This window comes from Pedobacter aquatilis (genome assembly GCF_030409415.1).
In the GTDB taxonomy this organism is placed as follows: domain Bacteria; phylum Bacteroidota; class Bacteroidia; order Sphingobacteriales; family Sphingobacteriaceae; genus Pedobacter; species Pedobacter aquatilis.
Map to the genome: position 1 here is coordinate 1 of NZ_JAUFPW010000008.1, position 57671 is coordinate 57671.

The 57671-nt window shown below is 36.0% G+C and carries 43 protein-coding genes and 1 riboswitch (1 of these 44 running past the window's edge); of the genes, 21 read left to right on the forward strand and 22 right to left on the reverse strand.

All coding sequences use genetic code 11. From position 1 onward, the window contains the following. Positions 1–212: 212 nt before the first annotated feature. Positions 213–2828 (reverse strand): alanine--tRNA ligase, encoded by a 2616-nt coding sequence (gene alaS / locus QWY86_RS01160; RefSeq protein ID WP_290237779.1) that lies wholly within the window; start codon positions 2826–2828, stop codon positions 213–215. A 116-nt stretch (positions 2829–2944) separates the two neighbouring features. Between alaS and QWY86_RS01165 the strand changes: the two genes are divergently transcribed. The 7 genes from QWY86_RS01165 (at position 2945) to QWY86_RS01195 (ending at position 12035) form a co-directional block, all read left to right on the forward strand. After that, entirely contained in the window at positions 2945–3280 is a 336-nt protein-coding gene (locus QWY86_RS01165) for a MerR family transcriptional regulator (RefSeq protein WP_121950206.1), read from the forward strand. Positions 3281–3418: 138 nt separating this feature from the next. Continuing rightward, positions 3419–4111, forward strand: coding sequence for a PorV/PorQ family protein (locus QWY86_RS01170; protein WP_290237785.1), 693 nt, complete (start codon positions 3419–3421; stop codon positions 4109–4111). A 130-nt stretch (positions 4112–4241) separates the two neighbouring features. Beyond that, the gene (locus tag QWY86_RS01175) at positions 4242–6239 is read left to right on the forward strand and encodes a helix-hairpin-helix domain-containing protein (RefSeq protein ID WP_290237788.1); all 1998 of its coding nucleotides are present in this window, start codon (positions 4242–4244) and stop codon (positions 6237–6239) included. A 3-nt stretch (positions 6240–6242) separates the two neighbouring features. Continuing rightward, positions 6243–8330, forward strand: a complete 2088-nt coding sequence (locus QWY86_RS01180; RefSeq protein WP_290237790.1) for a ComEC/Rec2 family competence protein — start codon at positions 6243–6245, stop codon at positions 8328–8330. Position 8331: 1 nt separating this feature from the next. Beyond that, complete coding sequence (locus QWY86_RS01185; protein WP_290237792.1) at positions 8332–9108, forward strand: enoyl-CoA hydratase/isomerase family protein; 777 nt, start codon at positions 8332–8334, stop codon at positions 9106–9108. A 22-nt stretch (positions 9109–9130) separates the two neighbouring features. Then, a complete protein-coding gene (locus QWY86_RS01190; protein WP_290237793.1) occupies positions 9131–9781 on the forward strand; it encodes a hypothetical protein in 651 nt (216 codons plus the stop codon). A 94-nt stretch (positions 9782–9875) separates the two neighbouring features. After that, positions 9876–12035 carry a S9 family peptidase gene (locus tag QWY86_RS01195; protein WP_290237795.1) on the forward strand — a complete coding sequence of 720 codons (2160 nt, stop codon included), beginning with the start codon at positions 9876–9878 and terminating at the stop codon, positions 12033–12035. A gap of 199 nt (positions 12036–12234) precedes the next feature. Here the strand turns inward: QWY86_RS01195 and QWY86_RS01200 are convergent, their stop codons facing one another. Both QWY86_RS01200 and QWY86_RS01205 read right to left on the reverse strand, forming a co-directional pair. Continuing rightward, the gene (locus tag QWY86_RS01200; RefSeq protein ID WP_290237797.1) at positions 12235–12945 is read right to left on the reverse strand and encodes a DUF3307 domain-containing protein; all 711 of its coding nucleotides are present in this window, start codon (positions 12943–12945) and stop codon (positions 12235–12237) included. Next, positions 12945–13556: a SatD family protein gene (locus tag QWY86_RS01205; protein WP_290237799.1), complete on the reverse strand. Its 612-nt coding sequence runs from the start codon at positions 13554–13556 to the stop codon at positions 12945–12947. Before QWY86_RS01205 ends, QWY86_RS01200 begins: the two co-directional genes overlap by 1 nt. A gap of 154 nt (positions 13557–13710) precedes the next feature. Between QWY86_RS01205 and QWY86_RS01210 the strand changes: the two genes are divergently transcribed. From QWY86_RS01210 to pdeM, 4 genes are all read left to right on the forward strand, one after another. Beyond that, positions 13711–14766, forward strand: coding sequence for a ligase-associated DNA damage response exonuclease (locus QWY86_RS01210; protein WP_290237802.1), 1056 nt, complete (start codon positions 13711–13713; stop codon positions 14764–14766). Beyond that, on the forward strand, positions 14763–16361 hold the full coding sequence (locus QWY86_RS01215) for an ATP-dependent DNA ligase (RefSeq protein ID WP_290237804.1): 1599 nt from the start codon (positions 14763–14765) through the stop codon (positions 16359–16361). Before QWY86_RS01210 ends, QWY86_RS01215 begins: the two co-directional genes overlap by 4 nt. Positions 16362–16961: 600 nt before the next feature. Next, positions 16962–19439, forward strand: a complete 2478-nt coding sequence (locus tag QWY86_RS01220) for a ligase-associated DNA damage response DEXH box helicase (protein WP_290237806.1) — start codon at positions 16962–16964, stop codon at positions 19437–19439. Positions 19440–19635: 196 nt separating this feature from the next. Beyond that, on the forward strand, positions 19636–20274 hold the full coding sequence (pdeM, locus tag QWY86_RS01225; protein WP_290237808.1) for a ligase-associated DNA damage response endonuclease PdeM: 639 nt from the start codon (positions 19636–19638) through the stop codon (positions 20272–20274). A 142-nt stretch (positions 20275–20416) separates the two neighbouring features. Here the strand turns inward: pdeM and trxA are convergent, their stop codons facing one another. From trxA to mutS, 4 genes are all read right to left on the reverse strand, one after another. Beyond that, positions 20417–20722, reverse strand: coding sequence for a thioredoxin (gene trxA / locus QWY86_RS01230; protein WP_290237809.1), 306 nt, complete (start codon positions 20720–20722; stop codon positions 20417–20419). 137 nt (positions 20723–20859) lie between these two features. Next, complete coding sequence (locus QWY86_RS01235) at positions 20860–21327, reverse strand: TlpA disulfide reductase family protein (RefSeq protein ID WP_290237811.1); 468 nt, start codon at positions 21325–21327, stop codon at positions 20860–20862. A 152-nt stretch (positions 21328–21479) separates the two neighbouring features. Then, a complete protein-coding gene (locus QWY86_RS01240; RefSeq protein ID WP_290237813.1) occupies positions 21480–21977 on the reverse strand; it encodes a C40 family peptidase in 498 nt (165 codons plus the stop codon). A 117-nt stretch (positions 21978–22094) separates the two neighbouring features. After that, a complete protein-coding gene (mutS, locus tag QWY86_RS01245; protein ID WP_290237815.1) occupies positions 22095–24674 on the reverse strand; it encodes a DNA mismatch repair protein MutS in 2580 nt (859 codons plus the stop codon). Positions 24675–25207: 533 nt separating this feature from the next. Between mutS and QWY86_RS01250 the strand changes: the two genes are divergently transcribed. After that, positions 25208–25990, forward strand: coding sequence for an endonuclease/exonuclease/phosphatase family protein (locus QWY86_RS01250; RefSeq protein ID WP_290237817.1), 783 nt, complete (start codon positions 25208–25210; stop codon positions 25988–25990). A 9-nt stretch (positions 25991–25999) separates the two neighbouring features. Here the strand turns inward: QWY86_RS01250 and QWY86_RS01255 are convergent, their stop codons facing one another. Continuing rightward, positions 26000–26872 (reverse strand): sugar phosphate isomerase/epimerase family protein, encoded by an 873-nt coding sequence (locus QWY86_RS01255; protein WP_290237820.1) that lies wholly within the window; start codon positions 26870–26872, stop codon positions 26000–26002. Between the two features lie 186 nt (positions 26873–27058). Between QWY86_RS01255 and QWY86_RS01260 the strand changes: the two genes are divergently transcribed. After that, positions 27059–28744, forward strand: a complete 1686-nt coding sequence (locus tag QWY86_RS01260) for a PNGase F N-terminal domain-containing protein (RefSeq protein WP_290237823.1) — start codon at positions 27059–27061, stop codon at positions 28742–28744. A 215-nt stretch (positions 28745–28959) separates the two neighbouring features. On the opposite strand, the gene QWY86_RS01265 is transcribed toward QWY86_RS01260, so the two are convergent. From QWY86_RS01265 to QWY86_RS01305, 9 genes are all read right to left on the reverse strand, one after another. Then, complete coding sequence (locus tag QWY86_RS01265; RefSeq protein ID WP_290237825.1) at positions 28960–31350, reverse strand: glycoside hydrolase family 3 N-terminal domain-containing protein; 2391 nt, start codon at positions 31348–31350, stop codon at positions 28960–28962. Positions 31351–31362: 12 nt separating this feature from the next. Further along, the gene (locus tag QWY86_RS01270) at positions 31363–32433 is read right to left on the reverse strand and encodes a dipeptidase (protein WP_290237827.1); all 1071 of its coding nucleotides are present in this window, start codon (positions 32431–32433) and stop codon (positions 31363–31365) included. A gap of 9 nt (positions 32434–32442) precedes the next feature. Next, positions 32443–33555, reverse strand: coding sequence for a D-TA family PLP-dependent enzyme (locus tag QWY86_RS01275; RefSeq protein WP_290237829.1), 1113 nt, complete (start codon positions 33553–33555; stop codon positions 32443–32445). Positions 33556–33558: 3 nt separating this feature from the next. Then, positions 33559–34029, reverse strand: coding sequence for a RidA family protein (locus QWY86_RS01280; protein ID WP_290237831.1), 471 nt, complete (start codon positions 34027–34029; stop codon positions 33559–33561). Positions 34030–34050: 21 nt separating this feature from the next. Further along, positions 34051–35364 carry a gluconate:H+ symporter gene (locus QWY86_RS01285; RefSeq protein ID WP_290237833.1) on the reverse strand — a complete coding sequence of 438 codons (1314 nt, stop codon included), beginning with the start codon at positions 35362–35364 and terminating at the stop codon, positions 34051–34053. Beyond that, a complete protein-coding gene (locus QWY86_RS01290; protein ID WP_290237836.1) occupies positions 35365–37662 on the reverse strand; it encodes a glycoside hydrolase family 20 protein in 2298 nt (765 codons plus the stop codon). It lies immediately after the preceding gene. A 129-nt stretch (positions 37663–37791) separates the two neighbouring features. Further along, entirely contained in the window at positions 37792–39936 is a 2145-nt protein-coding gene (locus QWY86_RS01295) for a GH92 family glycosyl hydrolase (RefSeq protein WP_290237837.1), read from the reverse strand. A 143-nt stretch (positions 39937–40079) separates the two neighbouring features. Continuing rightward, on the reverse strand, positions 40080–41504 hold the full coding sequence (locus QWY86_RS01300) for a glycoside hydrolase family 125 protein (RefSeq protein WP_290237839.1): 1425 nt from the start codon (positions 41502–41504) through the stop codon (positions 40080–40082). Positions 41505–41794: 290 nt separating this feature from the next. Further along, positions 41795–42232, reverse strand: coding sequence for a hypothetical protein (locus tag QWY86_RS01305; RefSeq protein ID WP_290237841.1), 438 nt, complete (start codon positions 42230–42232; stop codon positions 41795–41797). Positions 42233–42839: 607 nt separating this feature from the next. Between QWY86_RS01305 and QWY86_RS01310 the strand changes: the two genes are divergently transcribed. Continuing rightward, entirely contained in the window at positions 42840–44027 is a 1188-nt protein-coding gene (locus tag QWY86_RS01310) for an acetyltransferase domain-containing protein (RefSeq protein WP_290237843.1), read from the forward strand. A 47-nt stretch (positions 44028–44074) separates the two neighbouring features. Here the strand turns inward: QWY86_RS01310 and QWY86_RS01315 are convergent, their stop codons facing one another. Beyond that, complete coding sequence (locus QWY86_RS01315; protein ID WP_290237845.1) at positions 44075–46360, reverse strand: GH92 family glycosyl hydrolase; 2286 nt, start codon at positions 46358–46360, stop codon at positions 44075–44077. A 749-nt stretch (positions 46361–47109) separates the two neighbouring features. Here QWY86_RS01315 and QWY86_RS01320 point away from each other — a divergent pair. From QWY86_RS01320 to aqpZ, 3 genes are all read left to right on the forward strand, one after another. Beyond that, on the forward strand, positions 47110–47247 hold the full coding sequence (locus QWY86_RS01320; RefSeq protein WP_290237847.1) for a hypothetical protein: 138 nt from the start codon (positions 47110–47112) through the stop codon (positions 47245–47247). 392 nt (positions 47248–47639) lie between these two features. Then, positions 47640–48731, forward strand: a complete 1092-nt coding sequence (mnmA, locus tag QWY86_RS01325; RefSeq protein ID WP_290237850.1) for a tRNA 2-thiouridine(34) synthase MnmA — start codon at positions 47640–47642, stop codon at positions 48729–48731. A gap of 162 nt (positions 48732–48893) precedes the next feature. Continuing rightward, positions 48894–49601 carry an aquaporin Z gene (gene aqpZ / locus QWY86_RS01330; RefSeq protein ID WP_290237851.1) on the forward strand — a complete coding sequence of 236 codons (708 nt, stop codon included), beginning with the start codon at positions 48894–48896 and terminating at the stop codon, positions 49599–49601. Positions 49602–49788: 187 nt separating this feature from the next. Here the strand turns inward: aqpZ and QWY86_RS01335 are convergent, their stop codons facing one another. Both QWY86_RS01335 and QWY86_RS01340 read right to left on the reverse strand, forming a co-directional pair. Further along, positions 49789–50304, reverse strand: coding sequence for a glutathione peroxidase (locus QWY86_RS01335; RefSeq protein WP_290237854.1), 516 nt, complete (start codon positions 50302–50304; stop codon positions 49789–49791). 66 nt (positions 50305–50370) lie between these two features. Then, positions 50371–51375, reverse strand: a complete 1005-nt coding sequence (locus QWY86_RS01340; RefSeq protein ID WP_290237856.1) for a hypothetical protein — start codon at positions 51373–51375, stop codon at positions 50371–50373. Positions 51376–51591: 216 nt separating this feature from the next. Then, a riboswitch (SAM riboswitch) is annotated at positions 51592–51702 on the forward strand. 274 nt (positions 51703–51976) lie between these two features. On the opposite strand from QWY86_RS01340, the gene QWY86_RS01345 reads away from it, so the two are divergent. The 3 genes from QWY86_RS01345 (at position 51977) to QWY86_RS01355 (ending at position 55794) form a co-directional block, all read left to right on the forward strand. After that, positions 51977–53308, forward strand: coding sequence for an O-acetylhomoserine aminocarboxypropyltransferase/cysteine synthase family protein (locus tag QWY86_RS01345; RefSeq protein WP_290237859.1), 1332 nt, complete (start codon positions 51977–51979; stop codon positions 53306–53308). Positions 53309–53342: 34 nt separating this feature from the next. Continuing rightward, positions 53343–54401 carry a homoserine O-acetyltransferase family protein gene (locus tag QWY86_RS01350; protein WP_290237861.1) on the forward strand — a complete coding sequence of 353 codons (1059 nt, stop codon included), beginning with the start codon at positions 53343–53345 and terminating at the stop codon, positions 54399–54401. Between the two features lie 148 nt (positions 54402–54549). Then, positions 54550–55794, forward strand: a complete 1245-nt coding sequence (locus QWY86_RS01355; RefSeq protein ID WP_290237863.1) for a homoserine dehydrogenase — start codon at positions 54550–54552, stop codon at positions 55792–55794. Between the two features lie 74 nt (positions 55795–55868). Here QWY86_RS01355 and QWY86_RS01360 read toward each other — a convergent pair whose 3' ends face one another. Next, positions 55869–56312, reverse strand: a complete 444-nt coding sequence (locus tag QWY86_RS01360; protein ID WP_290237865.1) for a hypothetical protein — start codon at positions 56310–56312, stop codon at positions 55869–55871. Positions 56313–56327: 15 nt separating this feature from the next. Then, on the reverse strand, positions 56328–57098 hold the full coding sequence (locus QWY86_RS01365; RefSeq protein ID WP_290237867.1) for a queuosine precursor transporter: 771 nt from the start codon (positions 57096–57098) through the stop codon (positions 56328–56330). Positions 57099–57247: 149 nt separating this feature from the next. On the opposite strand from QWY86_RS01365, the gene QWY86_RS01370 reads away from it, so the two are divergent. Beyond that, a protein-coding gene (locus tag QWY86_RS01370; RefSeq protein ID WP_290237869.1) for a multidrug effflux MFS transporter crosses the window boundary here: on the forward strand, positions 57248–57671 show its 5' end (the start). Its footprint extends 803 nt past the window's final position; the window shows 424 of its 1227 coding nt (coding positions 1–424); it begins with the start codon at positions 57248–57250; its stop codon lies off the right edge, out of view.

Genomic DNA, 57671 nt, shown 5'->3' on the forward strand with positions numbered 1-57671 from the left:
TCATGGGGGTTGTTTCGAAAGCACAAAGGAACTGTTTTTACAGTTCCTTACCCTATGATTCCCTTAAGTTAATGACATTGCCCCAACCCCTCCTTGAAAATAAGGTGGGGAGCTTCCTCTTAAAGTTTGAAATATACATTATCGTTGCTGTCGCGAAGCAATCTCTTTTCCAAAAGATTGCTTCCTACCTCACAATAATGGTTTCTTATAAATTATTGCGAAATAAAACTTTCTGCCTTAGCTAAAACATTTGGTAAACCTGTCGGGTTTTTTCCACCTGCTGTTGCATAAAACGGCTGACCACCGCCTCCGCCTTGAATTTCTTTACCCAATTCACGAACGATATTCGAAGCATTCATTCCTTTTTTCACCAAATCATCAGAAAGCATTACGGTTACACCAGGCTTGCCATCAATTTCTGTGGTAAATACCAGGAATAAATTATCAATCATATCCTTTAGCGAAAAAGCTAAGTTTTTCACAGCATCTGCACTTTGTAAATCGATGTGTTTAGCTATCAGGTTTACGCCATTAATGCCACGTACATGATGCACAATTTCATGCTTTAGATTGCTTACTCGCTCTAAAGTAGATTTTTCAATCTCTTTTTTAAGTTTTGCATTTTCATCAAGCAAAGCCTGAACAGAAGCCGATAAATCTTTACTTCCGTTCAACAAGGTTTTTAAATGACCAAGTTCTTTACGTTGCTCCAGAAAATATTGTTCAGCTTTATCAGCAGTAATGGCTTCAATTCTTCTAACACCAGCTGCAACGGCACTTTCAGCAATAATTTTAAACGAACCTATTTGCCCGGTTGCTTTTACGTGTGTTCCACCGCAAAGTTCTTTTGAAAAATGGTCATCAAAAGTTATCATACGAACAAAATCACCATATTTTTCGCCAAATAAAGCGGTAACACCACTTTCAATAGCATCTTGGTACGGTACATTTCTCTGTTCCTTTAACTTTATATTTTGCCTGATTTTTTGGTTTACAATCACCTCAATCTGTGCGAGTTCTTCATCAGTAACTTTTGCGAAATGCGAAAAATCGAAACGTAAATAATCAGCGTTAACTAATGAACCTTTTTGATTTACATGGTTGCCCAAAACTTGTTTCATTGCGGCATGAAGCAAGTGTGTAGCTGAGTGATTATCTTCAGTTAAAATACGTTTGTCTTCATCTACAACCGCCCAAAACTTACCCTCCAAATTATCTGGAAGAATATCTGCAAAATGTACTGTTAAACCATTTTCCTTTTTGGTATTGGTAATATCAACCCAAAATTGGCGGCTATGGTCTTCTAAACGACCCGTATCGCCAACCTGCCCGCCACTTTCGGCATAAAAAGGCGTTTGGCGCAACACAATTTGATATTGCTCTTTTCCTTTAGCTTTAACTTTACGGTATTTTAAAATTTCAGTTTCGATTTCTAAATCATCGTAACCAACAAATTCACTTTGTTCATCAGCATTTACAATTACCCAATCGCCAGTATCAATTGCGGTAGCAGCACGACTATCGTCTTTCTGTTTTTTAAGTGCCTGTTCATAAGCAGTTAAATCAACCGACCAACCTTTTTCACGAGCCATTAATTCTGTTAAATCAATTGGGAAACCAAATGTATCAGATAGTTCAAAAGCGAAACTTCCATCTACAATATTATTGGTTGCCTGATATTTTTCGAAACGCTGAATTCCTGTTGATAATGTTCTCAAAAACGAAACTTCTTCTTCCAAAACAACTTTCTGAACGAAATCCTGTTGAGAAATCAACTCATCGAAAACACCTTTGAACTGCTCTGCCAATAATGGAACCAACTGATTTAAAAACGGCTCTTTGAAATTTAAGAAAGTATACGCATAACGTACAGCACGACGTAAAATTCTACGAATTACATAACCAGCCTTATTATTTGATGGCAATTGTCCATCAGCAATTACAAATGAAATCGCCCTGATATGGTCAGCCATCACACGCATGGCGATATCTGTTTTTTCATCAGCACCATATTTAATTCCAGATTTTTCAGCAATAAACTGAATCATTGGCTGAAAAACATCGGTATCGTAATTGGATGTTTTTTCTTGTAAAACCCTAACCAAGCGTTCAAAACCCATTCCGGTATCTACGTGTTTGGCTGGTAAACTTTGCAAAGAACCATCTTTTAAACGGTTAAATTGCATAAATACATTGTTCCAGATTTCGATAACCTGCGGATGGTCGGCATTCACCAAAGTAGCGCCATCAACGGCAGCTTTTTCCTCATCGGTACGGCAATCTACATGGATTTCAGAACATGGTCCACATGGTCCGGTATCGCCCATTTCCCAAAAATTATCTTTTTTGTTTCCTGGCAAAATATGGCTTTCATCAACATATTGTTTCCAAAGGTCATAAGCTTCCTGGTCTTTTTCTAAACCCTCTTTTTCATCACCCTCGAAATAGGTAACATATAATTTCTCTTTCGGAATTTTATAAACCTCAGTTAGTAATTCCCAGCTCCAGGCAATGGCATCTTTCTTAAAATAATCGCCAAAACTCCAATTTCCCAGCATTTCAAACATAGTGTGGTGATAGGTATCTATACCAACTTCTTCTAAATCGTTGTGCTTGCCAGATACTCGTAAGCAGCGCTGAGTATCTACAACACGGGCATATTTAATCGCGGCTTCGCCTAAAAACAAATCTTTAAATTGATTCATACCGGCGTTGGTAAACATCAATGTTGGGTCGTTTTTAACCACAATTGGTGCCGATGAAACAATATGGTGTTGTTTGGATTCAAAATAACTAAGGAATGCCTGTCTAATCTCTTTTGCTGTCATTACGTTTTATAATTGAGCAACAAAATTAAAATTTTATTGCGTTAATAAGGAAAAATCAAGCTACATTTGAATACTTTAATTAAACGTTGTAAAACCTTAATAATCAATCACCAATTATGCCATACAAAGAAAGAGACATCAATAAAATGTATTATACTATGGGCGAAGTGACTGAAATGTTTAATGTGAACGCGTCTCAAATCCGTTTTTACGAAAAGGAATTCGATATTCTGCAACCGAAGAAAAATAAGAAAGGCAACCGCCTGTTTACCCCTGAAGACATTGAAAATTTAAAAATTATTTTCAATCTTGTTGATGAAAAAGGCTTTACATTAAAAGGCGCAAAAGAGCATTTAAAAAATAATAAAGGCGATGTTAAGGAGAACCAGAAAATTATAGATTCTTTAGAAAAGTTGAAAGGTTTTTTGGTGAATTTGGCGCAGGAGCTTTAATTCAGTTAGCTCAATATTTAACTTTAAAATCTTTGCCAAAAAAAACAATCATTTTTTTTATTCTAAAATAATTTCCTAATTTGGAATAACCAAACGCCAATCTTCCCTATTTTTTATTTACTGGTTTAACGCCTCAAAATGAAGATATGGAACGTATTATTAATCTCCCTCACCCCTTTTTATTTATTTGCTCAAAACAATTTGGGGCCGCGGTTAAGTGCCATGGGCAACAATGGTGCCGCTGTTACCGATGTTTGGGCATTGCAAGCAAATCCATCAGGAATAACGGCTCTTGAAAAACCAACAATTTCTTTAAACTACATCAAGCATCTGTTTAGTAATGAAATAAGTACGCAGGGATTTGCATTGGTTGTTCCCTTTAAAAACAACTTTGTTGGCGCAAGTTTTCAACGTTACGGATTTTCGGAATACAACGAAAGTAAAGTAGGTTTTGCTTATGCGAAGAAATTCGGAAATAAGCTTTCCATTGCTTTAAATGGCAATTATCATCAGTTGAAAATTGCGAATTATGGCGCATTAAATGGTTTTTCTATTGATGTTGGTGCTTTGTATCAATTTAATAATGTATTTACTTTAGGCGCATTTGTAAGCAATCCAGCTCAGCAAAAGTTCAGCAGCTCATTAGTTTCTGGCGAAATCCCTACATCATTGAATATTGGTGGAACATATCTCGCCTCTGATAAAGTGCTCATCGCCACAACAATTTCCAAAACATTAAATCAATCTGTCGATGTAAGATTAGGTATTGATTATAAAATATTCGCTTTGCTAAGTCTGCGAGGCGGTTTAAGCGCAAAACCCTTTAAATAATATGTAGGTTTCGGGTTGAATTACAAGAAGTTTCTAATGGATATGGCCACCGCTTACGATGCCAATCTGGGTTATGCACCTCAATTTGCTGTTGGCTATGCGTTTTAAATTGTTGACTATGCTGTTGCTGATGATGGGGTTCATTGCCAATGCTCAAAATGCAGAAAAGGAAATTGATTTGCGTGACATTCTGGAAAGCGTTGCCGAAAATCTGCCCGATGATTATGACATGACGGAGCTGATTGATTTGTTGACCAGATATCGAAAACACCCAATTAACCTAAATAAAACTACGCCAGATGAATTAAAGACTTTCGTTTTTCTTTCGCCGTTGCAAATCAGTAATTTCTTTAGCCACATTAAAGAAAATGGCAACCTTGTCGATGTTCTGGAACTTCAATCTATTAATGGATTTGATGCCAAAACGGTGCAGAGTTTACTTCCTTTTGTAACCTTAAACGCTGCAACAGAATATGAAAAACTGACCTTAAAAAACATCATTCAGTTTGGCGAGAATGATTTAGTTATGCGTTTCGCTCAAACGCTGCAAAAGCAAAAAGGCTTTACCGATTTGTCAGGCAACAGATATTTAGGTTCTCCGGAAAGATTTCAGACACGCTATCGCTACCATTACGGAAACATTCTTTCAGCAGCCATTACTTTGGATAAAGATGCGGGCGAAAAATTTATTGGCAAACCCTTCGATTTTTTATCAGGAAATATTGCTTTAGCAAAGCTTGGAAAGATAAAAAAGTTAGTTTTAGGAGATTACACCTTACAATTCGGACAAGGTTTAGCCATGTGGTCGGGCTTTGCTTTTGGCAAAGGACCGGATGTAACCAGTGTAGCGAAAAAAGATTTGGGCCTGCGTCCTTATACTTCTGCTAACGAATATTCATTTCTCCGTGGCGCTTCCGCGACGGTTAATCTTTACAAAAACATCGATATTACGCCTTTCGTTTCCTTTAGAAATTTGGATGCAAGTCAGGATGTTGATTTTGACGGAAATTTAGTACAATCAACTATCAACCAAACAGGTTTGCATAGAACGCCGACTGAAATTGAGAATCGAAATTCTTTAAGTCAGCGTATTTACGGCGCTGTAATTCAATATACTAAAAATGAATTCGGAATTGGTGCTATTGCTTATCAAACTAAATTCAGTAATAGTTTTATCACTCAAGCGGCTGTTTACGATAGATTTAGTTTTACTGGAAATTCGCTCACAAACGTTGGCCTTTATTACAATTACACCTACAAAAACATTTACTTTTTTGGCGAAGGTGGCAAAAGCTTAAATAGTGGTTTGGCGTATGTGAATGGTGCTTTAATAAGTTTATCTCCAATAGTTTCGGCTGCGATAACTTACCGGAATTACACAAAAGATTATCACAACTTTTTTAATCAAGCCCTAGCAGAAGCAAGTGAGGCGATAAATGAAAAGGGATTATACACAGGGTTAAATATCGTACCAAATAAGCGTTGGTCATTTTCTATTTATGGCGATTATTATCAATTTCCGTGGTTAAAATATCGTGTGGATGCACCATCCAAAGGTTACGAAATACTTGGTCAGGCAATTTATACACCGACCAAAACATTCAAAATTTTAGCCAGATTCAAAACCGAAAACAAACAGCAAAATACTGATTTGGAGGTTCCGATTAACTTTTTGGATGAGGTAAAAAAAGAGGGTTATCGTGTAGAAGTTAGCTGGCAACTGAACAAAAAGTGGAGCTTTCAAAATCGTGCGGAAGTTTCGCAATACAAAAAAGGTGATGCGAACCGGGAGTTTGGATATTTAGTTTACCAGGATGTAGATTATTCACCCATGTTTTCCAAAATCACAGGTAATTTCCGTATTGCATATTTCAATACACCAAGTTACAATAGCCGAATTTATGCTTACGAAGATGATGTTTTGTACAGTTTCGCATTCGGAATGTACGATGGAAAAGGTTTCAGAACATACCTCAACGTAAAATATAATATTGCCAAAAAATTAAATATTTGGGCAAGATATGCCATGTTTTATTATAAGGATGTAGAAACCGTGGGCACTTATTTGGATGAAATCCAAGGTAATAAAAAATCAGAAATCAAGATTCAGTTAAGGTATCAATTCTAAAATATGTTTAAAGCCGAATATGTTTTCGTTAGAATTTTAGCACCCCTATTGTTAGGAATTGGGATTTTCTATTTTTTCCAAAGGGAAGAACTAATTCCAATTCTGGGTTTGATAACTTGCCTATTACTCATTAGCCTTTTTCTATTGAATATAACTTATAAAAAACTGAATGGCTATAAGTACAAGGGCATAACGGGTATGCTAATTTTTGTCTTTTTCTTTTTCCTCGGCGGATTTTTATGTGCTTTAAATAGCCAAAAACTTAAGGCAGATTATTTTGGAAGAAAGGATTACAAGCATTTAAAAGTATGGGTAAATGATGAGCCAGAGCAAACGAACGATATTTTGCGGTTCAAGGTAAGCATGGTTTCTGGATATGAAAATAATAAACCAATCAAACTCAGCGGACAATTATTATTGGCTTTAAAGTTAGATAGCTTACAACCGGTAAAATTAAAATATGGCGATGAGTTAATTATTTCCGCAAAATATTTAGAAGTTGAACCACCATACAATCCTGCGGAATTTGATTTCAAACGCTGGTTGGCCAGTCAGAATGTTTATGAACAAACTTTCATCAATCAAAATCATCTGTTAAAAACCAATAAAAATATTGGAAATCCTATCATAGAATTCGCTTTGGATTTAAGAGAAAAACAAATTGCGAAATACAGAAAACTGATTAAAAATGATGAAGCTTTTGCCGTAGCATCAACATTAATTTTAGGCTACCGGGCCGATTTAAGCAAAGAAACTTTGGCAGCATATTCCAAAACGGGAACCATCCATGCACTATCAGTTTCCGGCAGCCACGTTGCCATAATCTTCTTCGTGTTGGATTTTTTGTTGTTATTTCTAGACAAGAAAAGAGGATTAAAAATTTTGAAGTTTGTAATAATTTGTGGTTTAATCTGGTCTTATGCACTCATTACCGGTTTATCTCCTTCAGTAGTGCGGTCGGCAATTATGATTACCATTTTTATTACAGCGAAAACCTTTGCCAAAAACAAAAATGGTTACAATACGCTTGCCTTTGCAGCATTTTGTCAATTAATTTATAATCCGTTTCTTATTTGGGATGTTGGTTTCCAGCTATCCTATATTTCGGTTTTTGGTTTGATTTATCTCCAACCGAAAATTTACAAGTGGCTTTACGTTAAAAACAAATGGCTGAATAAAATTTGGGAGCTGGTTGCGCTTTCATTGGCTGCTCAACTGGTTACTTTTCCACTTTGTATTTATTATTTCCACCAATTTCCAGTCTATTTTCTACTTGGGAATTTATTCATATCCATTCCGCTAATCGTCATCATGATTTTAGGCATTGCAGTGCTCATTCCTATTGTAGATAAATTATCGCCAATTTTCGAATGGATAATTGTAACGACGAACAACGTATTAAAATGGATAGCTGATTTGCCCTACTCTACTTTCTCAGCCATCTGGATTAATTTACCTGAGTTAATTTTGCTGAGTTTAGCACTTGGTTTGTTCATTTATGCGCTATCAAAATATAACAAACAACTAATCTTCACTTCAATTATAGTTTACATATTTTATCAAGCGATAATAGTTTTCGATAATTATACAGCCATCACGCAGAAGAAAATTATCTTTTTCACCTTAAGAAAAAACTATGCTGCTGCATTTATGCAAGGCTCAAAAGCAATTATACTAACTGATTTGAGTGAAAGCGACAAGAATTTTCATTTTTTTGTTAAACCAGCGTTAGAGCAATCGCAGATTAGTAAAATCGATTTTATCAGCTTAAAGAAAGATACTTTACTTGGAAACTTCATTCTTAAAAACAAACAAATTATTTTTAACGATTATAAAATTTTGCTTTTAGATGAATCATTAAATTATAAGAAGCTAAATATGAAAGGCAAATTTGAAAGCATCTGGATAACGGGCAATACGAAATTCAAATTAGAAAATCTTCCAAAAGAAATTCAATATCAAAATATGATAATCGACGCTAAAAATAGAGATTATAAAATTGAAATTTTTAAAACCTTTGCTGAAAATAATAAAATTACCCCTCACATTTTAAAGAAAAATCCTGCATATTTGGTTCAACTAACTAAATAATATGGATAAACTGGTTCTGTACAGTGTAGAAAATAGAATTGCAACAATAACCATCAACCGCCCTGGAAAGCGAAATGCTTTAAATCCTGAATTGATTGCAGCATTAACAGATGCTTTTATTCAGGCTGAGGAAGATGATGATGTAAAGGTTGTGGTTTTAAATGCTAATGGAGGCACATTTAGCGCTGGCGCCGATTTAGAATATCTGCAACAATTGCAAAACAATACCTTTGAAGAAAACGTTGCCGATTCAAATAACCTCAAAAAACTTTTCACTACCATTTATTATTTACCAAAAATTGTAATTGCACAAGTTGAGGGACATGCAATAGCTGGAGGTTGCGGTTTAGCTACCATTTGCGATATTATTTTCGCCACGCCTGAAAGTAATTTCGGTTATACAGAAGTGAAAATTGGCTTTGTACCTGCAATTGTTTCATGCTTTTTAATGCAAAAAGTTAATGAAACGATAGCCAAAGAGATTTTACTTACCGGAAAAACTTTCCCGGCAGCACAAGCCTTGGAATATAAACTCATAAATTTTGTAACAAATTCGGCAGAAATAGCTCTAAAGGTTAAAGAATTTGCATTAAGTTTGTGTAGAGAAAGTTCGGGCAATTCGTTAATGATTACGAAACAATTAATTAGTCAGACTACAAATCCATTGCTCGAAAAAACTTTAGAAACCGCCGTGCAGATTAATGCCCGGGTTAGAGAAAGTGACGATTTTAAAAAAGGAATTGCGTCCTTTTTAAACAAAGAAAAAATTAACTGGTAAATAACTAAACTGAAATAAAAACATGTTAAAATCAATCAAAACTAGCGTTATCGCTTTAATTTTAGTAAGCACAGCTGTAATTGCACATGCGCAAAAAAAAATATCTGAAGGTACTTTAGTATATGGAATTAAATATAAAATTAGTGCTCCGGGTGCTCCTGAAGAACAAAAAGTAAAATTCAATAATGAGATATCTAAATTAGAATTAAGTTTTGGTCCGGCTACAGTTGCGGTACTTATGGATAATAAAACCGAAACTGGTTTAACTTTGGTTGATATTCCTGTTGCCCAAAAACAATTAGCAGCTAAATTAACCAAAGCTGATATGGAAGAATCAAAAGCTACAAGACCTTCATATTCTGAATTTAAAGCAACTGGCGAGAAAAAAACACTTTCTGGCTACAATGTAGAAAAATACACATTTAAAGATAGCAAAGGTGGTACTGGCGAACTTTGGGCGACAACCGATGTAGATGTTCCGGTTAACATTGCAACTGCAGATTTTAAAGATGTTAAAGGCTTTGTGGTGATGATTGATACAAAGGAAGCAACAATTACATTAAAATCTTTAACTGAAGGTAAAGTTGGAGAACTTTCTGTAACTAAAATTCCTGCAGGTTACGATGAAATTACTTACGCTGAAATGAAAGCTATGCAAGGTGGTGGCGAATAATTAACCATCACTTTTACTCAAAGCTTTTTAACTGCCGGCCTTTTTTATAAATTAGCCGAAAAGTTAAAAAGCTTTTTTTATGACCTAACTTATTATGATTAAAAACCTATTTTTAGTTGTTTGCATTTCTATCTTTTCGATAGTGAATGTAAATGCCCAAGGTATAAATTGGGCAAAAGATGGTAATTCTTACTATCAAATTGCTGGCGGAGAAATCATTTCCGTTACGCTTCCAAAAAGTGATAAAAAAACCGTTATTTCAAGAGCATTATTAACGCCTCCCGGAAAAGGAGAAGCTATTGCGGTTAGAAGTTTTCAGCTTTCTAATGATGGAACTAAGGCCCTAATTTACACAAACAGCAAAAAAGTTTGGCGTTACGATACCCGTGGTGATTATTGGTTGGCAGATTTAACCGCTAATAAAATCACTCAAATTGGAAAAGATAAACCAGCTTCATCTTTAATGTTTGCTAAGCTTTCGCCCGATGGCAATAAAGTAGCTTATGTAAGCAAACACAATTTATATGTAGAAAATATTGATGGAACAAATTCTAAAGCTTTAACAACTGATGGAACTGACCGAATGATTAATGGTACTTTCGATTGGGTTTACGAAGAAGAATTTGATTGTCGTGATGGTTTTAGATGGAGTCCGGATAGCAAAACCATTGCTTACTGGCAAATCGATGCAACCAAAATCAAAAACTTTTTAATGATAAACAACACCGATTCAATTTATCCTTACACCATTCCGGTAGAATATCCAAAAGTTGGCGAAAACCCATCTGCTTGTAAAGTTGGCGTGGTTGATGTTACTACGGCAAAAACAAATTGGTTAAATGTACCGGGCGATAATATTCAGCATTATATTCCCCGCATGCAATGGATTCCGAATAGCAACGAAATTATTTTACAGCAACTTAACCGTGAGCAAAACGAAAGTAAAGTGTTCCTTTGCAATGCCGCTTCTGGTGATGCCAAAGCCATTTATACTGAAACAGCAAAAGCGTGGATTGATGCGCAAGACGAGTGGAAATGGTTAGCAGATAATAAGGAATTTACCATTCTTTCTGATAAAGATGGCTGGAATCATTTATACAGAATCAGTCGCGATGGTAAGAAAACAACCTTGGTTACAAAGGGAAATTATGATGTTATTGATGTAAAATTAATCGATGAGAAGAATAATTACGTGTATTTTACAGCATCGCCAACCAATGCAACTCAAAAGTATCTATACAAAACTAAATTAGATGGAAAAGGTAAATTAGAGCAGGTAACGCCTTCCATCCTACCGGGAACGCACAATTATGATATTTCTCCAAACGCAGCTTTTGCCCGTCACAGCTACAACAGTTCAATTGTAAGGCCAATTACCGAATGGATGAATTTCACAACAGGAAGTCCTTTTACAATGGATGGTAGCATCAGCACACAATTATCTAAACAAGAAGCACCAAAAAACAAAGTAGAATTCTTTAAAGTAACTACCGAAGATGGTGTTGAATTGGATGGTTGGATGAAGAAGCCTGATGATTTTAATCCAAATAAGAAATATCCGGTTGTATTTTACGTGTACGGCGAACCTGCATCTGCAACAGCTTTAGATACATACGGAGCTGGCAGAAACTTTTTATATGCGGGTGATATGGCTAAAGATGGTTACATCTACATTTCTATGGATAATCGCGGTGCGCCTGTTCCAAAAGGGACAGTATGGCGTAAAGGCATTTACAAAAATATTGGTGTAATCAATGTCCGCGACCAGGCCATGGCTGCTAAAAAATTACTGGCTGCAAATGCATTTATGGATAAAGACCGAGTTGCCGTTTGGGGCTGGAGCGGTGGTGGTTCATCAACGCTGAATTTGATGTTCCAATATCCCGAAATTTATAAAACAGGTATATCAATTGCGGCTGTAGGCAATCAATTAACTTACGACAATATTTATCAGGAGCGCTACATGGGCACACCTTTCCCAAGCAAAGAAGCTTATGTAAAAGGTTCTCCAATTAGTCATGCTAAAAATTTAAAAGGCAATTTATTGTACATTCATGGTACTGGCGATGACAACGTTCATTACCAAAATGCCGAAATGTTGATTAATGAATTGATTAAAAACAAAAAGGTTTTCCAATTGATGAGTTATCCAAACCGTACACACAGCATTTCTGAAGGCGAAGGAACAAGCGAACATTTATCACTCACTTACACCAAGTTTTTAAAAGATAATTGCCCTCCAGGAGCGAGATAATTTAAATATTTGAAAAGCAATTTCAGCGGGGAATCGGTTTCGATAGCCCCGCTTTTTATTTCAATCTTTTGGCTAAACATAAAAAGTATCTTCTAAAATTCGGATACGGACTTTGTAAGTTCGATAAGCCAAAAGTATTTCCATTTCAATCGGGTTTAAAATGCAAAAATTGTAATTCTATTTACGTTACCTAATCAAGTTACTTCAGCCATCCCGCCACACCTAACGAAACTACAATCGCAATTCCAAAACTGAGTAAAGTTCCTATCAAAACATATTCAGTTAATTTCAAATCGTGTGCTTCTTTTAAATCGCCAAAACGAAAGATAGATTTGGCAGCCAATAAAAATCCTACCGCTTCAAAATGATTAGTAACGATAAATACTAAGATTAATGTGCGTTCTAAAATCCCTATGTATTTACCTGCATTTTGCAACGATTTCGGGCTTTCATCATCACTTTCGGGCAACCACTTCGCAATAATCACCTTCATAATTATTGATGTTGGCATAGTTAAAAACAATATACCCGCAATGAAAACCCAGGTTTTAATGTCATTAATATAGCTGATATCTAAATAGCCTTTATAAAAGAAATGCCAAATTAATACGATTGAAGAGAAGTGAAATATTTGGTCGATAAAGAACAGAAAACGAGCATTCTTTTTGGTTTGCAATACAGATTTTCCAGCATCAATAATGAAATGTAATATACCTATACATAAAGCTAATTTCCAAACTCCGAAACTTAAAAACACTAAAAATATTAAACCCACGTGCACTGCAACATGCTTATAAAGTTCTCCAGATTTTAATTTGTTTTTTTCTTTATCCCTAACCCAAGAGTTAGGTTGAAGAAAAAAATCTCCAATTAAATGTGCAATAATGATTTTGATTAAGATGATATCCATTACTTAGATATTATTTTATTTACCTTTCTCCGGTACAGTTTATCCATTTCCATAATTTCAGAGTAATGCGCACGTTTTAGCGCCTCACTAACCGAAGATTGCGTTCTACCAGAAATGGCCGCTAGTTCACTCTGTAATAAGTTGTTACTCTCTAAGGCGAGCTTAACCATCTCTGCTGCTACCACGCCCCAACTATCCATCGCAATTAAAGATAATTTAATTAAAACATTAATCTCCTCATCAAAATCAGGATTATCAGTTTTAATAGCAAGGTTTACTTTAGCTTGTTTCAGGCTGTCGAAAGCAGCTCCCGAATTCACAAATGCATCTCCACTTGATTCCGAAAGTTTTTTGCGTTTAGTTTTTACCTCGCCAATACCTATCCCCATTCTTACATCAGCAGGTTTATTTATTCTAATACACGCTTTTAAATATGCCGCTGTTTTAATGGCATCTTCTATATCTACTATTAATTGAAAACTGTCTCCACGATAAATCTCCCACTTATTATTGCGTCCTGAAACAACCTTTAAGGCATTTTTCAAGCTTAATAACCAGCTGTCCTTAATTTTTCTTGAGCCTACAATATCGCCTGTAATAATGCAAATCATATCACTAATATATGTATTTAATTTAATAACTCAAAAATTATCGGCTAATTACCCGATATTTAAAATTATCGGCTAATTACCCGATATTTCATTTTATCGGCTAATTAGCCGATATTATTTCAAAACTTATATTAGCATTTATTGTTTATTACTCATGGCACTTATCGAATTTACTAAAAGAGGCATTTATTGCAAACAAGGGGATTTTTATGTAGACCCTTGGTGGCCGGTAGATTATGCTGTAACTACGCATGGCCATAGCGACCATGTACGATTTGGCAACAAACATTATCTCTGCCATACGCTAACTAAGCCGATAATTAAACGCCGCATTAGTGAAGATTTAGATGTAGAAACATTAAATTATGGTGAAAGTATTGTTCGAAACGGTGTTAATATTTCTTTCTATCCAGCTGGGCATATTATTGGTTCGGCACAAGTACGATTGGAATATAAAGGTGAAGTTTGTGTAATTTCTGGTGATTATAAAACAGAAGATGATGGCATTAGCGATGTTTTCGAACCTGTAAAATGCCACTCATTTGTATCAGAAAGTACTTTTGGCTTGCCCGTTTATAAATGGCAAAAGCAAGATATCGTTTTTAATAAGATTAAGAATTGGGTGGATGATAATATTCCGCAACAAAAAACAAGTGTGCTTATTGCTTACAGTTTGGGTAAAGCGCAGCGCTTAATTAAAAACCTGGCTGGCGATGTTCCGATTTATGTTCATAACAGTATTGCAAACTTAAACGAAGTGATTATTAATGCAGGTGTAAATTTACCTGAAACCATTAGAATTACGCCCGAAACCACTAAAGATGAATTGCAAAAAGGAATTGTGATTGTACCACCAGCGATGAGAGATAGCCGTTGGATTAAAAACCTGAGCCATCCCGTAACTGGAATTTGTTCTGGCTGGATGCAGGTTCGGGCACATCGCCGCTGGCAAAGTGCCGATGCTGGTTTTGCATTGAGCGACCACGCCGATTGGCCCGGATTAATGGATGCTATTACCGCAACAGGTGCAGAAAAAGTTTATGTTACACACGGCTTTACCGCTGCATTTAGCAGATTTTTAAATGATAATGGTATCGAATCGGAAGAAGTAATGACGAAATTCGGTCAGGAAGATGACGAAGAAAACAAGGTTGATTTAGCAGAAGCAGCGAATCAAAATTCTGAAATCAATAATCAAAAATCAGAATGAAAAGATTTGCCAAACTGATACAAAAGCTTGAACAAAGCAATAAAACCAACGATAAAATCGCTGCATTAGTAGATTATTTCAATTATGCAGATGATAAAGACAAAGTTTGGGTAATTGCTTTGTTTACGGGCAAAAAACCTAAACGACCAATAAAATCAGCCTTAATAAAATATTGGGCAATTGATATTACGCAAACACCAGAATGGTTATTTTCTGAAAGTTATTCTAACGTTGGCGATTTAAGTGAAACCATTGCCCTGCTCCTGCCGCCTGCCGAAAAAACATCAGATTTTCAATTACATAAATGGATTGAAGATTTGCATGATTTAGAGGGCAAAGATGATGAAACCAAGAAAGATTTTATTTTAAATGCCTGGAATACTTTAGAAACCCAGGAAAGATTCATTTTCAATAAGCTAATTTCTGGTAATTTTAGAATTGGCGTTTCCAATAAAATGCTCGTAAATGCTTTGGCCAAACAAAGTAGTTTAGATAGCGCTCAAATTATGCACAGCATAATGGGTAAGTGGAATCCTTACGAAATTACTTTCGAAGAATTAATCAATGGTGTTCATGTAAACACTGATAACTCCTGGCCTTACCCATTTTGTTTAGCTTACGCCTTGGAACAAGAAACAGAAAAATTAGGCGATATTTCTGAATGGCAAGCAGAATGGAAATGGGATGGCATTCGTGGACAAATTGTAAAGCGAAACGGAGAATTGTTTATCTGGAGCCGTGGCGAGGAATTGGTAACGGAGCAATTTCCAGAACTTCATTTTTTAGTGGATGTTTTGCCTGATGGCGTAGTTCTAGATGGAGAAATTTTGGCTGTGCAAGATAAGCAGGTTTTATCTTTTAGCACCTTACAACAACGCTTAAACCGTAAAACGATAAATAAAAAGCAACTCGAAGATGCACCAATAGGTTTTTTCGTGTATGATATTTTAGAGTATGAAACTAATGATTTTCGTGAGCAACCTTTGAGCGAAAGGCGAAAAATATTAGAGCAATTAATTGGCGGTTTAGATGAAAGTGCTGTAATGCTTTCTCCTGTTATCGATTGTAAAAACTGGGAAGAGCTGGCAGAATTAAGGCAAACTTCTCGTTCGATAAATAGCGAGGGCATTATGCTTAAAAAACTAAGTTCGCATTACCACAGCGGGCGTAAGCGTGGCGATTGGTGGAAATGGAAAATTAACCCATACACGGTTGATGCGGTAATGATTTACGCTCAAAAAGGTAGCGGAAGACGGGCAAATTTCTTTACCGATTACACTTTTGCCGTTCGCGATGGCGAAAATTTAGTGACTATTGCAAAGGCTTACTCGGGTTTAACGGATAAAGAAATTAAGGAAGTAAATTCTTTTGTAACCAAAAATTCGATTGAAAAATTTGGTCCGGTGCGTACGGTAAAACCCGAATTAGTTTTCGAAATTGCCTTTGAGGGCATTGCGGAAAGTAAACGACATAAAGCAGGTTTAGCTTTACGTTTTCCACGTATTTTACGCTGGAGAAAAGATAAAAAAGCGGCTGAGATTAATACGCTGGAGGATTTAAGGCAGTTGCTGGCATCGACGTTTATAAATGAGTAGTTTTTTTTTGCGATTAGCATTCCCCACTTTTAGAGGGGTGCCCGCAGGGCGGGGTGTTTATTTGTCTTAGCCAGACAGGCTTCTTTCTTTTGCCAACAAAAGAAACAAAATTGCCGGCTGAAAATTTTTGTATTAGAGTTAGTGGTTTGGATTTGACTGTAACATCCCAAAAATTTGTTAGGCCGGTTTAAAGTGAAACGGAGAAGCAATGCTTAGGCTTAGTTGGCTGTAAATTTAAAGCGTAAATATATATAAAATCCAAAAACGTGAATATGAAATAACTTCAAATAATGAAACAGTAGCATTAGAATATCGCCACTCGGTGAAAGGTATTTTAGTTAGGTAAACCTAACTATCCTAAACCCGACAGCAGTGAAATACATTTTCTTAGCTGCAACTTAAAATTCCATGTCATGCTGAGGAACGAAGCATCTGCAACCGATGAAACAGATGCTTCGTTCCTCAGCATGACAGAAGTTGAGAAAATGATTGCAACGAATGGCTCCAAAGGAGTGCCCTTGGCACGGGACTGATTTTACCGAAGAATTACTGTATTTGCTTTTCAAAAAAATAATAAATTTAAGAACCGAATAAAAATACATGGACCAAACCAAAACCAAAGGTTACAAAAAGATAAAAAACTGGTTAAAAGCCAATAAGCGCAAGCCTTTTCAGTTTCAAGAAGATGCGTGGCAGCACTATCTTAATGGTTACAGCGGTTTGGTAAATGCACCTACAGGTTTCGGAAAAACATTTTCTCTGTTTTTAGCAGTTGTAATTGAGGCTTTAAATGCATCGGAAGCAAGCAACAAAAAAGCAAAAGACCGTTTGCAATTGATTTGGATTACGCCTTTGCGCTCGTTAGCGAAAGATTTGGCCAGAGCCATGCGTGAAACTTTGCTCGAACTGGAGTTGGATTGGCATGTAGGCGTTCGCAACGGCGATACCTCACAAGCCGAAAAGATGCAGCAAAAAAAATCCATGCCCGAAATATTGCTGATTACGCCAGAAAGTTTACACCTTTTATTGGCTCAAAAAGGTTCATCAACTTTGTTTAAAAACCTTAAAGGTATTGTGGCTGATGAATGGCATGAGCTTTTGGGCAGCAAACGTGGGGTTTTGGTAGAGCTTGCCGTATCGAGAATCAAAGGTTTACAGAAGTTAGAAAAAAATCAGTTTTTAAGGGTTTGGGGCATTTCGGCAACCATTGGCAATATTGAAGAAGCTTTGGATGTTTTAGAACCCAATGAAGAGGCCAAAAGAATTATAGTGAAAGCCGATTTGGAGAAGAAAATCTTAATCAAATCTATCCTACCAGATGATATTGAAACTTTACCTTGGGCCGGGCATTTGGGTTTAAAATTGGCTTACAAACTTTTACCGATTATCGAAAAAAGCAAAACCACTTTAATTTTCATCAATACACGCGGTCAATCGGAAATGTGGTATCAGCATCTGCTAAATTTAGAACCTGAATTGGCCGGTAGAATTGCCATACACCATGGTTCGATAGATTTTGAATTGCGGAATTGGATTGAAGACGCTTTGCACACGGGGCAGTTAAAGGCCGTAATTGCAACTTCTTCTTTAGATTTAGGCGTAGATTTTAAACCAGTTGATACCGTTGTACAAGTGGGTTCGCCAAAGGGTGTTGCCCGGTTTTTACAGCGTGCGGGGCGTTCGGGGCATTCGCCACACGAGATTTCTAAAATCTACTTTTTGCCAACCCATGCTTTAGAATTGGTAGAAGCTGCCGCCATTAAAGAAGCTGCAAAAACGAATAACATAGAAAGCAGAGAGCCATTTATTATGGTTTTTGATACCTTGGTACAATATCTGGTTACGCTTGCCATTGGTGATGGTTTCGACGATAAAATTATTTACGAGGAAATAAAAAACACCCATGCCTTTAAATTGATTTTGCCTGAAGAATGGACTTGGGTAATGCAATTTATAACTTCAGGTGGCGATAGTTTAAGTGCTTATACTGAGTTTAAAAAGGTTACGAAAGATGAAGATGGACTTTGGAAAGTAAAAAGCCGTCAATTAGCCATGCGCCATCGTTTACACATTGGTACAATTGTGAGTGATGCCATGCTGAAAGTGAAATTTTTATCGGGTGGTTACATTGGCATGGTTGAAGAATATTTTGTTACCCGGTTAAAAGCTGGCGATAATTTCCGTTTGGCTGGTCGAGTTTTAGAATTTATCCATGTAAAGGATATGACGGTTATTGTTCGCGTTAGTAAACAACACAATGCCATTTCACCAAGCTGGAATGGCGGTCGTTTACCTTTATCTTCTAATTTAGGTTCTGTACTGCGTAAAAAGTATAACGAAGCGTTGGATAAAACCCACGAAGATGAAGAATTGGATGTAGTTTATCCCCTGTTTTTATTACAGCAACAACGATCGCACGTGCCTCGAAACGATGAGTTATTAATCGAGCTAATAAACAATAAAGAGGGTTTTCACCTCTTTGCTTATCCATTTGAGGGTAGATTGGTGCATGAGGTTTTGGCGGCTTTGGTTGCTTATCGCTTAAGTAAACTCTTGCCAATCAGCTTTTCTATCGCCATGAACGATTATGGTTTTGAACTTTTGAGCGACATCGAAATCCCGATGGATGAATCAATCGCATATGAAGTTTTTTCGCCAAAGAACTTAACCGAAGATATTACTTTGAGTATCAATTCCACAGAAATGGCTCGCCGGAAATTCAGGGATATTGCCTGCATCTCGGGCTTGGTTTTTCAGGGTTATCCGGGTAAATATGTGGCGAATAAACACCTCCAGTCATCGGCAGGTTTATTTTTTAATGTATTTAGCGATTACGACAAACATAATTTACTTTTGCGCCAGGCTTACGATGAGGTATTTTATCAGCAATTGGAAGAACCCAGATTGGCTGCTGCTTTAGAACGGATTCAGAATGGAGCCGTTGTGATTACGAATCCGAAAAGTTTTACGCCGCTCTCATTCCCGATTAAGGTTGATAGCTTGCGGGAAAATATGAGTTCGGAAGAATTGGAACAACGAATAGCCAGAATGAAAGCAGAATCGGAGAAGTTTAAGTAGGCAAATATTTTATACAATTTGGATTTCTACTTGGCTAAGCCAAAGCATTACGTCTTCGTTCTACTTAAATCCGGCCTAACATCCCGAAACTTCGGGATTCAGCCGGTGTTTTTTGTTTCTTTTTGACATCAAAAGAAAAGAGCCTGTCCGGCTAGGATAAAAATAAATATATAGCTTAAAAAACTAATTAGTATTAATGACCATTACAAGCCACGGAGAAGAACTGATTTTAGATAAAGAAAGGGCTTTATATCTATCTAAACACCAACTTTTAGCCATCAGCGATTTGCATTTGGGCAAGTCTGCGCACTTTCGTTCTGCTGGCGTTCAGGTGCCCTCAACTATTGCTCAAAACGATTTGCAACGACTAAGTTTGCTCATCAAAAAATACAAACCAGAAACTTTGCTAATTAACGGCGATATGTTTCATCATGGTTTAAACACTGATATAGATGAATTTTCGACCTGGAGAAAGCAATACGAAAACCTTACGCTATTGCTCGTGAAGGGCAACCATGATAGATTGGCCAATGCGGATTACGCCCTAATGAAAATTGAGATACATGAGCCAAGTTATTGTTTGGGGCCTTTTTGCTTCATTCACGATGCGCCAAAATGCACAGAAGAAGAACTTTATCCCATCAGCGGACACATCCATCCAGGCGTAACCATTGTGGGCAAAGCAAAACAACGCTTAAAGTTTCCATGTTTTTATTTTGGCAGCGAATATGCGGTTCTGCCGGCTTTTAGTACTTTTACCGGCCTCTATAATATCTATCCAAAAACAAATGAGCAAATTTTTGCCGTTACGCCAAAAAGCGTTTTAGAAGTATAGATTTTTATTCTGAAGAGCAGTTGTAGAAGCCTTTTTTTAATGTCACTCCTGCTATCACTTCAAGGCCGCCCCTTTCATAAACCTAACTCACTACGGGCTTTCCGTTCTATCAGGTCTATTTAACTTCTTTTCTGTTAAATATCTAACGTTGCAAAGCGTGCAAATCTATAATTTGTTTTAATTGCGAAGCTTGTGCAACACCACTTTGGCGCCAAACAGCTTTACCTTTCTTAAATAAAATTAAAGTAGGTACGCTCTGAACCTGATGAGTTGCTGCAACTGGTTGGTTTTTATCAATATCTACTTTAATAATTGAAGCAGAATCGCCAACCTGAGATTTGAGCTGTTCTAATATCGGTTTCATCATTTTGCAAGGACCGCACCATTCTGCAAAAAAATCTACTAAAACAGGTTTATCACCATTAATTAAATCGAAAAATTTAGACATGATGTTTAGTGTTTAGTGTTTAGTGTTTAGTGTTTAGTGTTTAGTGTTTAGTGTTTAGTCGAAACAGACGAAAGTAATATTGGTTTTAATATTAAAAGAATTTAAGACTTGTAAAAATTGTATTCAGTAATATAATTTTAGTCGAAACCTAACAGAACTTTTCTTAATTCTGCTTCGCTAAATTCTTGCTCGTAAAATCGTCTAACTTTCTTATTAACGAACAAAGTTGCTGGAATCGCTCCAGACCATTTTTTATCTATTCGTTCAATATATTGTTGCTGATCTAGTTCATTTAATAGGAAAACCTCAGACTTTAAATTATTTTTTTTAACAAATGGAATAACCTGCTTCTGTAATTTTGATTTAAAATCTAAACTTACTAAAATTACTTTGACAGGCTTTTTAAAATTTGAAACGTTTAATTTTTCAAAATTTGGTAATTCAGCCACACAAGGAGCACACCAAGTAGCCCAAAAATTAACTACGTACGTAGTGTCCTTACCACTCAAAATGCGTTTATCTAAATCATCTAAAGTTAGGAGTTTAACCTGTGCTTCAGCAGAATAAGCCTTTAATAAAAAACAGATTACAAATAAAATACGCATAAATTTAGACCCAAAATTTAGAGGATTAAGTTTCACATTTTCATTCTGAGCATTTTGATGAATCTGAAATCTGTTTGTACAGTTCTAAAATATAAAATCAAATTCAAGCTAGGCAGCTACAAATTCGTACCACATTTCACTGTTAATAGATTTTAATTAACCGAACCTGATTTTACTAAAACTCTTTGATAAGCCGGTAAACTTAAATCATCTACAATAACTCCTCTATTTGTACTCGCATGAACGAAAAAACCATTATTGAGATAAACACCAACATGATCTACATTATTGCCGCCAAATGAGAAGAAAACCAAATCGCCTTCTTTCAAATCATCAATATTTTTGCGCTTAACAACATTGGCCTGGTCGCGGGAAATTCTAGGTAACGTAACCCCATAAATCTCCTTTTGTAGCAGATATGTAAATCCCGAACAATCAATTCCGTTTTTATCCAATCCTCCAAAACGATATTTTACGCCTGTCCAATCTGTGATAAATTTATAAAGTTGTTTACTTTTCAAACTCGACATCGCATCAGCAGCTTTTGAAGCTTTGGTATCGCTTCTAACTGTATATTTTCTGCTGCCACAAGAAGTTATAATTATAGAGAGCACTAAAATCAGAAAAAAATAATTTTTCGTTTTTGTCATATAGTTATATTTTTTGCCACGGAAATACGGTAGTCACGAAAAGAAAAAGAACTATTTTATTTCATGTTTTTATATTTAACACCAAATTCCGTGTGTTCTGTGTTTCAGTGGAAAATCCTAATTTTTTATTAAACGTTGTATTTCATCCAACTTTAACAAAGCCTCTACAGGTGTTAACGCATTTACATCCAAATTATTAAGCGTATCACGAATTTTTACCAAAACCGGATCGTCAATAGCGAACATTTGTAATTGATACGCTTGATTTTGTACTTTCTTGATACTATCCTTGATGCTTTGACCTTCAGTGCGGTCAATTTCCAGCTTCTTTAAAATCTCATTCGCCCTGCCAATTAATTTTGGAGGCATTCCGGCCATTTTCGCTACATGAATACCAAAACTATGCTCGCTTCCACCAGGAACCAACTTCCTTAAGAAAATAACTTTATTAGTCATTTCTTTTACTGAAACATTAAAGTTTTTTATTCGAGGCATTGTATTCGCCAACTCATTTAATTCATGGTAATGCGTGGCAAATAAGGTTTTAGGCCGTGAAGTTGGATGCTGGTGTAAAAATTCTGCAATGGCCCAGGCAATCGAAATACCATCATAGGTACTTGTACCACGTCCAATTTCATCCAACAAGATTAAACTATTATCTGAAATGTTATTCAAGATACTTGCCGTTTCATTCATCTCTACCATGAATGTACTTTCTCCTGATGAAATATTATCAGAAGCACCAACACGAGTAAAAATTTTATCAACTAAACCAACATCAGCAGCTTTTGCAGGGACAAAACTTCCCATTTGCGCCATTAAAACGATCAGCGCCGTTTGCCTCAAAATAGCAGATTTACCCGCCATGTTAGGACCTGTAATCATGATAATTTGTTGCGAATCAGTATCTAGGTAAACATCGTTTGTAATGTATTCTTGCCCTACCGGCAACTGCTTTTCTATAACCGGATGGCGACCACCTTTAATATCTAAAACTTTTTCCTTGTTTACACTTGGCTTAACATAATGATTTTTCTCAGCAAGTTGAGCAAAACACAACAAGCAATCTAATTGTGCAATTAAAAAGGAATTAAGCTGAATCGGCTTGATGTAACTTGCCGTTTCGTACATCAATTCATTATACAAACGAATTTCTATGGCCTGAATTTTCTCCTCTGCACCTAAAATCTGTTCTTCATATTCTTTCAGTTCGGGCGTAATATATCGCTCTGCGTTAACAAGAGTCTGTTTACGAATCCAACCTTCGGGAACTTTGTCTTTATGCGTATGCGTAACCTCCAAATAATATCCGAAAACATTATTAAAGGATATTTTTAAGGAAGGAATGCCCGTTGCCTCTGCCTCTCGTTTCTGAATTTGTACTAAATAATCTTTACCGCCAAAAGCAATTTTTCGCAAACGATCTAAATCTTCATCTATCCCATCGTTAATTACGTTTCCTTTAATCAGCAATGCTGGTGGCTCAGGTTGAAGTTCTCTTTCGATTCGCTCACGAATGGCTAAACAAGGATTTAACTGATCGGCAATTTTAATTAAGAATTGATTTTTTGAATTTGCAGCAAGCTTTTTTACGGCCTCAATATGCGTTAAAGCCCTTTTCAATGCCACTAACTCTCTCGGACCAACACGCTGCAAACCAACTTTAGAGATTAATCTTTCAATATCTCCAATCTGCTTGATATGCGCTAAAAATTCTTGTTGAATTTCTTCGTTTTTAACAAAAAAATCGACCATTCCTAAACGCTCTTCAATGGGCTTTAACTCTTTCAGCGGCATTATAATCCATTTTTGGAGTAAACGAGCACCCATTGGCGTACATGTATGATCGAGAATATCGAAAAGTGTTACAGCATTATCATTTGCAGAATTTACCAATTCCAAATTGCGAATGGTAAATCTATCCAACCACATAAATCGGTCTTCCTCAATTCTACTTATTGATGTAATATGTTGTAAATTGCGATGTTCAGTTTCGCCCAGATAGTGTAAAACTACGCCAGCGGCGATGATTCCACTTTGTAAACGTTCTATTCCAAAACCTTTAAGCGAGGTAACATCAAAATGTTTGGTTAAAGTTTCCTCAGCATAATCTGAAGTATAAGGCCATTCATCTAATCCAAAAGTGTAAAATTTATCGCCAAACTTTTCAATAAAAATTTGACGTTTTGATTTCTGAAAAATTACTTCTGTAGGTTTAAAACCTTGTAAAAGTTTATCTATATAATCGCTGTTTCCTTGTGCAATTAAAAATTCACCGGTAGAAATGTCTAAAAATGAAACTCCAATTTGTGCTTTATCAAAGAAGATTGAAGCCAGGTAATTATTTGATTTCTGATTTACAATGTTATCGCCATAAGCAACACCAGGCGTAACCAATTCAGTAACACCGCGTTTTACAATTGTTTTAGTGGTTTTCGGGTCTTCAAGCTGATCGCAAATGGCTACCCGTTGCCCAGCCCTAACTAGTTTAGATAAATAATTATCGAGTGAATGATGAGGAAAACCCGCAAGTTCTAAAGCGCCACCATTCGGACCTGTTCCTCTTCGGGTTAAAACTATTCCCAAAATCTGAGCGGTTTTAATGGCATCCTCGCCAAAGGTTTCGTAAAAATCTCCAACCCTAAAAAGTAAAAGTGCACCTGGATACTTCGCTTTAATTGCGTTGTATTGTTGCATTAACGGGGTTTCTTTATTCGTATCTTTAGCCAAAACTGAAATTAATTTGCAAAAGCCATAAAGATAGCACGATTAAACGTTGTACAACTGTTTTGTTGATAAATTGAAAGATTGTTAGCATAAAAATTGTAATACTTAACACTTGTTTAATTTAATTAACAAGCAGCGCCTTACTTTTGTAACTGCTGTAAAACTTTTCTATTTTATATAGATTTAATTTCGGTAAGTATAAGCTAACTATTAATAATAATCCCTTGATTCACGATATCCTATTTTACTTTAGTATTTTTCTAATATTATCAACATTAATTCCATTTATCCGACATGATTTTTGGATATTCAGGGTATTCGAATTTCCACGGCTGCAGAAATTGGTTTTAAATATTTACATAATTACACTTATATTTCTATTTAGTTTCCCTGATATTTTAATAGATTATATAATACTTGGATTGCTTTCTATTAATGCTACATACTTAATTTACCTAATATTTCCATTCACAAGATTTGGCTCAAAGCAAATAGTGAAAGCAATGCACCCTTCGAATGATAACAATTTAAAGGTTTTTATCGCGAATGTTTATCAAGAGAACCGAAATTCAAATGCTTACTTAAAACTAATTTCAGCTTGTAATCCTGATGTTGTATTAATGGTCGAAACACATCAATGGTGGCAAGACCAAATTGATGTTATTGGCAAGCGATACCCGTATCAATTAAAAATCCCAATACCAAATACTTATGGCATGTTATTGTATTCAAAATTAGAACTTTCTGATGGAGAAGTTAAATATTTAGTTAAGCAAGACATACCATCAATAGAAACACTTATTAAGCTTCGATCCGGGCAGTTAGTTAAACTTTTTTGCCTTCATCCTGAACCTCCTGTGCCGCAAGAAAACCCAAAATCTACAGAGAGAGATAAAGAAATTTTGATTGTAGCGGAAAAAGCCAAAAAATCTGATTATCCGGTTGTTGTAATGGGCGATTTAAATGACGTTGCCTGGAGTTATACAACTGAGCTATTCGGTAAAATTAGCGGACTGCTCGATCCTAGAAGAGGTCGTGGTTTTTTCAATAGTTTTAACGCAAAATACTTCTTTCTACGCTTTCCGCTCGATCATATTTTTTGCTCTGTAGATTTTTCTTTAAGTTCTATAAAAAGATTACCAAGCTGCAATTCAGACCATTTCCCGATGTTTGTAGACCTTCAATTTAATCCTAAAGCAGAACACCTGAATGATGTCCCGGTTGCAACTGAAGCTGATTTGGAAATAGCAGAAGAGAAAATAAATGCAAACACCACAGAAGATTAACTTAAAAATTTATTTCTTACCATACACTTCTTTTATCTGCTGTGTTAAATAACTAAATGCATACGGTATTTCGGTTTCTGCATTTTCAATTTTTCCTTCTATGAAAATATATTTATTGTATTTGAGTTGCTTTAGTGCTTCGAAATAAGGCTTAAAATCTTCTTTCATAACACCTGGAAGCGAACGTTTTTCTTTCTCTGCTACCTCACAAAAAACTAAGAGGTTGCCCGCTTTTACAATTTCTTCAGGAGATTCATTTTCCCTCATCATGTGAAAAATATCTGCATTTAAACCAAATGCAGGGTTGTTTACTTTTCGAACTACATCGGCTGCATCTTTAACTGTATTAATAAAATTCGTTTCAGAAGATTGAAGATTTTCTAAAGCGATAATAACCTTATTTTTATATGCTAATTTTGCCAGTTCTGAACAAATCTTAACAAAATCTGATTTCGCTTTATCTTTATCGTAATCTTGAGGAATTGATCTAGCTGATGAACTTCCAAGAATGACATATTTAACCCCTGCCTTGTTGGCTCTGGACAATACCTTTTCTGCATAAGTTAACACCTGCTCTGTATTGACTTCTGGTCCGGCAATTTTAATATTCCCAGGAAAAAAAATATTACAACTCAGGACTTTTGTTTTTGCTGCTTTTATTCTTTTCAAATTTGCCTCAAGAGCTTCTTCACTTAAGGATGGTGATAGCATATTTGAAACCGATTCTCCAATGTACTTAAAACCAGCTGAATGAATAATGCTGTCTCTAGATAATGGAGAAACAATGCCTAAAGATGGCATTTGTTGTGCTAAGCTATTCGAGCAGAAGCTTAACAATAACATGTTCAGAACAAGGCAATAAGATTTAATAAAGTTTTTCATTTCAACAGGGTTGATGATGGTTAGATGTTTATCTAAATTAAACTTAATTAACTATAAATCAATATCAAATAAAAGATAACAGCACCAACATTTGTAAAAAATTCTTTATACAAATTGCTTATAACCGCATTTTAGTACAGAAACCAAAATTCTGTAATATCTTTAAGCGATTAAAACATAAAGATAATGAAACCGATTTATAGCCTTTTATTTCTAATTACCATACCTTTTCTGATTAATGCGCAGCAGAAATTAAAACCAGGCAATAATTATAAAATCACCTACTGGCGCTCGGCAGATGGCAAACCAAAGGAAGATAGAAATCCTGTTGTATTGATAGCTTCTACAAATCAGAATTTAATTACAACCGCCTCCATTTTTGAAGGAAATGGGCGATACCCTTTTGAACAAAACATTGTAGAAAAGCCATCAAACATTCTATTCCAAATGGCTGATTTGAATAAGACGACTCAAATTGCAACTGCTGATAGCACTGCGATTGCTAAACAAGTTATTGAAATAACAAATGAAACTAAAGTAATACTAGGCTACACTTGTAAAAAAGCTACAACCGTTGTTAATTCAAATAGGATTGATTTATGGTTTACTGTTGATGCCGGAATAAAAGCTGCACCAACGGTTCTTGGACAGAATTTGGGTTTGGTTTTAGAGCAGGTAAGAAACGGTAATAGTTATTTAACGGCAACTTCAATTAAAGCAATTAAATCAACTGATGTAAAGGATTTTACAGGAAGTAAATCTAAAATAATCAATGCGTTGGATTATAAGGATTTATTATGGAAAAGCAGATTTACAACCTTAAAAGTTTTTGAAAACGAAACCATAAATTTTATTGAAAAGCCACAATCAAAAGATAGTATTTTTAGGTTCGCTGGCGGAACAGTCATCGCCAGAAAGGTTAAATTTCCCTCAATAGAAAATGCTCAAAACGTTTTTGCTGATTTAACTGAACAATCTAATGGCGATGCTTATGATAGAACAGGATCAGTTTTCATCATCCCCACGGATAAAAAAATAAGTTTAATTGATGCTTTAAAAAATTCGGTTAAGGTTTTACCTGTTTACGATAATGGAAATGGTAAACAATATCAGGGCGTAGTTACAACAACAGATTTTACCCCCGTTGTAGAGTTAATGCGTTTCTTTACCCCTTTTGGCGTTGGCAAATACAATAACTTAAAATTGAAAGGTAAAACCTGGGCTGAACAAGTTTTTTATCGTCAGGATATTTCTGAGTTATTTCCTTTATTAAATGGTAAGGAAGCTTGGGTCGCCGTGTTTATTGGCAATTATGATAAAGGCGGACACAAGGTTTCTTTAAATATCACCTTACACAATGCAGGTCGCCAAAAGCCTGAAAAGGATATTATTATGCCGTTATTTAATACCACAAATGTGATGGAAATGGCCGGACAAGAATATGCAACCATGTTCAGTATTGAAAAAGGCTTGGAAGTTTCTTTTATTTTGGATAAAGACGTTAAAAATGCAAAACTTCGCTACATAACCACCGGACATGGCGGTTGGAGCAATGGCGATGAATTTGTACCGAAAAAAAATAGCATTTGGCTTGATGGTAAAGAAACATTTTCTTTCGTGCCTTGGCGACAAGATTGTGGTTCTTACCGACTTTCCAATCCGGCATCCGGAAATTTTGAAACCGGCTTATCGTCATCAGATTTAAGTCGCTCGAATTGGTGCCCAGGAACGGTAACAAATCCAAATTTTATTGATTTAGGCGATTTGAAAGCAGGTTCACACACCATAAAAGTTTCTATACCAATGGGTAAACCAGAAGGTGGAAGCAGCAGTGCGTGGAATGTATCTGGAGTGCTAATTGGAAAGGAATAAGTAGACTTAATTATTCTACAGCAGTTGTATAAAATAACAAATACCATTGTAGACAACGTAATAAAGGGTAGCTTTTAAACTACCCTTTTACAATTGTTTTCTCTAGGAACAATTAATCAATTACCTAAAATTGATTACCTAAAGATATAGTTATTTTTTCTATTTGATAATATTAATATTGAAGAACATCATATTCACCTAATTTACAAACAGTTTTATTTACTGGCTTTTGCTGTATTCATTAAAAAATCTTGCTCCAATTTTGTATTATCTGATGAAGATGCCACCATTATATGATAGGTTCCGAATTCAACTTCCCATTTACTTTTTTGATTATAGATTTCTAAATCATCCTTTGTTAAAGTAAAAGTTAATGTTTTTTCCTCGCCAGCTTTTAAAAAAAACCTTTTAAATTGTTTTAACTGCTTCATTGGAAGCACCACCGACGAAGTTTTGGTATTGAGATACAACTGAACAACTTCTTCCCCGTCAACAGCGCCAGTGTTTTTTAAATTGAAGCTTACCTTTATGTTTTTGTCACCGTTACTTTCTAATTTCAAATTCTGGTAATCGAAAGTGGTGTAGCTTAAACCATAACCAAAGCTGTATAGGGGTTTTGCATCAATCTCGATGTAATCGTGCTTTTCAGGGAAACGGGCATTGTAATAAACTGGCAACTGACCAACAGATTTTGGAACCGAAATGGGTAATCTTCCTGCAGGATTATAATCGCCAAAAATTACATCAGCTATCGCATTTCCACCCTCTTGGCCAGGATACCAGGCATCAACTATGGCTGGAACATTTGCGGCAGCCCAGTTTAAATTTAATGGTCTTCCTTTAATCAACACCAAAACAACTGGTTTCCCTGTCTTAACTACGGCTTTTAAAAGTTTAAGTTGGTCGCCCAACAAATCTAACGTTGCCCTGTCGTAACCTTCGCCACTTTCCATATCACTTATGCCTGATGCAGCAGCGCTAACTTTTGCAGCTCCAGTTTCAATGTATTCGGTTTTAAAATCTCTTGCACTAGAGCCGCCCAAAACAATAACAATAGCATCAGCTTTTTTCGCCGCAGCAACTGCTTCATCAATATTACTGTTTGTGGCATCTCTTATGTCGCATCCCTTTACGTAATTTATTTTTGTTGCAGATGATACTTTATTTTGAATACCACGTAAAACGGTTACCACATTTTCTTCTGTTTGTGGCGCAGTATAATCGCCAAGCTGGTTGTAAATATTATTGGCATTTGGACCAAGAACAGCGATATTTTTTAAATTTTTGCTTAACGGTAAAAGATTGCCTTGGTTTTTTAGAAGCACAATTGATTCTTTGGCTACTTGTCGGGCAAGCTCAATATTTTCTGTACTTCTTACCTTATTTTTGGCCATGTCTACGTTAACATAAGGATTTTCGAAAAGCCCCATATTAAATTTGATGCGTAAAACCCTGCTTACCGCAGTGTCTAAAGTTTTCCTTGTAACTAATCCAGCCTTAACAGCATTACGCAAGGCTTTTCCATAACCAACACCACTTAAATCTGCGTCTAAACCCGCATTAATAGATAATGCTGCCGCATCAGCATGATTTGCTGCAACGTGATGATTTGCCATCAATCCAGAAATACTGTTCAAATCAGAAACTACAAAGCCTTTAAATCCCCATTGATTTCTTAATAAATCCGTTAGTAAAAACTCATTAGAAGAGCATGGAATACCATCAATGGAATTATAAGCAGTCATTACCGATAAAGCACCCGCTTTTACAGCAGCTTTAAATGGAGGCAAATAAAACTGATGTAAAGTACGTAAACCCACGTTAATGCTTCCACCATTATGCCCACCTTCAGGCGCTCCATAAGCAGCGAAGTGCTTTAATGTAGCGACGATGTTTACGCCACTTTTAAGGTTATTTCCCTGAAAACCTTTAACCATTGCCTCGCCCATTCTGCTATTTAAAACATGGTCTTCGCCATAGGTTTCTTCCACTCTAGACCATCTGGGTTCTCTGGCCAAATCTAAAACAGGGCCATAACCAATATGCCCACCTTGCAAACGGGTTTCTTTAGCGATTACGCTTGCAACTTTATTAATCAAATCTGGATTAAAAGTACTGCCCAGACCAATAGATGTTGGAAATACGGTAGTTCCGATAGCCATGTGCCCATGCGGACATTCTTCTGAAAGCAAAACAGGAATACCTAATCTTGTATTTTCTATGGCATATTTTTGAATGGCGTTTGTGGCTTTAGCCGCCAACTCTGGGTTTAAGCCATTGGCAAGTGTTTTCTTTGTCCACGGGTCTGCTCTTAAAGTTGCCCATAACATTCCAGTATATTCTTCTTTTAACGATTTTTTAAATGTTTCGCTAACTTCAACTTCATTTCCTATTCTCGTGTACATCGGCCAGCCTAAGGGCATAGAAATTTGCCCTACTTTTTCTTCAATCGTCATTCGGGATAGTAAATCTTTAATACGACTTTCTACCGAAGCTTTAGGGTTTTTATAGAGAGGATTACTGCTTTTGGACTGAGCTGAAATATTTGTAGGCAACGCAGAAATAACCACAGCTAATAAAAGTACTGTTTTTTGTATTGTCTTCATTATATGGAATTATTAAGCCCAGGCTTTTCTTAAAAATCTTAACCAATTGCCATGCATCAGGTTTTCTACATCAGTTTCTGTATAGCCCTTTTGTTTAAATAAAGCTGGAACTTTTTGCAAATCTGCGATGGTTTCCAAATCGTAAGGGCATTGCTCTTTACCGAAAGCACCATCTAAATCAGAACCTATACCTACATGGTTTGCATTTCCTGCCAGCTGGCAGATGTGGTCGATGTGGTTTACCATCACTTCTAAATTACATTTCATTTCTTTAGGTTTGGATATACCCCTTTTCCAGTTTGGCACCATCATCCAGGCATCTAATGCACTACCAATAACCGCACCTCTATTTACCAGTTCCTTAATTTGTTCATCGCTATATTGGCGGTTGTGGTTTACCAAAGCTCGGCAATTGTTATGCGATGCCCAAACATGGCCATTAAAACGACTTAAAGCATCCCAAAAACTATCATCACATAAGTGAGTAGCATCTAAAATAACATTCAAGCGCTCCATTTCTTTCAACAGTTCATGCCCCATTGCCGTCATTTTTCCAGTCGCATCAGTTCCCTGAGCATAACGACCAGGGCCATAATGCGCAGGGCCAACAGCTCTTAGTCCATTATGCCAGGCTTTTTCTAAATGATTAAACGTAACAAAAGAATCCGCACCTTCTAAACTTAAAATGTAACCAATTGGCTTTTTATCAACAGGTTGTCCATCGTTCCAAACCTTTAAATGTTGTTCTAAAGTTTCTAAATCTTTTACCTGAAACATTTCTCCAGCATCTTCCATAGCTTTGTACCAGGCCAGCTGACCTTGAGTTTGCGCCCAGGCTTGTTCTGGAGAATGCCATCCCGGCAGGTGATTATCTGGTGCAACATAACGGGCAATTTGTGTAGCCACAACCAAACCAATATTGCCTTTTCTCAACTCTGGCAAAGAAACTGTTGCTAGTGAACGGTCAGGTTTATCGGTTAATCCTTCTTCCCTTTTATTAATATCGACAACATTTTTTGTTAAATCTCGATTCCACTCGAGGGCATTCATACTTAAATCAAGATGGGCATCTATAGTAAACATGATAAAATATTAAATGGTAATTTTTCTTTTACGGGAAATTATATCCCAGTACTGAACATCTTTAATTTCATCAAGACAAACGGCTTTTTCATGTAAAGCCACTGTTGGGCAAACATGATATGGCAAACCGTAAAGCACATCGCCAATTTTATAGGCATTCGGGTTATCACTTGTCAAAACCAAATGCTCTTCACTTTGACTCTTTATTTCAAGGTTTGGAGCATTAACAAAGAATACTCTATTTTGCAATTCCTTTTCAGCAGCAACGGCCTTGTGCCCTAAATCTGTACAGATAAAACCATCGGCAGGCTTTGAAACAATTCTGCTCACTACCAACGCAGCTACCTCAAATTTTTGTTCTGGATAGGCATCCTGATAACCTTTATCCCACAAAACAAAAGTTCCAGGACTACATTCAAAATCAGTTTCTGTCGAATAAATTGGGAATGTTGGTGTTCCGCCAGCGATAATAGTAAATTTACTATTGCTGATGTTTTCACAATGCAATTTAAGCTGATTGATTTGCTTAATAATTGGCTGGGACTTTTGCTTACGCACATCCATTGATGAATCATGAATATGGCCATCGTAGGCATGGAAACCCTTTAAATTCAGGTTTGGTAAAGCAGTTATACTTTTAACCAACGCCATAGCCAAATCAGGTAAAATCCCAGTTCTGTTCATGCCCACATTTAAATCGATGTAAACATTAACCATTCTATTTTCGCTTGTAGCCTTTGCGGAAAGCTGTTCTGCAATTTCCAAATCATCAACCAAACAACTAAAAACTGTTGAGCTGTATGTTTTCTGAAGTTTTAAAAATCTGTTAATATTTTCGCCAACAGGCGGATAAGCCAGCAAAACATCCTTTGCATTTGCCATTCCAAGCATTTGTGCTTCGGCAATGGTTGCACACTTAAATTTATTTATCCCTTCAGCTATCATAAGATTAGTAACTTCAAGGCATTTATGTGTTTTAACATGAGGGCGTAAACGCCCCACATCATCAATCATTGTTTTTAATGTTTTGATGTTATGTTTGATTCGCTCGATGTAAAAAATCAAAGACGGCGTTTCTAAGCTCGCTTCATCTGTAAGTATAAACCAATCTTGTTGCTGCATAATTTACACCATTTCAAAAAGGGCTTCAATTTCTACTGGGATATTATCTGGCAGGGAGCCAAAGCCAACTGCACTTCTAACCCCAATTCCATTTTCCTCGCCCCAAACCTTTGCAAAAAGTTCGCTGCAACCATTAATAATAAATGGATGTTTTTCAAATTCAGGCGTACAATTTACCATGCCTAAAACTTTGATAACCCGTTTTATTTTGTTTAAACTTCCAATATTGGTTTTAATGGTGGATAACATGGTCAATCCAACTTGTAAAGCGGCAAGTTTACCTTCTTCTTGTGTTAAATCAGAACCAATTCTGCCAATGATTAGTGATTTATCATCCTGAACAGGACCATGACCGCTTAAATAAAGATATTTTCCATCAACAAGACAAGGTTTATAAACACCAAGTGGTGCCGGTGCAGGTGGTAAATTAAGTTTTAATTGTTCAAAACGCTCATCGGGAGTTAAATTTTCCATTTTGTGTATTAGTGATTATAATTAGATAAAAATATTGAGTAGTAAGACACCACCTAAACCCATCAGGCCAACGATGGATTCCATCATCGCCCAGGATTTAAAAGTATCTTTCAAAGTTAAACCGAAATATTCTTTAAACATCCAGAAACCTGCATCATTGACATGAGAAAACATTAAACTGCCCGCACCAACAGCTAAAACCATCAGATTTGGATTGGTATGCGTATGTTCCATGAGCGGTACAATGATTCCTGCAGTAGTTAAACCTGCAACTGTTGCCGAACCTACGCAAAAGCGAATAATTGCGGCAATCATCCAGGCTAAGAATAAAGGTTCTGCTTTAATATCCTGCAAGTAATCTGCAATTTGATTACTTACGCCACTTTCTGTTAAAACTTGTTTTAATGCACCAGAACCCGCTATAATTAACAAAATCATAGCGATATCTTTCAAAGCATCGGCATAAACAGCCATAATTTCGCTCATCTTTTTTCCTTGTGATAAGCCCAGTAACCAGGTGGCCGCAATCAAAACAATCAGCATCACAACTGAAGGATTTCCTGCGAATAAAATGTATGGCAATAAGAATGAATTAACCGGCAAAATCATTGGTAAAAATGATGCCGCTGCCAATAAAATTACAGGTAATAATGCAGTAAAGAAGCTCTTAAATCCACTTGGTAATTCATTTTCAGACATTTCTTTCGGCGTAAACGAAGCCAACGGGCTTGCAGGAATTGCTTTTAAATAACGGGAAAATATTGGTCCGCCGATAATAATTGCTGGAATTGAAACCGCCAAACCATACAACAAAGTTAAACCCATATCTGCCTTGAACTGAATAACCAGAGCCGCTGGAGAAGGATGTGGCGGTAAAAAACCATGGGTAACAGATAATGCGGCCAACATGGGCAAACCAATATAAAGTGCTGGTAATTTGTAGCGGTAAACTACAGAAAATATCAATGGAACCATGAGCACAAAGCCAATTCCGTAATAAAGCGGAATGCCGATTAAGAAACCTGTTAAAACCATTGCCCACTGAATGTACTTTTCGCCAAAAACACGCATACTTACTTCTGCAATTTTTTGTGCAGCACCACTTTCTGCTACGAGCTTACCCAACATAGCCCCAGCGGTAATTATAATGGCTAATGAGCCCAGCACATCGCCCATTCCTTTTTCTATGCTTGAAGGAATTTTCGCAGGTGGTAAACCTAAAGCTAAACCAGCTACAAAGGAAACTGCCAGAAAGGATAAAAAAGCATTGATTTTAAATACCGAAATGAGTACGATAAGTAAAGCAATGCAGAGGAAAACGATTAGTATAGTCATTTAATTTACGATAATTTCATCAACCATTAACAAAGCCTTTGAGCCTGCCCCATAAAATACATTCGGAATTGTACCAATGTTTGCAGCTTTTAAATGCACATATCTGGCTTTAATCGGTTCGATTTTATGCAGAACTGAATTGATGCCTTCCTGGCTAAATTTTGTTTGCCTGGATACTTCCTTGTAATGGTTTCCATCGCTGGAAACTTCTATAATTAATAAGGTTGGCGGGTGCATTTTTTGCCATTGATAATTAAGGATGTTAATTCCTACCTCTTTAATCAATTCATCTTTTCCCAAATCCACCACGGCTTCAAAATCAGTTCCACTTAAACCCAACCACTCTCCATTATTGTACAGCGGAGAACCTTGTAAACCATTTACCAATACCTGTGCATCGATATTATAATTACCCGAACCCAAGTTTTTCAAAGAAATACGCTTACCCGTCGCCAAGTTATGAACGATTGTTTGTTCATACAATTTGCCGATAGGATTAGCGCCTTTAAAAACTTGTGCTTTCAAAATTACTGGCTTACTAAAAGTTAAGCTTGATGTATATTTATTACTGGCTTTTGTGGGCTCAGCACCATTTAAGGTATATCTAATTTCAGCCTCAGGCATATCGGTTTGAAGCACAAAACCGTGCGCTGTCGCTTTACCCATAACTTCATAAAATGATGAACTATAATTAATTCCTTTCAGAAACTTTAAATTAAATTGTAGTCGCTTTAAAAAATCAGCATAATTTCTATTTTTAGGAGTTGACCAAGCCATTTCGGATAAGGCAACAATTCGTGGGAAAATCATGTATTCTGCTTTTTTCTCATCGGGCATATACTCTGTCCAAACGTTTGCCTGTACGCCTTTTATGTATTTTTGCTCTGTTGAATTCAGTTCTTCAGGCATTGGCTCATATTCGTAAACCTTTCTGAGTGGCAGATAACCGCCCGCAGCAGTTTGCTCACTTTTATTTAAGGATTGATAATAATCTAGGTAAAGAAATTTTTCGGGCGTCATAATCACGTCGTGTTTAAGCTTAGCCGCAGCAATGCCGCCTTCTAAACCTCTCCAACTCATTACCGTTGCATCGGGTGCTAAACCACCTTCTAAAATTTCATCCCAACCGATAATCTTTTTACCTTTTGTATGGAGGTATGTTTCCATTCGGGTGATAAAGTAAGATTGCAACTCGTGCTCATCTTTAAGCTGTTCATCTATTATGCGTTTTTGACATTTCGGACAATCGTGCCACCTCGTTTTTGGACATTCATCGCCACCAATATGTATATATTTTGAGGGAAATAGCTCAACCACTTCATCTAAAACACCTTCTAAAAATGCAAAGGTTTCTTCATTTCCTGCACAGAAAACATCATCAAATACGCCCCAAAAGGTGGCAGTTTGATATGGTCCGCCCGTACAGCCTAAATTTGGGTAAGCTGCAAGTACAGCTCTTGCGTGGCCAGGCATTTCAATTTCAGGAATAGTATTGATGTTAAGTTTGGCAGCATATTGCACAACATCTTTTATTTCTTCTTGTGTATAATAACCTCCATAACGTTTACCATCAAAAATATGTGGATTTGAACGTTTATGCCCGACTAAGGTTTCATTTCTATAAGCAGATTTTGTTTGTAGCAAAGGATATTTTTTAATCTCAACCCTCCAACCCTGGTCATCTGTTAAATGCCAATGAAAAGTATTAATCTTATAAAATGCTAAAACCTGAAGCCACTTTTTTATTGAAGCAACACTAAACATATTCCTGGCAACATCAAGATGCATACCTCTGTAGGCAAAACGTGGTTCATCTGCTATTTCATAGGCCTGAACGACTATTTTTTTACCATCTTTTTTTATCAGTTGAATTAAAGATTGTAAACCATAAAACAGCCCTTGTTTATCTTTCGCTTTGATATCAATTTTATTGCTGGAAACAGAAAGAAAATAACCTTCGGATTTAATATTTAAGGTAGAATCCAGGATTAAATTAATGCCTTTCGAGCTTGCATTTCCTCCGTTTGATAGGGTAAAACCTCCTAAATCATTTAAGTGCTGATTAAAAAATGCTAAGCTTACTTTTTCTCCTATTGGAAAAAAAAGTTTTGTATTCGCGGTTATGGTAAAATATCCCTGTTTTTTGGTTTCCTTTAATGGTTTTGGAATGATGTCAGAATTAGCTAAATCTTGAGCGTAACCATCGTTAACAACAAATAATATAGTTGCAAATACTAATATGCTAATGGTTAAAGCTTGCTTAAACAAAATGACTTTTGGTAAGGAGATTTTTATCATAACGCCAATTATAATAAGCCTAAGGTAAGTTTAAAACTTTGTTTTCTCCGTCAATAACTACATTTTCTTGCTCGGCAACGGCTTATATTCAAATGCACTTTTTAATAGCTTTAATGATATACTTGGTTGCTATTGAGTCAAAATTTCTAGATTTCCACCGTTTTTAAATAAATCATGAGAAACGAAATATCCATTATTTAATTTACCATCAACTTTAATTGATTTTAAACCTCTCCCCTTAGTCGGTTTACTAATTGTGATAATTTTGCCACTACTTGTACGCCATTTAACTTCATCAAAAAGCGGTGCCGTAACGATATATTCTGCATCTGTAGCCGAAAATGGATAAATTCCAAGAGCGCTAAATACATACCACGATGACATTTCACCGGCATCATCCATACCGCACAAGGCTAAACCTTCATCACCAATTCCGTAAAGGGCATTCATAATAGTATCTAGTATTTTTTGTGATTTTTCTGGCTTGTTGATGAAATGATAAGAAAATGGCGCCTCATGGTCGGGTTGATTACCGTGGCAATATTGTCCAATCATCGTTTCTACATTTCTTGCAATATAATTTGGATTCCAAGGAACGGTAAATAGCGAATCTAATTTCGATTCGAAACCCTTTGCGCCACCATAAAGTTCGATTAAACCTTGCATATCATGCGGAGCAAAAAACGAAACTTGCCATGCGTTGGCCTCTCTATACATATATTCATAATATGGATATTGTGGATTAAATGGGGTAATCCAAGAACCATCAGCCAATTTACCACGCATGAATCTGGTAGATGGGTCGAACATATTTTTATAGTTTTTAGAGCGAGCCATTAAAATTCTGTAATTCGCTGTATCACCCAATTTCTTCGCAATTTGGGCAACGGAATAATCATCATAAGCATATTCTAAAGTTTTAGAAACACCAGCAGCAGCTTTAGTTTCAACATGTGGGTTCTGAACATCTGGGTCAGAAATAAAACCTTTTTTAATGTATTCTTCTACGTGAGGTCTTGCACCGCCCGGGGTATTGGCGTTTTTCAATAAAATTTGATAAGTACCGTTAATATCAAACTTATCGATACCGCGAAGATATGCGCCTGCAATTGAAGAAGAACCATGGTCGCCATGGAAGAATGTTGGAATAAACCCTTTTTTGTCACCTACATCTTTCATTGATTTTATAACATCAAGCGTAACCTCAGGTGAAATCAATCCTAGCAAAACATCTTTGTTTCGGTACGTATCCCACAGAGATGGTTCGGTATAATAATTGAAATCTGCCTTTACAACTTTTCTATTTGCATCTGTAAATTGTCCATTAACATCACTGCGCAAAGCCGGCCATAAGAATGAACGGTATAAGCAAGAATATAGCATAACTTTTTGCTTTTCAGTTCCGCCCTTAACTTGTATAGATGATAATATTGTTTCCCATTTCGAGGTTGCTTCCTTTCGAATTATAGCAAATGATTTTTTGCCAATTTCTGCCATTAAATTTTCTTTTGCATTTTCCGTGCTTACGAAAGATAAACCTATTTTAAGTTCTACAGGAGCAGCATTACCATCTGCTAAATATGCAATTGCATAACCTGTTCTTTTACCCTCTTCAGTTTTTTGTAGTTTATTTATTTTTGTGTTGATGATTGCGTAGAAATAAACGTTCTCTCCTCCCTGAAAACCTTTAATTACGTTCCTGCCCTCTTGTTCGATATTCCAGGTTGAAACACGGCTATTGGCTTTCCCCATATCGAAAAGGATTTGCCTGTTTGTATTATTCTTAAATTCGTATTTGTGATAACCAGCTCTTAATGTTGATGTAAGACTAACATTTACATCGTAATCATCTAAGTAGACCTGATAAAAACCTGGTGCTGAACTTTCTTTTTGATGTGAAAATTTTGAACCAAACTTTTCACCTGGGTTTGACATTGGTAAAATCGGAATATTACACAGATTCCAGTGGCCCTTATTGGTATGCGTAAAACCTAAAATAAAAGAATCTTCATATTCATAACCTGCACCAGAGCCATATTCAGTCATTGGACTTAACTGTACCATTGCGTTTGGCAAGGATGTTCCGGGAAATGTTAATCCTGCCCAAGAACGCCAACCTTTGGGCAATTCATAACCTAAAATTTTAGGATCTGTTAAAGGTGCTGTACCAATAAATGTATTAACATATTTTGTAAAGGTTTGGCTTTTTGCAGATGCAGATATTAGACATAAAAGCAGCATTCCATAAATAAATGGCTTGGTTAAACTTTTCATTAGATAAATATATTTGGGTTGGAAAATCAAAAATAAATAATTGGATTATTAGAGATAAAAGGTAGCATTATCATTACCCTAAATCGATTTATTATGTATCAAAAGAAAAAGCCCGCTTCATTTTATTGAAGACGGGCTAACAATTAAACTTTTAATAGAGCAGGTTTTTCATTGTAAGTTCTCCAGAGTAACTCACCAAATAAGGTATTAGACCATGCAAACCAAGAACGAGTAAACTTGGTAGGGTCATTTTTATGAAAACCTTCATGCATGAAGCCTGTACCAGCATGGGTTTTCTGTAAAGTTTCTATACACCACTTAATTTCTTTGTCATCAGTAGAAGTTAAAGCCCTCATAGTGATACTCATCGGCCAAATCATATCTTGTCCAACATGTGGACCGCCAATACCTTCTGCCGCTGTTCCTTTAAAGAAATAAGGATTATCTAAAGAAAGTGCAAACTTCCTTGTATTTTGATAAATCGGATCATCAAGTTTAACAGCGCCCAAATAAGGCAAACTCAATAAACTCGGTACGTTAGAGTCATCCATTAAATAAGAGCTACCAAATCCATCAACTTCGAAAGCATAAATTTTTCCATATTTTGGATGATTTACAATGGCATGCTTTTGTATAGCAGCGCTAACTTCATCAGCAAGATTTAATAAATTACTTTCTAAAGCAGCATCACTTTGCAGAGCCTTAATCATTTCTGCAGCCTGCTTCAAACTTGTTACAGCAAAGAAATTTGAAGGAATCAGGAATGGAAAGATAGTTGCATCATCACTTGGGCGAAAAGCAGAGCAAATTAAACCAACTGGATTTACCGGAAAACCATAACCCGCCATAGGCAATGAATCCGTAGGATGAGGTGTATTACGCTGAAAGTGGTAAGGTCCGTTATTCGTTTTACGTTGCTGTTCTTTAAAAGTTTTTAGCGTTGCCTCAATTCCTTTTTTCCAGTTTGCATCAAAGGGAGCTTTATCTCCGGTTTTTTTCCAGTAGTGATAAGCCAAACGAATTGGATAACATAATGAATCAATTTCCCATTTGCGCTCATGTACGCCAGCTTGCATGTCTGTACGATCTGTCTTCCACTCGCCTACTTTGTTGGCATCACCATAAAATGCATTGGCGTATGGGTCTTTTAAAACACACTGCGTTTGGTGGCTAATAACACCAGCAATTAACTTTTTTAACGGTTCATCTTCATTAACAAATTGTAAATACGGCCAAACCTGGGCAGAACTATCGCGTAGCCACATTGCATCGATATCACCAGTAATTACATAAGTATCTGGTTTACCATTTTTATCAGAATAATAAACCGTAGTGTCTAGAGTATTGGGGAAGCAGTTTTCAAATAACCAATTCAATTCTGGATTTTTAACCTTACTTTGAAATGTTTTTATTGCACTATCTATTGCTTTACTCTTAAAATGTCTTTTACCTTCAGCAACTCTTACTATCGGAAATTCTGGAGCTAATTCTGCGGCAAAAGAAAATTTAGATGCCACAACACCTGCGCCTAATAAGCCCGTGTTTTGAATAAAAGTTCTTCTTTTCATAGTTATTCTTTGTGTATTGATTTTAGGTTGTTCTTACTGAAAAAGACAAGCGCAAAATGCATTATATTTTTTTTTGCAGATGCACTAGATAAAAAATATTCCGGTTAGAACTAAAACAAATATATATTAAAATTTTCTGAAGATCAAAATCAAAAAAGGCAATTAAGGCATTCCTAAATCGTTTTTTCAATACGTACCAAAGATATTACAAGCAAATGCTTCGGGAGGAAATTTTTAGCATTTAGAATTGCTCATTTGTATGGCAGAATTTATAAAATTGTCTATAAAGTTTATTTAAATAACCAATCAATATTAAGTTTAACACAGTCTGCATGGTTATTTATTTCTGATTTAAAAGTTTGGTTGAAGTTGAATGTATTTTTATTAATCAGCTTAATTGTTCTTGTCAAAAGTTTAGTGTCATTTTTAAGTGATTGAATAAATTCTAAAAATAGATTTGTATGGTTGGTGTAGAGAAATACCAAGAATTCTTTTGGATTAAAGACCTTATCCTGAGGGAGCCAATCTGGTTTGAATCCGTTAGTAATGTAGAAAACCAATGCCTCATAATCGTTAATAATACTTTCAATACAATCATTAGAATACATATAATTGGTGGTACCTCTCCCCAAGAAATTATTTTGACTTTTGTACTCTTTAAATTGAGTTACAGGCAATACTGTTTTTAATATACTTGCCTTTGATTTGATAGGTGATGATGCAATCATGAGAATGTGTTTAAGGATTAATTTTTTATTATATCGAACTCAATACGAAGCGGAGATTTTAATAAGTTTTTAGTTGTATTCTTATGAGTTTGAAATAGATTATAAGTGTATTGTATAGCGGGAGGAATAGCGGTTTCGACAGGATAAAAAATGGTAACGAAGTGGTTGTTTCGTGAACATAAACACATTGTTGCAGTGCACACTTTGAGCATTTTGAACATAGTTTTATGACTTAGATTCTTATCGTAACTACAACAACCTGAAAGCCATTAGTTTAGGGATAATAAAAAGACTTACATAAACCTAAAAAATAAAATTTTAGCATTATTAACATAATTGAGTATTTTTATTAACATACTTATAATCAATAAAATATGCTTTCCTCCTATTGTAGCCAGTTTTATTAATATATCAGCAGTTTAATAACTGAGTTATCCACAATCATCTGCATACTCCTTATAGGAATAAATTCCTAAATCTTTCTAATTCAATATGAAAGCTACATTTTTTTGCTATATATATTCGTGCAATTATTTAAAACAATGTATCTTTAAAACTACAATAAGCAAATCTAACCATCCCTAAACTTATTGTCGTCTCAAATTAAATGAATGCTGACCAAACGCTTTTATCAAAACGGATTGTTTCTATTGATATTTTAAGAGGCCTCGTTATGGTAATTATGGCTTTAGACCACACCAGAGATTTCTTTCACATTAATGCAATGACTGGTGACCCACTTAACCCTGATACAACTACTGGAATTCTATTTTTCACAAGATGGATTACACATTTTTGTGCACCTACATTTGTTTTCCTATCAGGACTATCAGCCTACTTATCTGCTCAAAATAAAACGCCATCCCAATCAAGTTCTTTTCTATTTAAGCGTGGCTTGTGGCTAGTTTTTGTAGAAATAGCAATTGTTACATTCGGTTTAACCTTTAATCCAACCTATAATTTTATTATACTCCAGGTAATTTGGGCAATTGGAATTAGTATGATTTTGTTGGCCATTTTCAGTCGGATTTCTTACAATTTGGTATTGATTTTGGGATTCCTGTTAGTTTTCGGGCATAATGTTTTTAACCTCTTGCCTGCACCAAAAGATGAAGGCCTCAACTTAACCCTAAAAGTTTTTTTCACCGCTTTCGGAACGGTTGTTCCTATAGGAAATACTCACTTTGTTGGCGTGTTTTATGCAATTTTACCATGGACAGGAATCATGTTTTTGGGTTACGCAGCCGGAAAATGGTTTGCGAAGGATTATAATCCCATTAAAAGAAACAGGAATTTACTAAATTTTGGTGCTTTAGCGTTGATACTTTTTGTAGCACTTCGTTTATTAAGTATTTATGGTGATCCTTCTACAAGAAAAGAATACCATGATTTGGCTAAAAATTTATTATCTTTTTTTAACGTTAGCAAATATCCACCATCGTTACAATATACAAGTATGACGATTGGAGTAGCGCTATTGCTATTGGCTTTAATGGAAGAGGCAAGCAGTAAGTTAAGCAAAATGCTTGCTGTTTATGGCTCAGTTCCGTTTTTCTATTACATATTGCATTTTTACATATTGCACACCATTTTGGTTGCATTATTTTTTCTCGAAGGAAATACCACCTCACAAATTATACAAATGCCTTTTCTTTTTCGTCCGGCTACTTTTGGCTATAACTTATGGATAGTTTATACGATTTGGATTGTAGTAGTTGCATCACTTTACTATCCTAGTAAATGGTTCAAAAAGTATAAAGAAACCCACCGTAATTGGTGGTTGAGATATCTATAAAGCAAAAAAGCCCCGAAGTTTTCGGGGCTAGCTAATCTATGGGATGTTTATTTCTTCGGCTTTGCCGACATATAGAACGTCAGCTTACCACCATTTGTAATATCGCTATGCTTAATTTGGTAATCGGTAATTTCTTTACCATTTAAAACCACTTTGCTTACATAAACATTTTTAGGACTTTGTTTAATTGCTTCAACGGTAAAGGTTTTTCCGTTTTCAAGGTTTAAAACTGCATTGTTAACGGCCGGGCTACCCAATGAATATACATCAGAACCTGGTGAAACCGGATAAAAGCCTAAAGAAGAGAACATATACCATGCACTCATTTGTCCGCAATCATCGTTTCCACCCAATCCATCGGCCGTAGGTTTATACTGCATATTTAAAATGTGGCGAACTTGTGCCTGGGTTTTCCAAGGCTGACCAGCCCAATTGTAAAAATATGCGATGTGATGCGCAGGCTCGTTACCATGTACATAACCGCCAATAATACCTTCGCGGGTGATGTCTTCAGTATGCGCAAAAAATTCATCTGGCAAATGCATAGTAAATAAAGTATCCAATCGCGAAGCGAACTTCGCTTTACCGCCCATCACTTCCATTAATGAGGCTGGGTCATGTGGAACAAAGAAACTGTAATTCCAGCTGTTACCCTCAATAAAACCTTGCCCTTCAGTATCTTTCGGGTCAAACGCTTTTTTAAATGTGCCATCAGCTAATTTTGGTCGCATAAAGCCCGATGCTTTATCCCAGTTATTTCTCCAGTTGTTAGAGCGTTTGGTAAACTCGTTGTAAACATCCGTTCTGTTCAACTTTTTCGCTAATTGTGCAATGGCCCAATCATCATAAGAGTATTCTAAATTGTTCGAAACTGAAACTCCACTTTTATCTGAAGGAATAAATCCTTTATCGATGTAATAACCAATACCCTCGTAATCGCGGTGATTTGCCGTTGTAATACAAGCATCCAAAGCTTTATTTGCATCGCCATTGTAAGTTCCTTTAATAATGGCATCAGCAATAACCGAAACACTGTGGTAACCACTCATACACCAATTATCATTTGCATAGTGCGACCAAATTGGCAACATATGTAAACTACTTTGCTCGTAATGTGCCATCATCGATTTCACCATGTCGTTGCTTCTTCCCGGTTGCATAATGTTAAAAAATGGATGTAGTGCCCGGTAAGTATCCCAAAGAGAGAAAGTTGTATAATTTGTAAAACCATCCGCTTTATGAACATTTTGGTCTAAACCTTTATACTCACCATTTAAATCTGTGTAAACGGTTGGGTTTATAAAGGCATGATATAAAGCGGTATAGAAGTTAATTTTGTTATCATTCGAAGCATTAACCTGAATCTTATTTAATTCTTTATTCCAAATGCTTTGAGCTTGTGCTTTAACTTTGCTAAAATCCCATCCAGAGATTTCGCCACGCAAATTTTGCAATGCATTTTCCTGACTAACCGGCGACAAGGCAAATTTGATTTTTACTTTTTCGCCCTCTTCCGTATCAAAATCAAAATACATTTTAAGCTTCTTACCAGCAATCTCCGGGAAGTTTTTATCCTGATTAAATTTACCCCAAAAACCTCTGTACGCTTGCTTTGCATCGTAACTTTTACGACCATAGCCTTTAAAAGCTTTCGAGAAACTCATTGCAAAATACACCGTTCTGGTTCTAGCCCAACCATTTGTTTGGCGATAACCTGTTACTAAAGTATCGTTTACAACACGAACGTAAGTCCAAACGGTTTTTTCATCATAATTGTAAATTCCAGCCATCAAATCTAGAATAATATGCGATTGGTCTGATTTCGGAAAAGTGTATTGATGCATCCCAACTCGGGTTGTAGCAGTTAATTCGGCCGTGATGTTATCATCATCAAGCTTAACTTTATAATAACCAGCTTCTGCAACTTCATTAGCATGAGCATATGCCGAACGATAGCCAGATTTTGGGTCGCTTGCTGTACCTGGATTTAATTGCAGTTTACCTTGAGTTGGCATGATTAAAAAATCGCCTAAATCCGAGTGGCCTGTGCCGCTAAAATGCGTATGGCTAAAGCCTGTAATGGTTTTATCTTCGTATTTGTAACCCGCACAATATTTGTAAACGTTGCCATTGTACTTGCCATTAACTTCATAAGATAAAGTATCGGTTTCGGGGCTAAGTTGTACCGCACCAAATGGAACCGTAGCACCAGGATAAGTATGGCCCATTTTAGACGTACCAATTATTGGCTTAACATATTGAACCAAATTCTGCTGTGCTGAAGCGAAAACCGCCGTAAACAGTAAACAAGGCAAAATAATTTTTTTAATCATATCGGTTTTAAAATTTTAAAATTCTAAGGTATTAATTTATCTGTAATTGCTAAGCCAAAGTTAAACTAAATCGATTAACTATCTAAAAAAATACAAATGATTGAATAAATTTTTAGAAAAGCATGTTTGTGCTTGTCGGTTACTCCTGTCCCCGCCACATGCTTCAATCTTTTTGTTAATTATTGTAAGTGATTAAAGTTAATGAACCAAAAAGTATTTCCGCTATGTCGAGTTTAGATTGCAGTTTTACTACATAACCGTCATTTCGACCGTGATAGATATCAAGACGCAGCTACAAGGTGAAATGTTTAATTAGGTTCAAAGATTTCTCTGTTCCGCTACGCTTCAATCGAAATGACGGTACGACTTGCCTGTTTCAGTTGCAGAATTACTACATAACCGTCATTACGACCATAGCGGAGAATCACGAAGTGTTCAGCGAAGCTAAATCTTTTAAATGAGGTTCAAAGATTTCTCTGTTCCGCTGCGCTTCAATCGAAATGACGGTACGACTTGCCTGTTTCGGTTGCAGAATTACTACATAACCGTCATAACGACCGTAGCGGAGAACCACGAAGCGCTCAGCGAAGCTAAATCTTTTAAATGAGGTTCAAAGACTTCTCTGTTCCGCTGCGCTTCAATCGAAATGACGGTACGACTTGCCTGTTTCGGTTGCAGAATTACTACATAACCGTCATTACGACCGTAGCGGAGAACCACGAAGCGCTCAGCGAAGCTAAATCTTTTAAATGAGGTTCAAAGACTTCTCTGTTCCGCTGCGCTTCAATCGAAATGGACGATACGACTTGCCTGTTTCGGTTGCAGAATTACTACATAACCGTCATTACGACCGTAGCGGAGAACCACGAAGCGCTCAGCGAAGCTAAATCTTTTAAATTAGGTTCAAAGATTTCTCTGTTCCGCTGCGCTCCAATCGAAATGACGGCAAAGGTTGTAGATTTAGGTTGCAGGTTTTGTGCACAGGTTTAAGTTTTTAAACCAGATTGAAGCGGATACCGGCCTTGTGGTTAAGGCCTGCAGGCGTATGAGCAAAAGGCTGGACTAACGCTAACTTGTACGTAATTTTGCTTTTCAAAAAAATATTTTTGCTTGGCTATTCATAAACAACATACGAATGGCAAACATAAATTCTCAGCCAGTTTTTGCTTTTCAAAAAATCAAAAATTAACAAATACGCATTTCCCTTTTTACAAGTAACTGACTTGCTTTGCTTAAATTGAGGCAAATAAACCTTATTTTTGCGTCCAATAATTTTAAGATGAGTAAACACGGTAGAATTCTGGTAGCCATGAGTGGCGGGGTTGATAGTTCGGTAGCTGCAGTTATGCTACATGAGCAGGGTTACGAGGTAATTGGCCTGACCATGAAAACCTGGGATTATGCATCATCGGGCGGGAGTAGTAAGGAAACTGGTTGTTGCTCGTTGGATAGTATTAATGATGCTCGTACACTTGCTGTAAATTATGGTTTCCCACATTATATTTTAGATATTCGCGATGAATTTGGCGATTATGTTATCGATAATTTCGTTGATGAATACTTAGCTGGTAGAACGCCAAATCCTTGCGTTTTATGTAATACACACATCAAATGGGAAGCTTTATTGAAACGTGCCAACAAATTAGATTGTGAATTCATCGCAACCGGACATTATGCAAATATCCGTCAGCAAGATAGTGGACGGTATGTAATTTCGAAAGGTAAAGACGAAAATAAGGACCAATCTTATGTTTTGTGGGGCGTTTCGCAAGAGAACCTTTCGCGTACAAAATTTCCATTAGGTAGTTTCGCAAAAGCAGATATAAGGCAAATGGCTTTAGATATGGGGCAAGAGGAATTGGCCAAAAAATCTGAAAGTTACGAAATTTGTTTCGTGCCGGATAACGATTACAGAGCTTTCTTACGCCATAAGGTTGAAGATTTAGAAGAACGTGTTGCGGGTGGAAATTTCATATTAAGCAATGGAATGGTTGTCGGTCAACACAAAGGCTATCCGTTTTATACTATTGGTCAGCGCAAAGGTTTAGGCGTTGCTTTTGGCGAGCCAATGTTTGTTACTCAAATCTTACCAGAAAGTAATACCGTTGTTTTAGGCAGAGCTGATGAATTGGAACGTAAAGAAGCTATGGTCCGAAACATTAACCTGATAAAATATGCAAGCATTGAAGAGCCAATGAACGACGTGATTACAAAAATCCGTTATAAAGATGCGGGTATGTTAAGTACAATTGTTCAGGAAAAAGACAGAATGCGTGTAGTTTTTGACCACAATGTTTCTGCAATTGCCCCTGGACAATCGGCCGTATTTTACGAAGGAAATGATTTATTAGGTGGTGGATTTTTAGTTTAAAATCATCTTTAACAATATTTTAAAACCGACTTTAAGTCGGCTTTTTTTTGTTTTACTTAATTCAGCAATTTGAAATTTGCAAAAATTTTGAAATCGTAATTTTTAGGCTACATTTGCAGCATCTCATTCCTATTTAATTTTTTAACTATAAAAAAACTTTAAATGGAAACGAGTAAATTCTCAAAATTTAGCGCCGAATTTCTTGGCACTTTAGTATTAGTTTTAATGGGTTGCGGTAGCGCAGTAATTGCCGGTGCTGATGGTACAACGGGCGTTGGCTTGTTGGGCATATCCTTTGCTTTCGGTTTATCCGTTGTTGCAATGGCATATGCAATCGGGCACATTTCTGGTTGCCATATTAATCCGGCAATATCTATCGGGATGGTTTTTGCCGGCAGAATGAAAGCCAGCGAAGCAGCTTACTACATTGTTGCACAAATTTTAGGTGCAATTGCTGGTGCAGGCTTATTATACTTAATTGTAAGTAACCAAGCAACTTTCGCAATGAAAGAATGGGCATTAGGCTCAAATGGTTGGGGAAAAGGTTATTTGGGCGAGTACAATTCTACGGCAGCTTTTATAGCTGAAGCAGTATTTACTTTCATCTTTTTATTGGTGATTTTTGGCTCTACATCTACCAAAAACATTAATGGCGGATTTGCAGGTTTAGCAATAGGTTTAAGCTTAGTGCTAATTCATATTGTTGGTATTAAAATAACTGGCGTATCTGTAAACCCGGCTCGTAGTATCGGTCCTGCTGTTTTAGCGGGTGGCGAGGCATTAAAACAAGTTTGGATGTTTATTGCTGCTCCGATTGTTGGGGCAATTTTAAGCGCTGTAGTTTGGAAAACTGTTTTAGAGAAAAACTAATGAAGATGGAAAAGGTAAGATGGAGGATGGAATAAAACGAATTCTATTATTTATCATTTTTTCATCAGTATAGACATTATTCAATAAAAAAGGGTAAAATGGAAGATTGAATAAAACCCACTCTCCATTTTACCTTTTTATTTCAGATAGAAAATCATTCCATTTTCCATCAAACATCTTCATATACCTAAAGATTTTTTACAATTGCCTCATCCATAGGCTTAGTTTTAGAACGGAAACGATGAACCAACTCTCCTTTTTCGTTGATTAAAAACTTTTCGAAGTTCCATTTAATATCACCTTGCTCTTCTGTATTAGTTTGCGTTGTTAAATACTTAAACAAAGGACTAATATCATCACCTTTTACACTGCTTTTTTCAGCAAGTAAGAATGAAACATTGTATTTTCCGGTACAAAATTCTTTAATTTCTGCATTCGTAGAGAATTCTTGTCCACCGAAATTACCAGCCGGAAAACCGATTAAAACAACTTTTTTACCATACTGCTTTTGAAGTTTTTCTAAATCTTCGTACTGTGGCGTATAACCACATTTAGATGCAGTATTAACTATCATAATTTTTTTGCCTTTAAATTTCGATAGTTTTATTTCTTTACCATCGATTGTTTTAAAGCTGAAATCGTAAACATTTTTTGGTGGGTTTGGAACCAAAAAGTTTAATAGAATTAAAATCGTGCTTATCATTTTATGTTTATTTTATATACGAATATAGGTACAAATAGTTTTTTGAACGTGCTTTTTATTTCAAATCTATTTAGGATTACAAATAGTAGACAATTTAGCAGAATAATTAGCATTTAATGGTTCGTTGGTTTGTGCCAAACGTTGTGAACCTGTGTTTGCCGGACAAGCAATATCGCCAACTGCATCATAGATCAATCTGTTACCATTTGCCACTAATTCTTTTGGCACATAAATTTGAACTTTTGTAATCGAATAGCCAGAAGGGAAATAACGAATGTAGTAACCATCAGGATGTTTAGTCCAGATGCCGCTTGGTACATCCGCTCTTGTAGGCGCCATCCCTGCAAGGATTGCATACTTCTCCATATCAGCATAGGTGTAATTGCCAGAAGAAACCAATTGTCGGATATTATTTTCAGCTTCGAAAACCGCTTTTACACCAGATGGCAATTGGTCTTTAGCTTTCTCCATAACATCGAAAGGCAATATACCCAATGCGCCACCTTCTAATTGGGTAAGCTGCTTAGGTGTAAGTAATTTTATAGCAGTGAGTTTAACTTGTCCGGCGTAATCAGCAAATTTTGTTCTGGCAATAATTGTCCATAGTAAAACCTGAATATCATGCTGTTTAACATCCTGATGTTTTTCAGCGCTTCTTAATACCGAAATTACAATTTGTTCTTTCGGACCCAAAACTGGTGCAAACATATAACCATCACCCTTCGATGGTGCAAATGTTCCGGCTTTTAAGCAATAACTTTTATTCGTCATTTCATAAAAACCATCACATAAAATATAACCGCCTTCAGTATTTCTTGGAAGAAGATATAATGGTTGGTATTTTGCTGATGCATTGAATTCGGGCATCTGCTCGCCTTCTCGATTTACATCCTCAAAATTTGTAGAAATTGCCTCTGGTTGTTTCAAGAATTTGTCTACTCCCAATGCTTTGGCGCCTTGAGTGGTTCCTACTTTTAATAATTTATCTTTTAAGCCACCGAATTGTGCATTAGCTGATATGCATGCTACAGATAATAATGATGTTAAGAGAATGATTTTTAGATTTTTCATAGAGGATTAGATTTATAGGTAATACAAACTTAGAACATTACGGTTAATTCTATATAAATTTAAAAAAAATTATTCCTCCAAACTCTATCTATTATTCTCATATTCAATATTTTAAATAAAAATCAGAATTTTATTTTGTGAATTAAAAATAAATTCAGACATTTGAAATATTATTTGGCAAACAAGCTAAATAAAAGTCAATCTTTTTATCAGATTGATTTATAAAGAAGTGGCGAGAGACTGGCTCTAAGACCCACTGGCAACCCTCAGAAAGAGAAGGTGCCAATTCCTGACCAAATAACATGGTGTTATTTGGAGATATAAATTTAACTGATGAATACATTAAATCTTCAATCGCAAAGCGAATCCAGTACAAAACTCCAAAAGGTAGAAATTTCGTCTATTAAATTAATGTGTTTTGAAATGCAGGCGATTACTTGTATGTGCTGTTGCATACAGTAATCTAAAAATCTTCCACTCTTGTTTCTTTTTCAAATTGGAAGGTCCCGAATAATCGGGATACGAAGCCATATTAGAATTTAGGTTTTCCTTGATTCAGCCCAGTTATTCAAACATTCATTTAATCAATAGTCCAGAAATTATGTCAACCTCATATAAATTTGAAACTTTACAGCTACACGCAGGACAAGAAATAGATCCAACAACAGGTTCAAGAGCTGTTCCGATATACCAAACAACATCCTACGGATTTAATAGTGCCGAACATGGTGCGAATTTATTTGCACTGAAAGAATTTGGTAACATTTACACTCGTTTGATGAATCCAACAACCGATGTTTTTGAGAAAAGAATTGCTGCTTTGGAAGGCGGCGTTGCTGCACTTGCTGTAGCATCCGGACAAGCCGCACAATTCATCGCTTTGCATAATATTTTACAAGCGGGAGATAGTATTGTCTCATCTTCACATATTTACGGTGGAACTTACAATCAATTTAAAGTTTCATTCAAACGTCTAGGCATTCAGGTTGATTTTGCAAATCCAGATACACCTGAAGAATTTGAAGAAAAAATTACGGATAGTACAAAAGCTATTTATTTAGAAACCATCGGTAATCCTGCGTTTAGCGTGCCTGATTTTGAGAAAATCGCAACTATTGCGAAGAAATATGATATCCCATTAATTGTTGATAATACCTTTGGTGCAGGTGGTTATCTATTTAAACCATTAGAGCATGGTGCAAATATCGTAGTAGAATCTGCAACGAAATGGATTGGTGGTCATGGAACCAGTATTGGTGGTGTAATTGTAGATGGCGGAAATTACAATTGGGGCAATGGGAAATTTCCTCAGTTCACAGAGCCATCATTAGGTTATCATGGTTTAGTTTTTAATGATGTTTTCGGCATCGGCGGCCCGTTTGGGAATATTCAATTTATTATCCGTGCGAGAGTTGAGGGTTTAAGAGATTTAGGCCCTGCACTTTCTCCTTTCAATTCATTTTTGTTGCTTCAAGGTTTAGAAACCTTATCACTTCGGGTTCAACGCCATGTAGATAATGCTTTGGAATTAGCCATTTGGTTAGAAAATCATCCACTGGTTAAAGAGGTTCAATATCCTGGTTTAGCAAGCAGTAAATATAACGGTTTGGCTAAAAAATACCTTAGCAATGGTTTTGGTGGTGTTTTAACCTTTGAGTTAAAGGGAACTAAAGCGAATGCTACGCAGGTTATTGATAATCTGAAACTGGTATCTCACTTAGCCAATGTTGGTGATGCTAAAACATTAATTATTCAACCATCAGCTACAACACATCAGCAATTAAGTGAAACTGAACAATTAGCAGCTGGTGTAAAGCCTAATGCACTAAGAGTTTCAGTTGGAATAGAGCATATCGATGACATTAAGGCGGATTTTGAGCAAGCTTTTGCATCAATCGACACTAAAATTACTGAAGAAAGCCTCCAAGCTTAATAAATTTTTTAGATACAACACGACAATTTTTACAATGAGCACTGCATCAATATATAATCATACCAAACAATTTAAATTAGAAAGCGGCAAAAAACTTCGCGATCTTCAAATTGCGTATCAAACCTATGGAAAGCTTAATGCAAATAAAGACAATGTAATCTGGGTTTGCCATGCACTTACCGCAAATGCTGATGTTTTTGAGTGGTGGGAAGGTTTATTTGGGCAAAATGCTTTGTTTAATCCAAACGACCATTATATTGTTTGCGCTAATGTTTTGGGTTCAAACTATGGAACCACAAATCCTTTAAGTACAAATCCGGTAACAGGCTTACCTTATTATCTATCGTTTCCACAATTTACCATTAGAGATTTTGTTTCAGCACATCAATTATTGGCAAATCATTTGGGCATTAATCAAATCAAATTATTGATTGGCGGTTCATTGGGCGGTCAACAGTCTGTAGAATGGGCGATATCTGAGCCAGCGAGAATAGAAAATCTTATTTTGGTTGCTACAAATGCAGTTCATTCGCCTTGGGGAATTGCTTTTAATGAAAGTCAGCGTTTAGCTATAACAACCGATAGAACATTTTTCGCCAATCAGCCTGATGGAGGCTGCAAAGGTTTAAAAACCGCCAGAAGCATTGCACTTTTAAGTTATAGAACTTACAATGCGTACGGAAGCACCCAGGTTGAAAGTGTTAATGATAAAACGGATAATTTCCGTGCTTCATCTTACCAAAATTATCAAGGTGAAAAATTAATAAATCGCTTTAATGCATACAGTTACTATTATTTAACTAAAGCGATGGATAGCCATAACGTTGGTCGTAATCGTAAATCAATTGCAGAAGCTTTGAAATTAATTAAGGCAAATACTCTAGTTATCGGTATTGAGAATGATTTTCTGTTCCCTATTTCTGAGCAAAAATATCTCGCTGATAATATAACGGATGCTGCTTTTGAAACTATCCATTCTGAATATGGACATGATGGTTTCTTAATTGAAACAAATGCTTTAACAAACATCATCGGAAACTTTATCAAAGAAAGCAGAAATAAGAAAATTATTAAGTTACAGCACACGGCCTGATAAAGTTTGAAGGCTGGAAAATTGAAGGTTTAAGAAAACTAGCGATAAAGCTAAAGGGAAAATCAAATTAAAAAAAACAAAACTAGCGAATCTGTATTGAACCATATCTTGATACTTGATACCCGCTACTTGATACTACAATACAATCATGAGTAAAAATTTAAAAATAGGATTATTTGGATTCGGAGTTGTTGGGCAAGGCTTGTTGGATATTATCCAAAGTCAAAACCTAAACTTAGAGATTATAAAAATTGCAATAAAAGACCCAAAGAAAAAGCGTACGCTAAATAAAGATTTATTTACAACCGATAAAAATGAAATTCTGAGCAATTCGGAAATTAATACGATTGTAGAGTTAATTAATGATGCCGATGCAGCTTATGAAATTGTTACTGCAGCAATAAAGAATGGCAAAAATGTAGTATCTGCGAATAAGAAAATGATTGCTACTCATTTAAAAGAGTTGGTTGATTTACAACAAGAGCATGGCACATCATTACTTTATGAAGGTGCCGTTTGCGGAAGTATTCCAATTATCAGAAACCTTGAAGAATATTATGATAATGAACTTTTCCATGCGCTAAGCGGAATTTTCAATGGTTCTTCAAATTATATTTTATCAAAGATTTTTAATGAAAATCAGCGTTATGATGCTGCTTTAAAAGAAGCTCAAGATTTAGGTTTTGCCGAAACCGACCCAATTTTAGATGTTGGCGGTTACGACCCGAAATACAAATTAGCTATTGCAACTGCGCATGCTTATGGTTTATTTGTTAATCCGGATGCTATTTTAAACATTGGTATTCAAAATCTTTCGCATTATGATATTAAATATGCTCGTGAGAAGAATTTCAAAATTAAATTAGTACCAACGGCTAGAAAGGTAAATAAGAAAGATATTGTTACTTACGTTTTGCCAAAATTAGTAGCTAAAGATGATTTCTTATACAATGTTGAAAATGAATACAATGCAGTAACCGTACAAGCGGCTTTCGCTGATAAACAGTTTTTCTTTGGTAAAGGTGCAGGTGGCCATCCAACGGGCGCAGCTGTACTATCAGATATTGCTGCTTTACGCTACGATTATCGTTACGAGTATAAAAAATATCACTCAGAAAACGGCGTAAAACATACAGAAGATATTTTACTGGAAGTTTATTTACGTTATGCGGATGAGGATCTTATCAGCCACTTAGCATTTGATAACATTAGTGAGCGTTATGCAGCCAGCGAATATAAATATGTTATTGGCACTGTTAAATTAAATGCTTTGATTAAAAACCGCGATTTGCTTTTAGATAAGGATGTTTTTATTGCTTACACAGGCAGGCAAATTTACAAACAAGAGCAAGTTACAGATAATGTTTTCGCTGAAGAACTAGCAGCGATTTAAGATTTTTTTAAGGTTAATTTTTTTATTTGTTTTGTTGTTAAGCATAAAGGTCGGAGCGATTTCGACCTTTTGCATTATGGCTTGGTTTTAATATATCTTTCTACAATTACCCTATCAATTCCCTCTTTTTCTACCTGCTCCACTCCTGTTTGGATGAGTGTATCGCCATGCAAAATTATCTTAAAATCAAAAGTTTTACCTTCCCAGTTTTTGTTACCATAATATTCCAGGTGTTCTACATAAGCATCATTATTTAATGTATAACTTCCACCACCAGCATCAAAACCTAAAGTATCAGCCTTATTTAAACTATGTTTTAGAAATGCAAAATGAGTATCGTTAATGATTTTTATCATTTCAAAATCCATAGGATACTCGCTAGTTTTACCAGTTTTTTTATCGGTTATACTTCCTGAAATCAATTTCCAGGTACCTTGAATAGCTAGCGTTTTTGAAGATTCACTCTTACAAGAAAAAAGCAAGCAAGCTGCGATTAAAACTAAGAATTTCGATTTCATATTTAAAGTTTTTAATTATCCTCTGCCAGCCATATCAATTAATTTCTTAGCTAAATTATTGCCTAAATAGCCATCAATTATTGCATGTACAATGTACAAAATTGGAGTCATTAAAATGGCGACAATAAATTTGTAGGTATAGTTTACCAAACCAATTGCAGCAACCATTTCCCAACTGTAACTATACTGCGGATTTAAGTAAAACGCAATAAAAATCACTACGAAACTATCTATTAGCTGAGAAACTAAAGTAGAGCCAGTTGCTCTTAACCAAAGTGCCTTATCACCAGTTATTCTTTTTATCCTGTGAAAAATTAAAACATCTGCCAGCTGGCCAACAATAAAGGCCACAATTGAACCAACAATAATCCACATACCTTGACCAAATATCCCTGCAAAAGCATTATTCATGTTTAAATCTTCGCCATTAATTTTTTGATGCACCCAAAAATCGGCTGCACTTAAATGCATTGAACCCCAAACTACAATAAAGGCGAAAGCAATTAAAATTGAAGTTAGAATTGACAAAAACCTAACCTGTTTCACTCCAAAATATTCGTTTATTATATCGGTCATGATAAAAATTATTGGCCAGGTTAACACTCCGGCCGACATTACAAAAGATAGATTCGGAACGCCAAATAAATTAATATCGAACTTTTTTAAACCCAGCGTTTCTTCAACACTGAATAATTTTACGCCAATAAATTCTGATAAGATTGCATTTGCCACAAAAAAACTTCCAAGGATGAGAAGTAAACGGCTTTCTTTAGTTTTAAAAGTCATAGCCTATAAATCTAAAAATAAATCGAATCAGATTTATATGGTGATGTGTTAAAATTTTAAAACAATTACTTTTTACAATCTGTCGATAATAAAAATAGGTTAAGAAAGATAATCTCCCAATCTTTGCCGCCAGTAAAAAACTAACGAACATGGCTCAGAAAAAACACTTTTTCCTTATATTAATATTGGGTTCTTTAGCGGCTTTAGGCCCATTTTCTATTGATATGTATTTACCAGGCTTTGTTGATATTGCCCAGGATTTAAAAAGCACAGAATCTACGGTTGCATTATCACTATCAAGTTTTTTCATAGGCATTTCTGCTGGTCAGCTTTTATATGGCCCACTACTTGATAAATACGGACGTAAAAAACCGCTATACTTCGGTTTGGCGCTTTACATTTTATCATCGTTTTTATGTTTGGCCGTTACCGATGTAAATCAGCTTATTATCCTTCGTTTTGTACAAGCAATTGGTAGCTGTGCTACGGCAGTTGCTTCTGTAGCCATGGTTCGAGATTTATTTACCGTTGAAGAAAGCCCAAAAGTTTTTGCTTCACTAATGCTGGTAATTG

Excerpts from the sequence above, each read along its gene's own strand:
- alaS (WP_290237779.1), bottom strand. The coding sequence starts at position 2,828 with ATGACAGCAAAAGAGATTAGACAGGCATTCCTTAGTTATTTTGAATCC.
- QWY86_RS01165 (WP_121950206.1), top strand. The coding sequence starts at position 2,945 with ATGCCATACAAAGAAAGAGACATCAATAAAATGTATTATACTATGGGC.
- QWY86_RS01170 (WP_290237785.1), top strand. The coding sequence starts at position 3,419 with ATGAAGATATGGAACGTATTATTAATCTCCCTCACCCCTTTTTATTTA.
- QWY86_RS01175 (WP_290237788.1), top strand. The coding sequence starts at position 4,242 with ATGATGGGGTTCATTGCCAATGCTCAAAATGCAGAAAAGGAAATTGAT.
- QWY86_RS01180 (WP_290237790.1), top strand. The coding sequence starts at position 6,243 with ATGTTTAAAGCCGAATATGTTTTCGTTAGAATTTTAGCACCCCTATTG.
- QWY86_RS01185 (WP_290237792.1), top strand. The coding sequence starts at position 8,332 with ATGGATAAACTGGTTCTGTACAGTGTAGAAAATAGAATTGCAACAATA.
- QWY86_RS01190 (WP_290237793.1), top strand. The coding sequence starts at position 9,131 with ATGTTAAAATCAATCAAAACTAGCGTTATCGCTTTAATTTTAGTAAGC.
- QWY86_RS01195 (WP_290237795.1), top strand. The coding sequence starts at position 9,876 with ATGATTAAAAACCTATTTTTAGTTGTTTGCATTTCTATCTTTTCGATA.
- QWY86_RS01200 (WP_290237797.1), bottom strand. The coding sequence starts at position 12,945 with ATGGATATCATCTTAATCAAAATCATTATTGCACATTTAATTGGAGAT.
- QWY86_RS01205 (WP_290237799.1), bottom strand. The coding sequence starts at position 13,556 with ATGATTTGCATTATTACAGGCGATATTGTAGGCTCAAGAAAAATTAAG.
- QWY86_RS01210 (WP_290237802.1), top strand. The coding sequence starts at position 13,711 with ATGGCACTTATCGAATTTACTAAAAGAGGCATTTATTGCAAACAAGGG.
- QWY86_RS01215 (WP_290237804.1), top strand. The coding sequence starts at position 14,763 with ATGAAAAGATTTGCCAAACTGATACAAAAGCTTGAACAAAGCAATAAA.
- QWY86_RS01220 (WP_290237806.1), top strand. The coding sequence starts at position 16,962 with ATGGACCAAACCAAAACCAAAGGTTACAAAAAGATAAAAAACTGGTTA.
- pdeM (WP_290237808.1), top strand. The coding sequence starts at position 19,636 with ATGACCATTACAAGCCACGGAGAAGAACTGATTTTAGATAAAGAAAGG.
- trxA (WP_290237809.1), bottom strand. The coding sequence starts at position 20,722 with ATGTCTAAATTTTTCGATTTAATTAATGGTGATAAACCTGTTTTAGTA.
- QWY86_RS01235 (WP_290237811.1), bottom strand. The coding sequence starts at position 21,327 with ATGCGTATTTTATTTGTAATCTGTTTTTTATTAAAGGCTTATTCTGCT.
- QWY86_RS01240 (WP_290237813.1), bottom strand. The coding sequence starts at position 21,977 with ATGACAAAAACGAAAAATTATTTTTTTCTGATTTTAGTGCTCTCTATA.
- mutS (WP_290237815.1), bottom strand. The coding sequence starts at position 24,674 with ATGCAACAATACAACGCAATTAAAGCGAAGTATCCAGGTGCACTTTTA.
- QWY86_RS01250 (WP_290237817.1), top strand. The coding sequence starts at position 25,208 with ATGCACCCTTCGAATGATAACAATTTAAAGGTTTTTATCGCGAATGTT.
- QWY86_RS01255 (WP_290237820.1), bottom strand. The coding sequence starts at position 26,872 with ATGAAAAACTTTATTAAATCTTATTGCCTTGTTCTGAACATGTTATTG.
- QWY86_RS01260 (WP_290237823.1), top strand. The coding sequence starts at position 27,059 with ATGAAACCGATTTATAGCCTTTTATTTCTAATTACCATACCTTTTCTG.
- QWY86_RS01265 (WP_290237825.1), bottom strand. The coding sequence starts at position 31,350 with ATGAAGACAATACAAAAAACAGTACTTTTATTAGCTGTGGTTATTTCT.
- QWY86_RS01270 (WP_290237827.1), bottom strand. The coding sequence starts at position 32,433 with ATGTTTACTATAGATGCCCATCTTGATTTAAGTATGAATGCCCTCGAG.
- QWY86_RS01275 (WP_290237829.1), bottom strand. The coding sequence starts at position 33,555 with ATGCAGCAACAAGATTGGTTTATACTTACAGATGAAGCGAGCTTAGAA.
- QWY86_RS01280 (WP_290237831.1), bottom strand. The coding sequence starts at position 34,029 with ATGGAAAATTTAACTCCCGATGAGCGTTTTGAACAATTAAAACTTAAT.
- QWY86_RS01285 (WP_290237833.1), bottom strand. The coding sequence starts at position 35,364 with ATGACTATACTAATCGTTTTCCTCTGCATTGCTTTACTTATCGTACTC.
- QWY86_RS01290 (WP_290237836.1), bottom strand. The coding sequence starts at position 37,662 with ATGATAAAAATCTCCTTACCAAAAGTCATTTTGTTTAAGCAAGCTTTA.
- QWY86_RS01295 (WP_290237837.1), bottom strand. The coding sequence starts at position 39,936 with ATGAAAAGTTTAACCAAGCCATTTATTTATGGAATGCTGCTTTTATGT.
- QWY86_RS01300 (WP_290237839.1), bottom strand. The coding sequence starts at position 41,504 with ATGAAAAGAAGAACTTTTATTCAAAACACGGGCTTATTAGGCGCAGGT.
- QWY86_RS01305 (WP_290237841.1), bottom strand. The coding sequence starts at position 42,232 with ATGATTGCATCATCACCTATCAAATCAAAGGCAAGTATATTAAAAACA.
- QWY86_RS01310 (WP_290237843.1), top strand. The coding sequence starts at position 42,840 with ATGAATGCTGACCAAACGCTTTTATCAAAACGGATTGTTTCTATTGAT.
- QWY86_RS01315 (WP_290237845.1), bottom strand. The coding sequence starts at position 46,360 with ATGATTAAAAAAATTATTTTGCCTTGTTTACTGTTTACGGCGGTTTTC.
- QWY86_RS01320 (WP_290237847.1), top strand. The coding sequence starts at position 47,110 with ATGAGGTTCAAAGACTTCTCTGTTCCGCTGCGCTTCAATCGAAATGGA.
- mnmA (WP_290237850.1), top strand. The coding sequence starts at position 47,640 with ATGAGTAAACACGGTAGAATTCTGGTAGCCATGAGTGGCGGGGTTGAT.
- aqpZ (WP_290237851.1), top strand. The coding sequence starts at position 48,894 with ATGGAAACGAGTAAATTCTCAAAATTTAGCGCCGAATTTCTTGGCACT.
- QWY86_RS01335 (WP_290237854.1), bottom strand. The coding sequence starts at position 50,304 with ATGATAAGCACGATTTTAATTCTATTAAACTTTTTGGTTCCAAACCCA.
- QWY86_RS01340 (WP_290237856.1), bottom strand. The coding sequence starts at position 51,375 with ATGAAAAATCTAAAAATCATTCTCTTAACATCATTATTATCTGTAGCA.
- QWY86_RS01345 (WP_290237859.1), top strand. The coding sequence starts at position 51,977 with ATGTCAACCTCATATAAATTTGAAACTTTACAGCTACACGCAGGACAA.
- QWY86_RS01350 (WP_290237861.1), top strand. The coding sequence starts at position 53,343 with ATGAGCACTGCATCAATATATAATCATACCAAACAATTTAAATTAGAA.
- QWY86_RS01355 (WP_290237863.1), top strand. The coding sequence starts at position 54,550 with ATGAGTAAAAATTTAAAAATAGGATTATTTGGATTCGGAGTTGTTGGG.
- QWY86_RS01360 (WP_290237865.1), bottom strand. The coding sequence starts at position 56,312 with ATGAAATCGAAATTCTTAGTTTTAATCGCAGCTTGCTTGCTTTTTTCT.
- QWY86_RS01365 (WP_290237867.1), bottom strand. The coding sequence starts at position 57,098 with ATGACTTTTAAAACTAAAGAAAGCCGTTTACTTCTCATCCTTGGAAGT.